Source organism: Planococcus sp. CPCC 101016 (genome assembly GCF_007859295.1).
Taxonomy (GTDB): Bacteria; Bacillota; Bacilli; order Bacillales_A; family Planococcaceae; genus Planococcus.
The window spans coordinates 346,029-403,699 of record NZ_VOHB01000003.1; the positions used below are offsets into that span (position 1 = coordinate 346,029).

The 57,671-nt window shown below is 47.3% G+C and carries 58 protein-coding genes (2 of these 58 cut by a window edge); 15 read left to right on the forward strand and 43 right to left on the reverse strand.

Annotated elements, in window-relative coordinates; genetic code table 11:
* From FQV26_RS13675 to FQV26_RS13700, 6 genes are all read right to left on the reverse strand, one after another.
* Positions 1-1,532, reverse strand: the 5' portion of a protein-coding gene (locus tag FQV26_RS13675) for an ABC transporter ATP-binding protein (RefSeq protein WP_146558096.1). It extends 193 nt beyond the left edge of the window; only the first 1,532 of its 1,725 coding nucleotides appear in the window; its start codon is at positions 1,530-1,532; its stop codon lies beyond the left edge, outside the window.
* Positions 1,529-2,005 carry a MarR family winged helix-turn-helix transcriptional regulator gene (locus tag FQV26_RS13680; protein ID WP_146558097.1) on the reverse strand — a complete coding sequence of 159 codons (477 nt, stop codon included), beginning with the start codon at positions 2,003-2,005 and terminating at the stop codon, positions 1,529-1,531. Before FQV26_RS13680 ends, FQV26_RS13675 begins: the two co-directional genes overlap by 4 nt.
* Before the next feature lie 162 nt (positions 2,006-2,167).
* The gene (locus tag FQV26_RS13685; protein WP_146558098.1) at positions 2,168-2,434 is read right to left on the reverse strand and encodes an RNA polymerase sigma factor; all 267 of its coding nucleotides are present in this window, start codon (positions 2,432-2,434) and stop codon (positions 2,168-2,170) included.
* A gap of 147 nt (positions 2,435-2,581) precedes the next feature.
* A complete protein-coding gene (locus FQV26_RS13690) occupies positions 2,582-3,469 on the reverse strand; it encodes a TIGR01777 family oxidoreductase (RefSeq protein ID WP_146558099.1) in 888 nt (295 codons plus the stop codon).
* A 67-nt stretch (positions 3,470-3,536) separates the two neighbouring features.
* Positions 3,537-3,983 carry a DUF4385 domain-containing protein gene (locus FQV26_RS13695; RefSeq protein ID WP_146558100.1) on the reverse strand — a complete coding sequence of 149 codons (447 nt, stop codon included), beginning with the start codon at positions 3,981-3,983 and terminating at the stop codon, positions 3,537-3,539.
* Positions 3,984-4,171: 188 nt separating this feature from the next.
* Complete coding sequence (locus FQV26_RS13700; protein ID WP_146558101.1) at positions 4,172-4,813, reverse strand: alpha/beta family hydrolase; 642 nt, start codon at positions 4,811-4,813, stop codon at positions 4,172-4,174.
* 114 nt (positions 4,814-4,927) lie between these two features.
* Here FQV26_RS13700 and FQV26_RS13705 point away from each other — a divergent pair, with 114 nt between their 5' ends.
* Positions 4,928-5,488, forward strand: coding sequence for a maltose acetyltransferase domain-containing protein (locus FQV26_RS13705; RefSeq protein ID WP_146558102.1), 561 nt, complete (start codon positions 4,928-4,930; stop codon positions 5,486-5,488).
* Positions 5,489-5,823: 335 nt separating this feature from the next.
* On the opposite strand, the gene FQV26_RS13710 is transcribed toward FQV26_RS13705, so the two are convergent.
* Together FQV26_RS13710 and FQV26_RS13715 are read right to left on the reverse strand one after the other, a co-directional pair.
* Complete coding sequence (locus FQV26_RS13710; protein ID WP_146558103.1) at positions 5,824-6,807, reverse strand: ornithine cyclodeaminase family protein; 984 nt, start codon at positions 6,805-6,807, stop codon at positions 5,824-5,826.
* A gap of 27 nt (positions 6,808-6,834) precedes the next feature.
* Positions 6,835-8,142 (reverse strand): MFS transporter, encoded by a 1,308-nt coding sequence (locus FQV26_RS13715; protein WP_146558104.1) that lies wholly within the window; start codon positions 8,140-8,142, stop codon positions 6,835-6,837.
* 161 nt (positions 8,143-8,303) lie between these two features.
* Here FQV26_RS13715 and FQV26_RS13720 point away from each other — a divergent pair, with 161 nt between their 5' ends.
* The 3 genes from FQV26_RS13720 to FQV26_RS13730 all read left to right on the forward strand — a co-directional run bounded on the left by FQV26_RS13720 (position 8,304) and on the right by FQV26_RS13730 (position 9,462).
* Positions 8,304-8,822, forward strand: a complete 519-nt coding sequence (locus FQV26_RS13720) for a helix-turn-helix domain-containing protein (protein ID WP_146558105.1) — start codon at positions 8,304-8,306, stop codon at positions 8,820-8,822.
* A 13-nt stretch (positions 8,823-8,835) separates the two neighbouring features.
* The gene (locus FQV26_RS13725) at positions 8,836-9,192 is read left to right on the forward strand and encodes a DUF1801 domain-containing protein (protein ID WP_146558106.1); all 357 of its coding nucleotides are present in this window, start codon (positions 8,836-8,838) and stop codon (positions 9,190-9,192) included.
* Between the two features lie 87 nt (positions 9,193-9,279).
* Complete coding sequence (locus FQV26_RS13730; protein WP_146558107.1) at positions 9,280-9,462, forward strand: hypothetical protein; 183 nt, start codon at positions 9,280-9,282, stop codon at positions 9,460-9,462.
* A 36-nt stretch (positions 9,463-9,498) separates the two neighbouring features.
* Here the strand turns inward: FQV26_RS13730 and FQV26_RS13735 are convergent, their stop codons facing one another.
* The 5 genes from FQV26_RS13735 to FQV26_RS13755 form a co-directional block, all read right to left on the reverse strand.
* On the reverse strand, positions 9,499-10,251 hold the full coding sequence (locus tag FQV26_RS13735) for a class I SAM-dependent methyltransferase (RefSeq protein ID WP_146558108.1): 753 nt from the start codon (positions 10,249-10,251) through the stop codon (positions 9,499-9,501).
* Between the two features lie 18 nt (positions 10,252-10,269).
* Positions 10,270-10,554 carry a DUF5316 domain-containing protein gene (locus FQV26_RS13740; RefSeq protein WP_146558109.1) on the reverse strand — a complete coding sequence of 95 codons (285 nt, stop codon included), beginning with the start codon at positions 10,552-10,554 and terminating at the stop codon, positions 10,270-10,272.
* Positions 10,555-10,772: 218 nt separating this feature from the next.
* The gene (locus FQV26_RS13745) at positions 10,773-11,795 is read right to left on the reverse strand and encodes an ABC transporter permease (protein WP_146558110.1); all 1,023 of its coding nucleotides are present in this window, start codon (positions 11,793-11,795) and stop codon (positions 10,773-10,775) included.
* Positions 11,792-12,517, reverse strand: a complete 726-nt coding sequence (locus tag FQV26_RS13750; protein WP_146558111.1) for an ABC transporter ATP-binding protein — start codon at positions 12,515-12,517, stop codon at positions 11,792-11,794. Before FQV26_RS13750 ends, FQV26_RS13745 begins: the two co-directional genes overlap by 4 nt.
* Positions 12,518-12,837: 320 nt before the next feature.
* On the reverse strand, positions 12,838-13,377 hold the full coding sequence (locus FQV26_RS13755) for a GNAT family N-acetyltransferase (protein ID WP_146558112.1): 540 nt from the start codon (positions 13,375-13,377) through the stop codon (positions 12,838-12,840).
* Between the two features lie 172 nt (positions 13,378-13,549).
* Between FQV26_RS13755 and FQV26_RS13760 the strand changes: the two genes are divergently transcribed.
* From FQV26_RS13760 to FQV26_RS13775, 4 genes are all read left to right on the forward strand, one after another.
* The gene (locus tag FQV26_RS13760; protein ID WP_186759951.1) at positions 13,550-13,807 is read left to right on the forward strand and encodes an SHOCT domain-containing protein; all 258 of its coding nucleotides are present in this window, start codon (positions 13,550-13,552) and stop codon (positions 13,805-13,807) included.
* 32 nt (positions 13,808-13,839) lie between these two features.
* Entirely contained in the window at positions 13,840-14,094 is a 255-nt protein-coding gene (locus tag FQV26_RS13765) for an SHOCT domain-containing protein (protein ID WP_146558114.1), read from the forward strand.
* A gap of 100 nt (positions 14,095-14,194) precedes the next feature.
* Entirely contained in the window at positions 14,195-14,521 is a 327-nt protein-coding gene (locus tag FQV26_RS13770) for a four-helix bundle copper-binding protein (protein ID WP_146558115.1), read from the forward strand.
* Between the two features lie 106 nt (positions 14,522-14,627).
* A complete protein-coding gene (locus tag FQV26_RS13775; RefSeq protein WP_146558116.1) occupies positions 14,628-16,106 on the forward strand; it encodes a phytoene desaturase family protein in 1,479 nt (492 codons plus the stop codon).
* A 240-nt stretch (positions 16,107-16,346) separates the two neighbouring features.
* Here the strand turns inward: FQV26_RS13775 and FQV26_RS13780 are convergent, their stop codons facing one another.
* From FQV26_RS13780 to FQV26_RS13790, 3 genes are read right to left on the reverse strand one after another with little or no spacing between them, the layout of a single operon-like run.
* Positions 16,347-17,015: a response regulator transcription factor gene (locus tag FQV26_RS13780; RefSeq protein ID WP_186759966.1), complete on the reverse strand. Its 669-nt coding sequence runs from the start codon at positions 17,013-17,015 to the stop codon at positions 16,347-16,349.
* Positions 17,008-18,396: a sensor histidine kinase gene (locus FQV26_RS13785; protein WP_146558117.1), complete on the reverse strand. Its 1,389-nt coding sequence runs from the start codon at positions 18,394-18,396 to the stop codon at positions 17,008-17,010. Before FQV26_RS13785 ends, FQV26_RS13780 begins: the two co-directional genes overlap by 8 nt.
* A 34-nt stretch (positions 18,397-18,430) precedes the next feature.
* Positions 18,431-19,417, reverse strand: a complete 987-nt coding sequence (locus FQV26_RS13790; protein WP_146558118.1) for a F510_1955 family glycosylhydrolase — start codon at positions 19,415-19,417, stop codon at positions 18,431-18,433.
* Between the two features lie 134 nt (positions 19,418-19,551).
* Here FQV26_RS13790 and FQV26_RS13795 point away from each other — a divergent pair, with 134 nt between their 5' ends.
* The 4 genes from FQV26_RS13795 (at position 19,552) to FQV26_RS13810 (ending at position 24,328) form a co-directional block, all read left to right on the forward strand.
* Complete coding sequence (locus FQV26_RS13795) at positions 19,552-20,157, forward strand: YdhK family protein (protein WP_146558119.1); 606 nt, start codon at positions 19,552-19,554, stop codon at positions 20,155-20,157.
* 317 nt (positions 20,158-20,474) lie between these two features.
* Positions 20,475-22,124, forward strand: a complete 1,650-nt coding sequence (locus tag FQV26_RS13800; RefSeq protein ID WP_146558120.1) for an ATP-binding protein — start codon at positions 20,475-20,477, stop codon at positions 22,122-22,124.
* Positions 22,121-22,828, forward strand: a complete 708-nt coding sequence (locus FQV26_RS13805; RefSeq protein WP_146558121.1) for a response regulator — start codon at positions 22,121-22,123, stop codon at positions 22,826-22,828. Before FQV26_RS13800 ends, FQV26_RS13805 begins: the two co-directional genes overlap by 4 nt.
* A gap of 177 nt (positions 22,829-23,005) precedes the next feature.
* A complete protein-coding gene (locus FQV26_RS13810; RefSeq protein WP_146558122.1) occupies positions 23,006-24,328 on the forward strand; it encodes a CitMHS family transporter in 1,323 nt (440 codons plus the stop codon).
* A gap of 192 nt (positions 24,329-24,520) precedes the next feature.
* Here FQV26_RS13810 and FQV26_RS13815 read toward each other — a convergent pair whose 3' ends face one another.
* The 20 genes from FQV26_RS13815 to FQV26_RS13910 all read right to left on the reverse strand — a co-directional run bounded on the left by FQV26_RS13815 (position 24,521) and on the right by FQV26_RS13910 (position 45,840).
* Positions 24,521-25,255, reverse strand: a complete 735-nt coding sequence (locus FQV26_RS13815) for an SIS domain-containing protein (RefSeq protein WP_146558123.1) — start codon at positions 25,253-25,255, stop codon at positions 24,521-24,523.
* Positions 25,256-25,289: 34 nt separating this feature from the next.
* Entirely contained in the window at positions 25,290-26,027 is a 738-nt protein-coding gene (locus FQV26_RS13820; RefSeq protein WP_146558124.1) for a creatininase family protein, read from the reverse strand.
* Between the two features lie 13 nt (positions 26,028-26,040).
* Positions 26,041-27,033: a phosphotriesterase family protein gene (locus tag FQV26_RS13825; protein ID WP_146558125.1), complete on the reverse strand. Its 993-nt coding sequence runs from the start codon at positions 27,031-27,033 to the stop codon at positions 26,041-26,043.
* Positions 27,034-27,056: 23 nt separating this feature from the next.
* Positions 27,057-28,352 carry a PTS ascorbate transporter subunit IIC gene (locus FQV26_RS13830; RefSeq protein WP_146558126.1) on the reverse strand — a complete coding sequence of 432 codons (1,296 nt, stop codon included), beginning with the start codon at positions 28,350-28,352 and terminating at the stop codon, positions 27,057-27,059.
* A gap of 36 nt (positions 28,353-28,388) precedes the next feature.
* Complete coding sequence (locus FQV26_RS13835; protein ID WP_146558127.1) at positions 28,389-28,658, reverse strand: PTS sugar transporter subunit IIB; 270 nt, start codon at positions 28,656-28,658, stop codon at positions 28,389-28,391.
* Positions 28,655-29,098: a PTS sugar transporter subunit IIA gene (locus FQV26_RS13840; protein WP_146558128.1), complete on the reverse strand. Its 444-nt coding sequence runs from the start codon at positions 29,096-29,098 to the stop codon at positions 28,655-28,657. The genes FQV26_RS13835 and FQV26_RS13840 overlap by 4 nt, the downstream gene beginning before the upstream one ends.
* Before the next feature lie 34 nt (positions 29,099-29,132).
* Positions 29,133-31,238 carry a BglG family transcription antiterminator gene (locus FQV26_RS13845; protein WP_186759954.1) on the reverse strand — a complete coding sequence of 702 codons (2,106 nt, stop codon included), beginning with the start codon at positions 31,236-31,238 and terminating at the stop codon, positions 29,133-29,135.
* Positions 31,239-31,440: 202 nt separating this feature from the next.
* Positions 31,441-31,710 carry a phosphocarrier protein HPr gene (locus FQV26_RS13850; protein WP_146558130.1) on the reverse strand — a complete coding sequence of 90 codons (270 nt, stop codon included), beginning with the start codon at positions 31,708-31,710 and terminating at the stop codon, positions 31,441-31,443.
* 70 nt (positions 31,711-31,780) lie between these two features.
* Positions 31,781-32,503: a GntR family transcriptional regulator gene (locus tag FQV26_RS13855; RefSeq protein WP_146558131.1), complete on the reverse strand. Its 723-nt coding sequence runs from the start codon at positions 32,501-32,503 to the stop codon at positions 31,781-31,783.
* A 5-nt stretch (positions 32,504-32,508) separates the two neighbouring features.
* On the reverse strand, positions 32,509-33,255 hold the full coding sequence (gene nagB, locus FQV26_RS13860) for a glucosamine-6-phosphate deaminase (RefSeq protein ID WP_146558132.1): 747 nt from the start codon (positions 33,253-33,255) through the stop codon (positions 32,509-32,511).
* 5 nt (positions 33,256-33,260) lie between these two features.
* Entirely contained in the window at positions 33,261-34,421 is a 1,161-nt protein-coding gene (gene nagA, locus FQV26_RS13865; RefSeq protein ID WP_146558133.1) for an N-acetylglucosamine-6-phosphate deacetylase, read from the reverse strand.
* A 64-nt stretch (positions 34,422-34,485) separates the two neighbouring features.
* The gene (nagE, locus tag FQV26_RS13870; RefSeq protein ID WP_146558134.1) at positions 34,486-36,402 is read right to left on the reverse strand and encodes an N-acetylglucosamine-specific PTS transporter subunit IIBC; all 1,917 of its coding nucleotides are present in this window, start codon (positions 36,400-36,402) and stop codon (positions 34,486-34,488) included.
* Positions 36,403-36,585: 183 nt separating this feature from the next.
* Positions 36,586-37,638, reverse strand: a complete 1,053-nt coding sequence (locus tag FQV26_RS13875; RefSeq protein ID WP_146558135.1) for a DUF871 domain-containing protein — start codon at positions 37,636-37,638, stop codon at positions 36,586-36,588.
* 66 nt (positions 37,639-37,704) lie between these two features.
* Positions 37,705-39,084: a PTS transporter subunit EIIC gene (locus FQV26_RS13880; RefSeq protein WP_146558136.1), complete on the reverse strand. Its 1,380-nt coding sequence runs from the start codon at positions 39,082-39,084 to the stop codon at positions 37,705-37,707.
* A 24-nt stretch (positions 39,085-39,108) separates the two neighbouring features.
* Complete coding sequence (gene murQ, locus FQV26_RS13885) at positions 39,109-39,993, reverse strand: N-acetylmuramic acid 6-phosphate etherase (RefSeq protein ID WP_146558137.1); 885 nt, start codon at positions 39,991-39,993, stop codon at positions 39,109-39,111.
* Between the two features lie 130 nt (positions 39,994-40,123).
* Entirely contained in the window at positions 40,124-40,972 is an 849-nt protein-coding gene (locus tag FQV26_RS13890) for a MurR/RpiR family transcriptional regulator (protein WP_146558138.1), read from the reverse strand.
* A gap of 182 nt (positions 40,973-41,154) precedes the next feature.
* On the reverse strand, positions 41,155-42,288 hold the full coding sequence (locus FQV26_RS13895; RefSeq protein ID WP_146558139.1) for a M20 family metallopeptidase: 1,134 nt from the start codon (positions 42,286-42,288) through the stop codon (positions 41,155-41,157).
* Between the two features lie 84 nt (positions 42,289-42,372).
* Entirely contained in the window at positions 42,373-44,400 is a 2,028-nt protein-coding gene (locus FQV26_RS13900) for a TRAP transporter permease (protein ID WP_146558140.1), read from the reverse strand.
* A complete protein-coding gene (locus FQV26_RS13905) occupies positions 44,397-44,822 on the reverse strand; it encodes a DUF1850 domain-containing protein (protein ID WP_261384353.1) in 426 nt (141 codons plus the stop codon). The genes FQV26_RS13900 and FQV26_RS13905 overlap by 4 nt, the downstream gene beginning before the upstream one ends.
* A gap of 28 nt (positions 44,823-44,850) precedes the next feature.
* Positions 44,851-45,840 (reverse strand): TAXI family TRAP transporter solute-binding subunit, encoded by a 990-nt coding sequence (locus FQV26_RS13910; RefSeq protein ID WP_146558142.1) that lies wholly within the window; start codon positions 45,838-45,840, stop codon positions 44,851-44,853.
* Positions 45,841-46,069: 229 nt separating this feature from the next.
* Between FQV26_RS13910 and FQV26_RS13915 the strand changes: the two genes are divergently transcribed.
* Positions 46,070-47,398, forward strand: coding sequence for a TrkH family potassium uptake protein (locus FQV26_RS13915; protein WP_146558143.1), 1,329 nt, complete (start codon positions 46,070-46,072; stop codon positions 47,396-47,398).
* Positions 47,399-47,454: 56 nt separating this feature from the next.
* Here the strand turns inward: FQV26_RS13915 and FQV26_RS13920 are convergent, their stop codons facing one another.
* The 3 genes from FQV26_RS13920 to FQV26_RS13930 all read right to left on the reverse strand — a co-directional run bounded on the left by FQV26_RS13920 (position 47,455) and on the right by FQV26_RS13930 (position 50,451).
* Positions 47,455-48,072 (reverse strand): bifunctional 2-keto-4-hydroxyglutarate aldolase/2-keto-3-deoxy-6-phosphogluconate aldolase, encoded by a 618-nt coding sequence (locus FQV26_RS13920; RefSeq protein ID WP_146558144.1) that lies wholly within the window; start codon positions 48,070-48,072, stop codon positions 47,455-47,457.
* Between the two features lie 20 nt (positions 48,073-48,092).
* Entirely contained in the window at positions 48,093-49,049 is a 957-nt protein-coding gene (locus tag FQV26_RS13925) for a sugar kinase (protein WP_146558145.1), read from the reverse strand.
* Between the two features lie 277 nt (positions 49,050-49,326).
* Entirely contained in the window at positions 49,327-50,451 is a 1,125-nt protein-coding gene (locus tag FQV26_RS13930) for an NADH-dependent flavin oxidoreductase (protein ID WP_146558146.1), read from the reverse strand.
* Between the two features lie 181 nt (positions 50,452-50,632).
* Between FQV26_RS13930 and FQV26_RS13935 the strand changes: the two genes are divergently transcribed.
* Positions 50,633-51,661: an NADP-dependent oxidoreductase gene (locus FQV26_RS13935; RefSeq protein WP_146558147.1), complete on the forward strand. Its 1,029-nt coding sequence runs from the start codon at positions 50,633-50,635 to the stop codon at positions 51,659-51,661.
* A gap of 230 nt (positions 51,662-51,891) precedes the next feature.
* On the opposite strand, the gene FQV26_RS19060 is transcribed toward FQV26_RS13935, so the two are convergent.
* Positions 51,892-52,026 (reverse strand): hypothetical protein, encoded by a 135-nt coding sequence (locus FQV26_RS19060; RefSeq protein ID WP_261384348.1) that lies wholly within the window; start codon positions 52,024-52,026, stop codon positions 51,892-51,894.
* A 56-nt stretch (positions 52,027-52,082) separates the two neighbouring features.
* Positions 52,083-53,090 carry an LLM class flavin-dependent oxidoreductase gene (locus FQV26_RS13940; RefSeq protein ID WP_146558148.1) on the reverse strand — a complete coding sequence of 336 codons (1,008 nt, stop codon included), beginning with the start codon at positions 53,088-53,090 and terminating at the stop codon, positions 52,083-52,085.
* 329 nt (positions 53,091-53,419) lie between these two features.
* Here FQV26_RS13940 and msrB point away from each other — a divergent pair, with 329 nt between their 5' ends.
* A complete protein-coding gene (msrB, locus tag FQV26_RS13945) occupies positions 53,420-54,556 on the forward strand; it encodes a peptide-methionine (R)-S-oxide reductase MsrB (RefSeq protein ID WP_146558149.1) in 1,137 nt (378 codons plus the stop codon).
* Positions 54,557-54,760: 204 nt separating this feature from the next.
* Here the strand turns inward: msrB and FQV26_RS19065 are convergent, their stop codons facing one another.
* Together FQV26_RS19065 and metH are read right to left on the reverse strand one after the other, a co-directional pair.
* A complete protein-coding gene (locus FQV26_RS19065) occupies positions 54,761-54,883 on the reverse strand; it encodes a hypothetical protein (RefSeq protein ID WP_261384349.1) in 123 nt (40 codons plus the stop codon).
* Between the two features lie 91 nt (positions 54,884-54,974).
* On the reverse strand, positions 54,975-57,671 hold the 3' portion of the coding sequence (gene metH, locus FQV26_RS13950; RefSeq protein WP_146558150.1) for a methionine synthase. Its footprint extends 741 nt past the window's final position; only the last 2,697 of its 3,438 coding nucleotides appear in the window; the start codon falls outside the window, past its right edge — the gene reads right to left on this strand; its stop codon occupies positions 54,975-54,977.

Sequence of the window (57,671 nt, forward strand, 5' to 3'; positions counted from 1 at the left end):
AGGGCTTTGCGCAGCTTGGCATCGGTTTTGAAATCGAGTGCCGAAAAGCTGTCGTCGAAAATATACAAATCCGGCTTGCGGATCAATGCACGGGCTATTGACAGGCGCTGCTTCTGCCCGCCGGATAAATTAGAGCCGCCCTGCTCAATTTCAGCCGCATAGCCGCCTTCGATTTGATTGATAAACTCAGTGGCCTGCGCAATGTTTGCCGCATGGTCCATTTCCTGCTGATTGGCGTCCTGTTTGCCAAAGCGGATATTGTCCGCGATCGTCCCGGTGAACAGGATCGATTTCTGCGGCACAAAGCCGATTTTCGACCGGATTTCCTGCTGCGAAGCCTCACGGATATCCACACCGTTCACGCGGATCGTTCCACTCTTGACGTCGTAGAACCGCGGTACCAGGTTGACGAGCGTCGACTTGCCGGAACCGGTCCCGCCGATCAATGCCGTAATTTCACCCGGCTTCGCAGTAAAGCTGATGTTCGACAGCGCCGGTTCTTCCGCGCCTGGATAATAGAAGGAAACATCTTCGAACTCGAGCGTCCCCCGTGCACGATCGGCTTTAGCAGTGCCATTGTCCCTGAAGGCCGGTTTCATTTCCAGCACTTCGTTGATGCGTCTCGCTGAAACCGCCGCACGCGGAACCATGACAAACATGAAAGAAGCCATGACCAATGCAAACATGATCATCATGACGTATTGGATAAAAGCCATCAAATCACCAATCTGCATTGCTCCATTATTGATGCGGATGCCGCCGAACCAGATAACAGCAACGACGGTCATATTCATAACCAGCATCATAACCGGCATCATGAAAGCCATGACTTTATTGACTTTGATGGAAACATCGGCCAATTCCCGGTTGGCTTTTTGAAGGCGCGCTTTTTCTTCCGTTTCACGGTTAAAAGCGCGGATGACGCGAATTCCCGTCAAGTTTTCCCGCACCACCAAATTTAAGCCGTCCAGCCGCTGCTGCACTTCCTGAAATAAAGGCATGCCGTATTTCAGGATCAATAGGATTGAAATAGCCAATACTGGCATGGCGCCGATGATGACCAACGACAATTGGGCATCTTTCGAAACCGCCATGATAATTCCGCCAACCAGCATGATTGGCGCGCTGATGACCATCCGCAGCATCATGATGACCACTTGCTGAACTTGTGTGATGTCATTCGTGGTGCGGGTGATTAGTGACGCGGTTCCGACTTCATCAAACTCCTGAAGCGAAAACTGGCCGACATGCTTGAACACTTTTTGCCGCAAGTCTCTACCCAGCCCCATCGCCGCTTTTGCCGAATAAAAACTGGCAAAAACTGCAGCAATAGCGCCAATGGCAGATACCAGCAGCATCCATCCGCCGATTTCCCAGATGTACGGAATGTCGCCTTTAATGACGCCATTGTCGATAATATCCGCCATCAAGGTAGGCAAGAACAGCTCTGCCATAGATTGGCCGAAGACCAATGCAACTACCGCCAGCACAATCCATTTATAAGGGCTTAAGTTTTTGAGGATCTTGATCATTTCGCTGCCCCCTCTAATTCCACTTCCGCTAAATAAGTGGAAATTTTTTGATGTGCTTGGAGCAGGACTTCCACTTGCTCGTTCGTAAACTGTTCACTGGCTGCTTTAAACACCTGATGCAACCCGTCTTCCTGAAGATGGAGTTCCTCCACCAAAGCCTTGCCTTTTTCGCTGAGCGACAACAGGGTTTCCCGGCGATTGTCTTCTACTTGCTGACGATCCAGGTAACCTTCTTTAACGAGGCCATCCACTGCCTGGCTTAACGTACTTTTCGGTAAAAAAGACTTTTCACCGACCGTTTTCTGTGTCATTTCATGGCAGTTAAGGATCGTCATCAGAATCGAGTATTGCGGGATGGACAGCCCTTTTTCAGAAGCCGACTTTTGAATAAAACGCACCATATTCTTCTGTACTTGGGCGAATGACAGCATCAGTTGCATCGAAGCGTCCATTTCGGTATTGCCATTTTTCATCTGCTTCACCATCTTTCATTTTCGAACCGTTCCAAATGGAACAATCATTGCGATGCCTTTAAGCTACACCTATTGCTTCCATTCGTCAACTTTGAAGTACTGGCTTTCTTTAGGCAATAAAAAACATCTCCTGCCAGTAGGTTGGCGGAGATGCAGCTTGATTCAAGAGCATTTTTTTGTCGTTTTGGCATTATGGGACCGGCAGCAGTCGATCAGCAGCGCCAGTAGCTTGCGATTTTGCATGAACTGCTGCGGCTGTGTCCAGACAGTATGGAACACATGGGTGACAAGCTGCTCACAGACGGATTGATCTGAATCGGCTTGATGCGCAATATTCCAAATGATCCGGTGGTAGCGGTCGTACAAATCGGACAGCGCCTGTTCTTCCCGGTTCAAAATTCTTGTCATCAATTTCTCGTCTATGGTCAATTTGTCACCCCCTCCTCTGCAATTGCCTTTAGTCAATCGTCCTAAACCTAATTATCTCGAAATAAAAGCATTTAATTAAAATAAATAAAAAAACACCAGGAAAATCCAACTTTCGCGGAACTTTCTGGTGCTAATGATCTATTAGTTTTATTGATGAAGAATATTTTCAAGTGCTTTGTCGAGTGTGGGGTAGGCGAATTTGAATCCAGCCTGCTGGAGCCTCTCCGGTAAAATCCAACGGCTTTTCAAAATCAATTCTGGTTCTGTTCCAATGACGACTGCCCCCATATTCAACATCCATTTTGTTGCAGGAAGACCTAATTTGCGGTTCATTGCAAGACGCATTTGTTTCATTAATTCACGATTGGTGACTGGTTCAGGCGACGTGGTGTTGATGACGCCGCTGATATTGTCATGGTCGCGTATGAACAAGATGATGCGGTACACGTCCTCTAAATGAATCCAACTGAACATCTGCTTGCCGTTGCCCTGCTTGCCGCCGAGCCCGAAGCGCACCATGTTTTCATAAGGGGGCATAACACCTCCATCTTTTCCAAGAACAATCGACAGACGCAGCGCCGCTTGCCGTGTCTTAGGCAAGTTAAACGTGAAAAAGGCTTGTTCCCATGCCTTCCCAACTTCTACCGAAAAACCGCTGCCAAATTCCCCGTTCGCTTCCGTCATTGGCCGATCTTCCGCATGGCGGTAAATTGTCGAGGTGCTGGAGTTAATCCACAGCGGCGGTGGGTTATCACAGGAAAGAATTGCTGTTCCGAGCGCTTCTGTCGTCTCCATCCGTGAATCAAAAATCTCCCGCTTGTTCGCTTCGGTATACCGGCAATTCACCGATTTCCCTGCCAAGTTGACTACCATCTCAGCGCCTTCCAAGGCTTTGACGATTCCTGTATGATTGGTCCAATTCAAATGACCAGACTGCCGCGAAATGATAATGACCCGGTACCCCTGGTCTGTAAATTTCTGTTCCAGATACTGCCCGACAAACCCTGTGCCTCCAGCCAATACGATCTTTTTCATCTCATCACCTATTTTCTGTAAGTTGTTCTTCTGCTATTTGACGCTTTATCCACGTAAAAGATGCAGCTTAGCCAAATTCTTTTTGGTGCTTCTTTTTGCGCTTCAAGTAATCGTCGTCTTCCCGAATTTCATCCCAGCGTTTCTTGAAAATCGCCGCGGATTCCGCCTTCACCGGATCAATCTCCCGCTCTTTGATGCTGCCGTCTTCATTGTATTTGCGCCCGCCTTTGTAATTGGTGTAGCGCCGCGCACGTGTATAGCCCATTTGGATGAATTTGCGTGCCATGTCCATTCCGACAAAATCATCCTGCTTGCGGTATTCCTCAAACATCTCTGAAATCTTATCGCATGACTCCTGCGCAATCTCCGGTGTCTTAAAGCGCCAATGCGGCAAAATCTCACTTTTATAAGGCTCGACCAGCAGTACTCCCTGCTCCCCTTTGCCGACCCGGTACAGCTCGGGATTTTTGCGCAGATCCAGGTTCTTATAATCCAAATCATAATCAAATGCCATGTAAATCGACTCCTTTGTGCGATGTGCTTTGTTAGAGTTATACCCTTCATTTGGATGGCTAAATCTTTAGGAAGTGACAGATTCATGTAAGTAAGCACGGCGTACAAATAGAATGCGGTCATTTCAGTTGAAAGCTTTAATATTTCAGGCATAAAAAAACTGCCTGCGCTTACGCAGACAGCTTCCCATTAAAACTTTTTGATTCCAGCGATGATCTGTTTTAAAGCATCAATGGATTTGAGCGGATCGTTTTCGCAATCCAACCGGTGGTTGATATCCGGTAATAAGGTCGATTCCAAGTTCGGATTTTTCTTCAGCAATTCGTACGCACCTGGCGAGTAGTAGCGGTCTTTATCGCCGATGTAACATTGCGCCGGATTTTCGCTGTTGACCATCGTGTCGAGTACTTCTTGTTGGTTTAATAACGGTGTCACCCATATGGCTTTGGCCTCGCTGAATTCGGGGCGTTTTATTTCAGCTGCCATGGCGATCGTCCCCAATGATTTGCCGACCAAGTAAAAATCCTGATAGTTTCGGCCTTTCAGTACTTCTTTGATGACCAGACGTACGTCGTGGACGATTGCCTCATCCAATTCCTTCATGGTGAATTCATTATACGCTTTGTCCGTGTATCGATAATTAACTCGCAGGACATCGTAATGTTCATTCAAAAAAATCTCTTCTGCAAAATGAAACAGCGGACTTTTCGCCGTGTATCCGGCCCCCGGCAAGAAGATAGCTAGTTTCTTTGTATAGTCTGCTGTCAGTACGACCGTATAAGGTACCTCGATTCCTTTGTATCCTACGACTTTGTTGTCTATCGCTTTCATAAATCCCACTCCTGTCTCTCTCTAGTATAGAGAATATTCCATAAGTTTACTAAATATTTTCTTAATTAGCTATGATACAATCGATTTACCATTATTTCGCTGGGAGGTTGACGAATGAATACCGAAAAAGAAAAGATGCTGGCTGGTGAAATGTACGATTCGCAGGATTCCGAGCTTCGCCAAAACCGAATGAATGCCCGTCGTCTCACCCGTTTATTCAATGAAACGACTGAAATGGATGGCCAGGATCGAGCCGATCTGCTAAAAAAACTTTTCGGCTCAACCGGTGAACTCATCTACGTCGAACCGACCATCCGCTGCGATTACGGCTTCAATGTTCATGTCGGTGAAAACTTCTATGCCAATTTCGATTGTGTATTTTTGGACGTCTGCGAAATCCGGATCGGCGACAATTGCCTGATGGCCCCAGGCGTCCATATCTATACGGCCACCCACCCGCTTAATCCGGAAGCACGCAATTCCGGAAAAGAATTCGGCAAGCCCGTCACCATCGGCAATAATGTTTGGATTGGCGGGCGCGCTGTTATTAATCCCGGCATCACAATCGGTGACAATGCCGTCATTGCGTCCGGCGCCATCGTCACAAAAGACGTACCACCAAATACCATAGTGGGCGGCAACCCGGCGAAAGCCATCGGCCATATCGCGGAATAAAAAGCAATGCGCTCCGGCATATTGCTTTTTTCTTCCGGGCAAAAATATCGCAAGCATTTTATGGCTTCCATCACATTGAATAAAGTGATAAGAATAATTAAACCTATGTATTCCGAACACTTCCACTTACTTATTTTACTTACTAGCCTCTTCCAATCATTATACAAAAAATCCCATGGAATAAGGAAGTTTTTTATGTAAATTTTGTATATTTATTCACCAGTTCCAACTTCCTGTATTCTTACTTTCTTCGAGACTTCGAGCTTGATCAGAAAGCCTAGGCAATTTAGATAGAAAAATCCCGCAAGCGCCAAATGCCGCTTACGGGATTCTTGTTATAGTTCCACGTGCATCCCCGCTCCACTCGCCTCAACTTTGCTGTAGACGCCTTTGGCGACAGCCAAATCAAAATAGGCGGCACCGACGCATTTGAAGAAAGTGATTTCAGATTCTGACTCGCGTCCGGCAATATCCCCAACAACCAATTGGCCAAGTTCGGCGTGCAGCTGATCGAAAGACCAAGCGCCGATTGCAGAGCTGTGGATCAGCTCCCCCGCTTCTTCTTTAACGCCGGCAATGTCATCCGCCACAATTTTGTCAGCACGCAGAATAGTGGTTTCGTCCATCTCGCGCATGCTTGGCAAATAAGAACCGACGCCATTGATGTGCGTCCCTGGCTTTAAATCTTCTCCGTTAAATACAGGATCTTTCGACCGTGTCGCACAGCAGATGATATCCGCTTGTTGGACAGCTGATGAGACGATAGTTTCGACTGTATATGGGATTTCGACACCAAACGCAGCGAGTTTTTCGCCGAAGCGCTGCGCTTTTTCAGATGTCCTGTTGACCAGGATGATTTTCTCTATCGCCCGAACCGCGAGTACCCCAAGTACTTGTTCGAACGCCATAGCCCCTGTGCCAATAACAGTCAGCACACGGCTCTCCTTGCGCGCCAGCAGATCTGTAGCGATGCCGCTAAGCGCACCCGTACGCAGACGAGTCAAATACGATGCAGTCATCATCGCTACATGTTCGCCGTTGTCTCCGTCGGATAACAAGATGACGCCTTGGGTAGTCGACTTTCCCTGTCTCGGATTTTCTGGAAAGATCGTGACAATCTTAACGCCAGAGATTTTATTCGCCATATCGGCGCTTGGCATATAAAGTGCCGAAGCCTGCCGTTCCGGGAAATCAAGTACGGTGCGATGCGGGCTGTTGATCTGTCCCTGCAGCTTTGCCTTGAGCATTCCCGTTACGTCACGGATAGCGTCCGCCATATGATATTGCTTTTGAATCTGCTGTTCGTTGATGATAAGCATGTATAGCCTCCTAAGAAAATGAGCCGCTTAAACGCGGCTCTCTTTTGTTACCAGAGTTGGTTGCGGCTGATTTTTCCCGCTCAAATCTTTTACTGCCCAGATGGATAATAAAGAAATAATCGCAGTCAAGATAATGTAAAGCGCTACAGGAACATATGAATTATCGAATGTCGCCAGCAGGAATGTGGCAACCAAAGGCGCTGTTCCACCCGCTAATGCCGCACCAATCTGGTAGCCTAATGTCACTCCAGTATAACGCACTTTCGCATCGAAAATTTCCGAGAACATGGTGCCAAGCACAGCTGTAATCGGAGCCCAGATAATGCCAAGTCCGATAACGGTCGCAATGATCAATAAAGTCACAGACCCTTGCTGCAACAACCAGAAGTACGGGAAAGCGAATAAAGCCATTGCCACCGAACCGGTGACATACATTTTTTTGCGGCCAACACGGTCAGATAATGCACCCATAATTGGAATCAGAATCGTCGTGACGATAGTTGCGATCATCACGGCTGCCAAAGTCGATGTTCTGGAAAATCCAAGGTTGCTGGTCGCATAGGACACAACAAATGTTCCAAAAATGTAGAACGGTGCTGTTTCAACAACTTTTGCACCAATCGCGATCAATACTTCACGCCAGTGGTATCTCAAGGTTTCAACAATCGGCACTTTTGGAATTTCGCCGGATGCCTGGACCGCCTTAAACTCAGGTGTTTCATCAATGCCTTTACGGATCCATAAACCAAAGACCACCAGGAACGCACTTAGGATGAACGGTACACGCCAGCCCCAGCTCATGAACGCCGCTTCTGGCAATAAGGTCATGATATACAAAGCCAATGTCCCCATTACCAAACCGATAGTGACGCCCATCTGCGGGATGCTCCCAAAAAATCCGCGTCTTTCAGGTGGAGCATATTCAGTTGCAAGCAACAAAGCTCCACCCCATTCTCCTCCGATGCCCAGTCCTTGGATCAAACGAAGGGTAATCAATAGAATGGGTGCAGCGACGCCAATTGCCTGGTAAGTCGGCAATAACCCCATGGCGAATGTTGCAAATCCCATCAAACTTAGCGTAATGACCAAAGTTTTTTTGCGGCCAATTCGGTCGCCGATATGGCTGAAAATGATGCCGCCAAATGGACGAATAAAGAATGAGAGCGCAAAAGATGCATAAGCGAGCATCAACCCGACTGTCGGATCTTCATTGACAAAAAATAATTGGTTAAAGACCAGTGCTGCCATTGTGCCGTACAGGAAATAATCAAACCATTCAATCGAACTTCCTACGAGACTTGCCGTTAAAACCTTGCGTGTTTGCTTTTTATCCATCCCTATTCCCCCTATGCAAATAAATTGAAGTGACACTTTAATTCTCCCTTACAACAGTTTAGTAAGTTTATAATATTCTGTCAATATACCATGGTAATTTTATTTTCTATTCCATCTGCGTTATGATGAGTTGAGGACATTAAGTAAAGTGGGGTTTCTGCATGTCAGACGGAACAATTGGGGTTACATTAAAAAGCCTTCGCAAGGAGCGTAATATGACGTTAAAGGAGTTGGCGGAACAGACCGATGTTTCCATCAGCTTCCTGTCACAGGTTGAACGTGGAAAGTCGAGTGTGACACTGGAATCGCTGCGCAAAATAGCAGATGCCCTGAATGTCGATCCCAGCCTGTTTTTCGCGGATGAAACCGAAGAAATCGATTGGGCTACACGCCTCGAACGGTTTTATTACAAAGATTTGTCTCATGGTATCAAAGAAGCCAACTTCGTTCCGATGCTCGTGACGTTAAAGCCGGGTGATTCGGAAGGCAATCCTTTCGCCCATAGCGGCTATGAGTTTTTATTCGTCGTGGATGGGGTGTTGACGGTCGAAGTCGCAGGCGAACGCACAAAGCTCGCTAGCCAGCAGTCGATTCTATTCGATGCACGCAAAAAACATTATTGGTTCAACTTAACGGAACAAGATGTACGGTTTTTACTGGTGTCATCCAAAACGAATTAAGGAGAGTCCGCATATGCATCCGATCAAGGATCCGCAAGTAGACGAATTTATCGAGGGGCTGGAAAGTCCGACTCAGGAAATTGTGGCACAACTGCGCACATTGGTGTTCGAAGCCTATCCGGAGATGGATGAAGGGTTTAAATGGTCGAAACCAAGCTATGCAAAGGAAGGCTTGGTGTGCTACATGCAGACCGCCAAAAGCCATGTCAATTTCGGCTTTTACCGGGGCGCTGAGCTACGCGACGAATCCAATCTGCTGCAGGGCGACGGCAAGAAAATGCGCCACATCCGCCTCAACCGGACTGACGAAATCCGGACCGACGAGCTGAAGCTACTGATTTGGGATGCAGTGGAATTGAATAGGAAGTAAGAAAAGCGGAAGCGCCCGTGTAGATTCGACGGGCATAAGACGCATTGGCGAAGCGGCGTTTCTTCAGCCGCACAGCCAAGGTGGCTTATGACCCTAGAATCTGGGCGCTGGAGTCTGGACACTAAGAAAAGCGGAAGCAGCCGCTTAGCTCCGACAAGCGCTGGAAGCTTTGTCAGCAATGGCGTTCTTCAGCCATTTCTGGCAAAGCTGAAGCGACTCGAGGAGCTGGCTGCTGGAGTCTGGACAACGACTAAAGAGAACAAATATTGAGCATAAAAAAAACGAGGCGCAACCCGCCTCGTTTTTTTATTTCTTCGCTTCAAAAGTAATGATCGAGTTTGCATTTTTCGGGTATTCACCAAATCGGTAGCCTGTTGAAATGCTGATGTCGCTAAAGCCGATTTTCTCAAGTATGTCTTTGAATTCCTCGACCCCGTACCAGCGCATCGGGTAGCGCTCAAGTTCCGTCTGGACCAACCGGCCTTCTTGCCACCGTTCATACCGGCCTTGCGATACGAAGTATTGCCGGATCCAATCGACTTTGATTTTCTTGCTTTCCACCGTCAGCGTATCGCCAGTGGCAGCTTGCCATGTCCGTGTGGAGGTTTTCTCGAGTTCGATGTCGGATGGTACGTGCAAGTCGACAATCAACCGGCCTTCTGTCTCCAAGTGGCTGTAGAAATTCCGCAAAGCCTGGAGCGATTGTTCACGTTCGTGGAGCAGCAGGAAAGTCCCTGTCGGAATGACGATGGCAGCGTACTTTTCTTCGACCGAGAACGATTCCATTTTTGCATTGAATAGTTTCGGTGCGAGTCCCCGTTCTTCACAATTGGTGCGGCACACTTGAAGCATTTCTTCGGATACATCGAAGCCATCAACTTGAAATCCTTTTTCCAGCAGCGGCACGAGCAGGCGCCCGGTTCCCGTTGCCGGCTCCAAGATTCGTCCTTTGCACGACGCCAGCCGCTCCAAATAATATTCAACGTCCCCGAACGAACTGCCGATCGGCTTATCGAGGTCGTAAACTTCTGATGACAATCTGCTGTAATACCCTAACAACTCTTCACCCCATCCGCTTTATGAAATCATGGTCAAGTTGACGATGACTGCAATGATATTCGGCACTGCCACCAATACTGCATTTTTCATTTTTGTTACGCGCTGCTGCTTTTCACGGCGTTTTTCTGAACTTGTCGTTCTTGTCGACTTGTTCTTCCCAGTTCCCAATGCCAATACACCCCAAATTAATGCGATGCCTGCAACTAGACCACTTATGATGTACACCAGCGACCAGTCGTTCATCAAGTAAGCAACCAGTACACCGGCTAAGGCGATCACTGTTCCAATTAAAAAGTATTTCATGCTATTGTTCTCTCCTTTAGATACTGTGAATGGCTAAAATTTTCCTGCACATTAATTTTATCAAATGTTTCCCAATAGAGGTAGCCATGTGCAGGAGTTTTTGAGTTGTACATGTGGATTGTGGTTTCTACAGGAACTTACAATTGCCATCTGAATTACTTTAAGTTTTCCCGCTGCTTTATCTTCAAGCACAAATCAGTAAACAGCTTGCCCCGGTTTTATAGTTTCCGGTAACGCTTTAAGGCGATGATATTTAAGAAAATGAAAACCGCTGCAAAAGCTGCGAGCGCCAGCAAGTTGCCGGTTACATCCGCCAATCCTTCCCCTCGGTACATGATAGCTTTTAAGGCATCAGCCGCATAGTACAGCGGCATAATGCGGCTGATATTCTGCAGCCAATCGGCCATTCCTTCAAGCGGAATGATGCCCGCGAAGAAGATTTGCGGGACGACGACAATCGGAATGAACTGAACCATTTGGAATTCAGATGAGGCGAAAGTTGACAATAAAATCCCGAGAGACAAGGCTACTAACGCCAATAACAGATTGACGACGATGACATGCCAAACTTGTCCGACCATGACCATATCCAATACCTGAATCGAGTAGAACACGACAATGATGGTCTGGATGATGGCGAAAATGCCGAAACCTGTCAGATAAGCCAACACGATTTCCCAGCGCCGGATCGGTGTTGCGAGCAGCCGTTCCAAAGTTCCGGACACCCGCTCTTTCAACAAGCCGATTCCAGAAATCAAAAATACGAAAAAGAAGACGAAAAAGCCGACCAGTATGGGTCCCAGAACATCGAAGAATTCCGTATCCTCATCTCCGTAAATGTATTCCGCATTAATGTTGGCAGTTGCCCCTGCTCCCCCTTGCATGGATGCCGCTTGGGTGACCTGCATCAAAAGAGCACGGGATGTTCCGGGATCATTATTTTCCAGCGTTATTTGAAAACCGTCTCCGTCTATCTCCAGCAACCCATCCAATCCATCTGTGAGAATGGTTTGCTGATCCGCTTCCTTATAGGAAATTACATCAATCGATGCGTTTTCCAGCGCTGTAATGAGCGGTTCAGTGGCTCCGACAACCCCAAGCTGCGGATTTTCATTATCTCCATTGAAGAAGAAGTACATCAAGGTCAGTACAATCAGCGGAGCAAAAAACAGCAAGGCCATCGTCCGTTTGTCGCGCAGCAATTGCAGCATGATGCGTTTGATCAACGCCACGATCCTCACTTTGCATCCCTCCCCGCCTGCAAAAAGACACCTTCCAGATCAGTGACACCGTAGGCTGCCTTTAATTCGTCGGGAGTGCCAGCTGCCAGAATGCCGCCTTCACGGACCATGGCGATGCGGTCGCATTTTTCCGCTTCGTCCATGACGTGTGTCGTTACGATAATGGTTTTTCCCTGTTCCCTTTTTAAGAGCATCAATTCATTCCAGATCGACAGCCGAAGTTCCGGATCGATGCCGACGGTCGGTTCATCTAGGATCAGGATTTGCGGATCATGCACTAAAGCGATGGCTAGCGACAATCGCCGCTTCATGCCGCCTGAATACGCCGATACTTTCTTCCCCAACTCATCGGTCAATTGGACCAAATTAGCTGCATAGGCAATGCGTTCTTTCAGCACCGCCTGTTTCATTTTGTACAGCGAAGCGAAAAAACTTAAGTTTTCCTTGCCTGTCAGTTCAGGATACAAAGCGTCCGATTGCGCCATGTAGCCGATATCCTGAAGCAGCGCCAAATTCGGCACACGCTTGCCGAGCACGTTTACCGTTCCGCCGCTCGGCGAATCGATGCCGACGATCATCTTCACCAATGTGGTCTTTCCAGATCCCGATGGTCCGATCAAGCCAAAAATTTCACCACCCGCAATTTGCAGGTCCACTTCATTAAGCACTGCCGTTTTCCCATATGCCTTGCTGAGCTTGTTGATGGAGATGCTGTTGTCCATATGCATTCCCTCCAGTCGAATAAACGCCTGCTGATACTTTGTATTCTACGCTCATTTTCAAAAAAGCAAAGCAGCGGGCAGGCTGCTTTGCTTTGTTTTTTATAGACATTTGAACTTTTCTTATTGTTCAGCTCCGGCAGCTAGCTTCCCGAGTCGCTTCAGCTTTTCGAAGCTAAACAGCTGTCTGTGTTTCTCTTAATTGTCCAGACTCCAGCGCCCAGATTCTAGGGTCATAAGCCGCTCTGGCTGTGCGGCTGAAAACTGCCGCTTCGCCAGAGCGTCTTACGCCCTTCAGAGCTAAACGGGCGCTTACGCTTTTCCTACTTCCATTCAGAAGCGAGCATGCCGTACACTACGTGGTCGACGTAGTGGTCATACAACCATTCGGCTTGGCGGATAGTGCCTTCTTCGGTGTAGCCGAGACGTTCAGGAATGCTGCGGCTTTTGTGGTTGCCCACGGCTGCACGGATTTCAACTTTATTGAGCTTGAGATCGGTCAAAGCGTAATCGGTAAGCGCTTTGGCGACTCGGGTCATAATGCCTTTCCCTTGGTATTGCTGCCCAAGCCAGTAGCCGATATAAGCAGTTTTGTTGGCCTGATTGATGTTGTTAAAGCCGCCGATTCCTGCGGCTTCCCCTTTATAAAGAATAACCGCTCCCAAACTTTTGCCTTCGACAAAGTTGCTGCTGCCGGATTTAATAAAGTCTTTGGTGTCTTGTAATTCATTAGTGAAATCAAGCCACGGCAACCATTCTTTCAAATATTCTCGAGATGCGTCGGTCAATTTAAAAATTTCTTCTGCGTCGCGCATTTCCTGAAGTTTAAGAGATAAGTCATCGTCAATTTTATGTATGAACATGGGAATTCCTCCTTTTTCTATGTGAATCAATGGTAGCACAACTATCAGAATTTTCCATTCGCAATTTTTTGCTTTATTGTTTCCTTAAATGCGCTGATATTCAATAGAGGAAACGTGTAAAATGAAACTATACCAAAAGCGTGGATTTATTTTTTTGAGGAGCGTGAAAATCATGAAAGCTGTTGATGTGAATTCCTTGAGTGCGAGCATTCCACTTTATCTCTGGATGTTGCTGTTCCTGGTGTTTCTGGTGATTGCCTTCATTGGATTGGTTATTTATACAAGCCGAAAAGGGATCCGGCACGCTCCTTTATTCCCACAGAATCAAGATTTGGAGCTGTTAAAAAAACAATATGCCAATGGCGAAATCAGCAAAGAAGAGTTTCAGAAACGAATAAAGGAAATGGAGAACCAATCGACAAGACCTTAAACTCTTTATTAGTAGAAAGGAAGTTGAAGACAATGGGAGAATTTTTCACTCCAGGCAATCCGGCACTGGGAATCACTATCGCTGTTACCTTTATCGTTCTGTTAGCCGCAATCGGAACGGCGCTATGGTTTACACTGGTCAAAGCACGTAATAAATCAGCGAGCACAGAGCCGAGCGAACCCAATAAAGCGGTTGATGCGTTGCATCAGAGTTACATCAACGGCGAAATCAGCAAAGAGGAATACAATGAACAGCTACGGAACTTAAAAGGTCCGCCAAAAAACTAATTGTGCAGTTTTTGTCGAGTTTCTCAACTTCCGTTTAATTGGCAATTTAAAGGGAAACCAAAAAGAGAAGCAACAAAATCTGAAACTGGAGGTTTTATTGATGGCACATGAACAACATGCAGAACTGATTAAAACCTTGCACGATTGCGCAGCAGCGTGCAACCACTGTTTTGACGCATGCTTACAGGAAGACGATGTAAAAATGATGGCTCAATGCATTCGCTTAGACCGGGAATGCGCGGATATTTGTGCCTATTTGGAGCACGCCATTACCCGCAACTCGCCATTCGTTGCTGAATTGGCACAGGCATGCGCAGTTATTTGTGAAGCGTGTGGCGATGAATGTGCAAAACACGACCATGACCACTGCCAAAAATGTGCAGAAGCCTGTAAAAAATGCGCAGAAGCTTGCCGTAACGTAGCATAATTTTTTCATTAAAAGTCCGGCTGCTGGGAAATCCTCGGCAGCCGGACTTTTGTGATGGCAGAGATGGAAATTTTTCGACATAATGGAACCAAAGGAGTGGATTCGGATGGTACGAACAGTATTGGTAATCGGCGCCGGCATCGGCGGATTGACGGCGGGTTCGCTGCTGGCGAAATCCGGACGGCAAGTGACGCTGCTCGAAGCTTCTTCGGAACTCGGCGGCTGCGCCGGCAAATTCAAGCGCAAGAAGTATTTATTTCCCGCTGGTGCAACGCTCGGCATGGGCCTTGAACCTGGCGGCATCCATGATCGCGTTTTCCGTTACCTGGGAAAACCGATGGCTATTGAACCGCTCGAGCGTGTCATGGAAATGGTTCATCCGGATGCAACTTTCGTATTCCACAAGGATCGCGAACGCCATGTCGATGGCATCGCAGCTCACTTTCCTCAGCACAGTGAACAGATCCGTGCGTTCTATAAGGAAATCTACCGGACTTCCGCCATCGTCCGTACTTTGATGGATCCGCTTCCCGCCCTGCCTCCAACCACAGCAGCTGAATGGACGTTTTTGGCAAAATCCATGCGCCCCAAGCACACCAAACTTCTGCCTTTCTTCAATCAAACCTTGGGGCAGCGGCTAAAAAAACATGGACTGGCTGATTTGCAGCCTTTCCGCCAGATGTTGGATGGCCTGTTGATCGACAGCATGCAGACTGGCAGTAAAGACGTGGCATATTTATTGGCAGCTGTGGCACTTGATATTTACCATGAAGGTGCGTATTACATACCAGGCGGCTTGTACCGCTTTTCTGAACTGATGGGCGATAGCCTGAAGGAAAACGGCGGCATGCTGAAAAAGCGCAGGACCTTGAGAAAATTGGAACGGCAAGGCGAACTTTGGATAGCAACGGATCACCGCGGCAATGTGTACGAAGCGTCTGATGTCATCTTGAATGTGCCCATCCAACAATTGCCGAAGATATTGGCACCCGAGCTCGTATCCAAACTGAAAGCTTCGTTGCGAGATGGCATTGCCGGTGAAACCTGGACGACACTGACTCTGTATTTGGCAGTCGATTCCAGCAAACTGAAAGAATCTTTGCCGCCCTTCCGCCAAATTTCAACAGGTGACGGGCTTGCAGAGGGCGGGCATTTCTTTATGTCTTCTTCTGTTCCCGGTGATGAATTGCGGGCACCTGAAGGATTCCAGACAGTGACGATTTCCACGCATTCGCGGGTAGAGAACTGGAACACCCAGGAAAAATACGAAGAACAACGAGAGGTTTTAACGGAGCGTATGCTCCAGGCCATTAACGAATTGATCCCTGAATTCCGCAATGCTATCGTCCACATGGAAAGCGGTGCTCCAAAAGCATGGGAGCGCTTTGCTGGACGGCCGAACGGCTTTGTCGGCGGCTTTCCTCAAACTTTGGACGCGGCTCTGTTCAACTCCATTTCTCATCATTCCGGATTGCCGAACCTGTATGTCTGCGGCGACCATATCTTTCCCGGCGGTGGAACGATCGGTGCAGCCGCCAGTGGCATCCATGCGGCGCGGTCGGTATCCGGCGAACGTTTGATATAGATTCTGTGGATTTACTTTGGGACGACTTGCCTGTTTTGCGGTCGTTCAGAAAGATTTACAGTCGTTCAATCTAATTTGCGATCGTTCGCGAAGATTTGCGGTCGTTCAGTTTAATTTGCAATCGTTCATCCGAATTCCCGTATCTGCCCCCCACCCCCCATTACCGAAAACAAGCACGGCAGAAACCTGCTGCCGTGCGCAAAAAAAAAACCGCTGCAGAATTTTTTCTGCAGCGGTTTTCTAATTGACCCATTTATAGCCGATGCCCCACACTGTCTGGAAATGTTCGTCGACCGGGAAACCCGCTTGGCGGATTTTCTCGCGAATATTGCGGACATGTGAATCCACTGTCCGCCCTTCCGTTTCCGAGTCAAAGCCCCATACCAATTCCAGCAGCCGATCGCGTTCGAATACTTTGTTCGGATTTTTCATCAAGAGTCCAAGCATGGAAAACTCTTTTGGGGTCAACCGAATCGGTTCGTGGTTATAGCTCAGCTCGAAACGGTCCTCTTCCCATATTAAACCATCCAGTTCGACGCGTTTTGCGGGAGAGCTGCGACGCAATAGAGCTTCCATCCGCGCCAGCAGTTCTTCTTCTCTGAAAGGCTTTGTCATGTAGTCATCCGCTCCAAGGCGCAGCCCTTTGACAATGTCTTCCTGCTGTTCCCGGGCCGTCAGCATAATAATTGGCACATTTGAAACTTTCCGTATTTCCCGGCACACTTCCCAACCATCCATATCCGGCATCATGATGTCGAGCAGCACCAAATCGAAGGCTTCTTTATTCAGCAGAGCTAATGCCTGCATTCCACTGCTCGCTTTTATACAGCTGTAGTTATAAGGCCGCAAGTAGAGCGCCACCAAGTCAAGCATCCGTTTTTCATCATCCACCAGCAGAACTTTATGAATGACCTTCACCCCTTTTCAGTCGGACGGTGACAGCCGTCCCTTTGCCATATTGACTATCAATCCGAATCCGTCCACCATGCGATTCGACGATTTCCTTGGCGATTGCAAGACCAAGTCCTGATCCTCCCCGTTCCCGCGACCTTGACTTTTCTACCCGATACAGCCGATCGAAAACAAAAGGCAGCTCTTCTGCGGGTATACCTTGTCCTTCATCGCTGATGCGGATTGCGATGCCGTTCACTTCCTCACAGCATTCCACCGTTACACGGTCGCCCGCTATCGAATGTTTCCGTGCATTGTCAAGAATGTTCAACAATACTTGCTGGATACGCTCAGGATCGATGAAAGCCTGCAGTTCCTTGCCGCAGCTTATCGACAACTCAATTTCTTCTTCCTCGAATGCCGGCTTCACTAAAACTGATACCGAGTTCAATAAGTCCGCAATCGAAACATTTTTCTGTTCAATTGAGAATTGATTGCGGTCCACCTTTGCCAAATCGAATAAATTACCGACCAGCACCGTCAAATGAGCGGCTTCTTCGCGGATGATGGCCATGTATTCTACCCGTTCCTGTTCGGTTGTATCCGGCCGGTCCAAAATATCGGCGTATCCTTTAATATAAGTTAAAGGTGTCCGCAGTTCGTGCGAAATGCTCGACAGGAATTCGTTGCGGGCTTTTTTCAGCTGGTCGAGGTCCGTCGATAATTTAGTGATGGCATTCGCCAGTTCACCGAGCTCATCATTTCGATCATTCGTCAGATCCACCTGATTGTTGCCTTGGCTCAATTGTTCAGTTGCTTCTTTCATGCGGATTAGCGGCAAAGTGATCAGCCGCGACAACAGCAGTATCGTAATGACGGTCAAAATTGCCGCGATGATGCCGACTAGAAGAAACTGATTTTTCAAGTGGTTAATGATTTGCTCGATATTATCCGTCGGAGCAAACATAAAAACATGGCCTTCGTGCACCCCGTCAATCGTGATGGGACTATCCGTCGCGATGTAACGCTTATCCTGCCAATCTTCTTCGACGATTTCACCGCTGGTCGGACCCTCTTCATAATCCGCATGCTGCAATATTTCCAGCATTTCCGACTCCAACGCATCGGAATTGACTAAAATCTCCCCTGCTTCGTCTGTAATGACGACAATAAAATCCGAAGCCGACTCCATCATGCTGACATGGGCAAGCGTCATTTCTTCGAAACTGTCTTCCAGCACATCGCTGTGCGTTTCGCCGCGCGCTAATAAATTTTCCATCACTTCATCGACGCGTTCATTGACGAGGGTGAAATACAACGTGGCAAATAAGAAGGCTTCGATGATTAAAATAAAAGCAAAAAACAATAAACCGATTTTCAAGGATAATTTATTGAACATAAGAACCTCCGCCGTTACAGAACATTTCTCTTTTTCATTCTACTTGTCCGGCATTCAAAATCTGCTTCCAGTTGTTGCCGCCGCCTTGTTCTGAAATGAAGGCATGGCCTGCAGCCGTGTAGATGGCCACTTCATCTGCATTAGACGGATGTTGCGCAATATACAGCACACCGTCTTCAGGCAGATCAGGCAATTCGACTGTCTGCTCCTCCCCATTTTCCCAAGTATACTTGATCAGCTCTGCCTGTGTACCGTACGTTGCGAAATACAGCGCTTCTTCGCTGAAGAACACAGCTGTTCCGGATTTCTCATCATCCGTCAGCAGCGTGAAGCTTTCTCCGCCATCTTCTGACAAGAAAATCCCAGCTGTAGTCGCTGCAGCAATTACTTGCGAATCGCTCGGATGCATCGAAAATGCATAAATGGTGCCTTCCAATCCGGCACCCTCTACTTGCTGCCACTCCGCCCCTTCATTTTCGCTGCGGAAATAGCCCGGTCCCATCTGTGAATTCTGCACTGGGTTCATGACGAACAGATGATGGCTGCGATAGCCGACTGCCATGCCATGGAAATCGGTTTCGCCTTCAAAGCCCATGTGTTTCAGTGAACGTCCGCCGTCCATGCTGCGCTGAATGCCAATCGGATTCTGCATCGTTGAGCCGGGACCTGGGTGGCCGGATGTGTAGAACCCGTCATCGACTGCGTTAAAGCCCATATAATCATGTAACTGTTCAGCCGTCTCCAGCCACTCGCCTTCCCGGTAAATCTTCAAGCCATGATGCGATGCGAAATACAAACCTTCTTCATTTTCGATATAGCCCATTCCATGGACATGCTCAAAGCTGCCTTCTAAAGCTACTTCAAATTCATCAGCGTTTTTGTCGGATTCATTCGTTTTACTAGTTTCATTGGTTTCAGTGGCTGCAGTTTCTGCCTCCGGTGTTTCCGGCACTTCATCCTCGCCGCATGCTGTAAGCAGCAAGCCACTCAGTAAAGGAACCCACATCCATTTCCTCTTCATTTCATTTGTCCCCCTCTTACTCCATTAAGTTTCATTGTACTAGAAAAGTTTTGATTTTTTGTGCAGATTCTGCACACCATTTGCATAATTTCTGGGTACAGTATAAAAACTAAAGGAATGAAAGAGGGATTGACATGATAAAAAATAAGATTCTGATGACGACGATGGCCACGATTACAGCGCTTACGCTGGCAGCCTGCAGTGATATAGAAGAAGATGCGATCAACCCGGCCGATCCCGACAACCAAGTCGACATGACCGAAGAAATGGACGAAGCAATGGATGAAGGCATGGATCACGGAGACATGGACCACTCCAGCTCTGGCGAGGTCCCTGAAGGATTGGCAGCAGCCGAAAATCCAACATTTGAAGTTGGCAGCCAAGCCGTCATCAATGCTGACCATATGCCTGGTATGGATGGTGCTGAGGCGACGATTGTTGGTGCTTACGACACAACGGTTTATGCGTTGAGCTTTACACCGACTACGGGCGGCGATCCAATCGAAAACCACAAATGGATCATCCATGAAGAATTGGAGGGTGCTGGCGATGCCCCGCTTGCTGCTGGCGATGAAGCCATTATCGCCGCAGATCATATGGAAGGCATGGACGGCGCCACTGCAACAATCGACTCTGCCGAAGAAACCACAGTCTACATGGTCGATTTCACTACTACCGATAGTGGTGAAGAAGTCGTGAATCATAAATGGGTAACCGAAAGCGAATTATCAGCTGAATAAAATGAAGGGTCCCCTTGCACAATTGTGCGAGGGATTTTTTTATGGTGTGGGATGTACTGAATATTCGACACTGCCTAGATTTTGAGAATGTTTATATCATTTACAGTCGTTCGGGAGAATTTGCAGTCGCTCATGAAAATTTATGGTCGTTCAAAAGAATTTTTGATCGATCAAGGGTCTTTACGGCCTATCGACTTTAGAGTACTCCAAAAATTCAACTTCATTACGACTTCACTTCTCGTCCGATGGCTCAATCCATGAATGCTCACATATGGTATTATTACAAAAAGCAGAAACTCATTAAGGAGCTCTCCCCCATGATTCATTTCCACGAAGCCGATATCCAGAAGCGGCCCTTTCAACCGAAAAATAAGCTGAACTTAAAAATGAAGATGATTGCATTGATTGGCTTATTGATCCTGGCGATTGTGTTGGTCATCGGAATTTTCCTCAGTACTTTCATTACCGAGACCCTGGAAACCCAATTGGGCAAACAGGCATTGAGTGTAGCCGAAAGTGTTGCGCTCAACCCAGATATTGCGCTGGCCTTTGAAACAGACAATCCGGCAGCGATCATTCAGCCGCTTGTTTCGCCGATACAGCAATCGACCGATGCCGAGTTTATTGTTGTCGGCAACCGGGATGAAATCCGCTATTCGCATCCGAACCCGGAACAGATCGGCAAAAAGATGGTTGGCGAGGACAACGAACGCGCACTTTTTTACGGCGATTCCTATGTTTCCGAGGCAACCGGTTCGCTTGGCAATTCGCTGCGCGCAAAAGTTCCGATCTATTCGGGCAATGATATTATCGGGGTAGTCTCTGTTGGTTTTCTCGCCGATGATATCCAGACGCTGATCGGCGACTACACGCACGAATTATGGCTGATGCTCGTGATTATTGCAACTGTCGCTATCGGAGTAGCCATTGCCATCGCCACCTATATTAAACGAAAGCTTTACGGCTTGGAGCCGGAAGAAATTTCCCGGCTCTTGTTTCAGAAAGAGACGATTTTGCAGTCGACCCATGAAGGCATTATTGCAGTGGACGATAAAGGGCACATCACTTTGCTCAATCACATGGCGCAGCAATTGCTGTTCGGCAGCGAAAAAAACATGGATGAACTCATCGGCAAGCCAATCCGGCAGGTCCTTCCGACTTCCGATTTGCCTGAAATTCTGGAGACGCACAAGAGCCGTTTCGACAAGGAACAGCTATACGGCAGCCATGCGGTTTACGTCAACTCGGGTCCGATCTATTACGAAGATACGCTGGTTGGCGCCGTTTCCACTTTCCGCAATAAAACCGAAATCGACAGGCTGACAAAAGAGCTGTCGCATGTAAAGCAGTATGCCAATGCGCTGCGCGCACAGACGCATGAATTTTCAAATAAGTTGTATACCATATCAGGGCTGGTACATTTGAATAAAAAACAGGACGTTCTTGATTTTATTCGCATGGAGCATGATATCCAGCAGGAATGGATCCAGCAAGTGATCGACAAGGTGACAGACCCGCTGATCAGCGGGATTCTGCTTGGCAAACTGAATCAGGCAAGCGAGCAACAGGTCCAGCTGGTCATTGATCCGGACAGCCGGCTGAAGGCGCCTTTGCCAGAACAGCAAAGCCGCGCTTTAGTAACGGCAATCGGCAATCTGATTGATAATGCACTGGATGCAGTGAAGAAGCTGCCGATAGAAAATCGCCGCATTGCGTTATACTTTACCGATGTCGGTGATGACATTGTGTTGGAAATTGATGATTCCGGACCTGGCATTCCAAAAGGACAGGAACAATATTTGTTCGAAGTTGGTGTTTCGTCAAAAGCCGGTACTGATCACGGCTACGGCTTGAGTACGACCAAACAACTCATCGACTTGGCCGGCGGTGAATTGCTTGCTGAGGAAAGTGAACTCGGCGGAGCCTGCTTTGTCGTTTCATTACCCAAAAAGGAGATAGGCTTATGAAACAAGAGCTTCATGTATTGATTATAGAAGATGATTTCCGTGTTGCCGAAATCAACCATCAGCTGGTGGAACAAGTGGATGGCTACGTAGTAAATGGTGTTGCAAAGACTGGCGATGAAGCGATGGATTTCCTGCAAAATTGCCGCCAGTTGCCAGATCTGATCTTACTGGATGTTTTTATTCCCGACCGCAAGGGGCTTGAATTGCTGCGTGAAATCCGCAGCCGCTTCCATCACCTGGATGTCGTCATGTTGTCGGCAGCGAAAGAAGCTGCAACAATTGAAGAAGCGCTGCGCTGCGGCATTTTTGATTACCTCGTCAAACCGGTGGATTTCCCCCGCTTTGAACAGACTTTGCTGCGATTCCGTGAACAGAAAAATTTGCTGACTTCCCGACAGGAGTTGGAACAAACGGACATCGACCGGCTAATCGGCATTGAACCGGTTGCCGTTCCTGCAGCTTCGCCGGATAGTGAATTGCCTAAAGGCATCGATCAGCTGACTTTGGTCGGTGTGATGGAAATCCTGCAATCTTCTGCGCCCGTTGGCATCAACGCCATGGAAACCGGCAAATCGGTGGGCGTCAGCCGCTCGACTGCCCGCCGCTACCTGGAACACCTTGTGTCCATCGGTGAAGCGAAAGCCCAATTGAATTACGGGGAAATCGGCCGCCCCGAAAGGCGCTACGTTCCGTGGACAAAATGAACAAAACCACCTAAACGCTCTTTAGTTCACTTAATCGAATAATCTTATTTTTCAAATCCTTCTGTGCTAAGTTTAGAGTTATAACTTAGAAGCAGAGGGATTTTATAATGAATACGTTTTTGTATGCGTTTACAATTCTTCCTTCATTACTGACTTTTACTTCGAGGAGGAACTCATATGTTAAGTATTATTGGTTTATTGACCATTGTGGTCATTGTCGCATTACTCATCAGCAATAAAATCACACCGATTGTAGCGCTTGTTCTGGTGCCGATTGTTTCTGCATTTGTGGCGGGATTCAGCTTTGCTGAAATCGGCGAGTTTTTCAATAGCGGCATCGACTCCGTTATGAGCGTCGTCATCATGTTCATCTTCGCTATCCTGTTTTTCGGCATCATGCAGGACGTGGGCCTGTTCGATCCCTTGATCAACAAGATGATCGCGGTATCACGCGGAAATGTCATCGCCGTAGCTGTCGGAACCGTATTGATTGCATCCGTGGCACAGCTTGACGGTTCAGGCGCTTCCACTTTCCTAATCAGCATCCCTGCTTTATTGCCATTATACAAACGCTTGAAAATGAACCCTTACTTATTGCTTCTTCTGGTCGGGATGTCCGCCAGCATCATGAACATGCTGCCATGGGGAGGTCCGCTTGGCCGCACCGCAGCCGTTCTCGGTATGGATGTCACGGAACTGTGGCGCCCCTTGATCAAAGTCCAGGTGATCGGCTTAGTGCTACTGATCGGCCTTGCGGTTTTATTGGCCATCCGTGAAAAACGCTTGATCGCCAAACGAGGCGACTTCAACGAAGAAATTTACAAAGAAGCCCAACCGGTTGTCAAAGACTCACAGGACGAGGCGTCTCTAAAAGCTGCTTCCCTGCGACGTCCAAAACTTCTATGGGCCAATACCATTCTTGCTTTGGCCGTCATTGGTGTGCTTGTATGGGGCGTCATTCCTGCAGGCTTCGCGTTCATGATCGGCGTCAGTCTGGCCTTGCCACTCAATTATCCAAACATGAAAGACCAAATGGACCGAATCAAAGACCATGCACCAAGTGCTTTATTGATGGCTGCCATCATCTTGGCGGCAGGTTCGTTCCTTGGTATTCTAAATGGCACATTGATGCTCGATTCCATCGCCAATGATTTGGTGAAAATCCTGCCGGCTTTCGTCATTCCTTATCTTCACATCATCATTGGATTTTTCGGTGTTCCATTTGATTTATTGCTCAGTACCGACGCTTATTATTTCGCGTTGCTGCCGATTGTTGAGCAAGTGGTTACGCAATTTGGTGTATCGTCGCTTTCTGCTGCATATGCTATGGTTATCGGCAACATCATCGGCACGTTCGTCAGCCCGTTTTCACCGGCCCTTTGGTTGGCACTTGGTTTAGCCGGTCTTGAAATGGGCCGCCACATCCGCTATTCGCTCTTTATCATGTGGGGATTCAGCATTGTCTTGCTTGGAATTTCAATTTTAATCGGTGTTGTATAAAAATTTCAGTAAGGGCAACTGCGATTGACACCGCAGTTGCCTTTTTTGTATGGATTTCTTTGATTGTTTGCGGAATATCAAGATTTATGGTCGCTCAGGAAGATTTGCAGTCGCTCAGCGAAATTTACGGGCGTTCAGCCCCAATTGCATAAAAAAAGCACGGCAGAAAGACTCTGCCGCGCGCTAAAACATTCAAGACAACAAAGCAATCCGACTGCTGTATTTGTCGATCAGCTGCGTATTGTGTGCGTCTGCCCCGTCGATATTGCCGCTCAGGAAAATAGGCGGTTCAAAGCCTGTATCGGCCATTTCTTTGATGGCTTCTGCAAAAACAGCGTTCAAGATAGCTGCTCCGACAACAGTCGAGGTCGGGCCGAACGGGACGTCAACGCCTTCATACGAAAGGATCGCATCTCCCGGAACCGAGTGGTTGTCGATGACCAAATCCACCGAGTTGAACAGGTGTTGTCCGGTTTTGTGGCGGGAAGGCTGGCTTTTGGAATACTCGAGCGACGTCAGGCCAATAACGAATGCCCCTTTCTCACGCGCAGCGAGTGCGACGTCTACCGGTACCGGATTTCGGCCAGAGGTGGAGATAACAAAAACTACATCGTCCGGACCAAAATCCTGTTCCTGCAAAAAACCGGACGCATAATCATTTTTTCGCTCGAGCTGCGAGGATTGAACCGCCCCTTCATGCAGCATCAACGGTTCCACAAAAATCGGCTTGATCGGCACCAATCCGCCGGCGCGGTAAAACACTTCCTCTGTTAAAATATGCGAATGGCCGCATCCAAATAACTGGACGATTCCACCGGCCTGAATCGCATTCGCCACTTTTCCGGCGGCCTCTTTCATAGCCTGCTGTTCATTTTTCTCCACAAGCTCCAGGCGTTCCTGCGCTTTTTTGAAATAACTGCTTAACATGTTACCAGCTCCAGACAATTTTATGATTTACATTTCATTTCTGATCCACTGATCTTTTCGCTTCCTCGATCAGCTCCACCATATTCGCCAAAGCAACTTCGATGATGGCCTTGCCTTTTTCTTTGCTTGCCAATGTCGCATCTCCTAAAACCGCGGAAGCCGTAAACTCTTCCCATGGCGTCGGTGTTACGTCGGCGCTCATTGGTATATTGGGTATATCAGAAATGGCTTTGGTCATGTCGACGTATTGCTCTGCCAAATATAGCATATATGAGGTTTCAATTTCACAAGCGTGAAAATAGCTGGCGTGAGCTGACGGAGTCTCCCTCAGCTCATCGGTGATTTTTTTGATACCCGGATAAAACAAATAAAGCACTTTTAAATCTGGAACCTTTTCATACAAATGGCGGGCAGCTTCCTTTATTGCCACGGCGTTTCCCAAGTGGCTGTTGAGCATGACGAAAACGCGAAATCCCTGCTGATAGAGGCTGACTCCAATATCGCAAATTAAGTTGATCAGTGACTGATTGCTGACAGTGATGCTGCCTGGAAAGTTTTTCAAGCTCCAGACTTGTCCATAAGGCAGAGTCGGCAGGATGAAAGCATTTGTTTTCGACGCCACCCTTTCCGCCAGTTGTTCGGCCAAATAATTGTCCGTGCCAAGCGGCAGATGGGGACCATGCGCTTCGACTGCACCTATAGGCAGGATGGCTACCTGGCTGTCTGCAATTTTCGCTTTTACCTCATAAGAATTTTCATTTTGAAAAATCAAAGCTGCTCGCCTCCTATTTATTGAACGTAAAGCACCGTGCCGGATTTTCAACGAAGAATTTATTGACCAGCGCTTCTCCGTCAAATCCTTGGCGATTGGCGTCGTCAATAAACCGGGGTACCCATTTCGCGATAATGTATTCAAGGCCGAGGCCATAATCGTAATGCTTGTAGTAAGATTTTCTGGCAGTGTCTCCACTGACCAGGATTTGATTTTCATAGCCTTTTTTGACCAGCTCCAAGATGCACTGGATTCGTGTACTTTCAGGAGCGTATTTGATTTTGGCAATTCCGTCAAAGCTTAGGTATGCGCCTGTTTTCGCTACCTGCTCGTGGTAATAAGGATCCGGATTGCGGTCCATATGCCCAAAGCTCATGTAGGACAGATCGATGCCTTCAGATTCCAGCAATTCAATTTGCTCGAGCCCCATCGTCCCTGCCTCTGTATGGGAATGAAGCGGCGCTTTCGTTTCCATATGCGCCCGCGCAACTGCCCGCAAGGTCTTTTCCTCAAGTGGTGTGATTCTGTTATAGCCTGTGCCGAACTTCACCTGCCCCGCTTTATAAGGCGTATCCTCAAGCCCCTCTTCCACTTCCCTGATGACAAAATCAGTTAAGTCGTTGATACTGGCTGACTCGATCCATTCATTGTAGGTTCGGTAGTTGCCAATGATGGGTTTTAATCGATCTACGATTCCCGCATCCCATAAAAAACTTTTATTAAATCCTGCGGTTCCCACAATATGAATGTCCAGTTCGTCTGAAATTTCCTTCACAGCCTGGACATCCCGTCCATAATCGACTGCCGTCGCATCCACAATTGACTTGCCGCCATGGCGTTTAAAGTCTGCCACGTCCTGTTTTGATTTTTCCTTGTCATCAAGCAACAGATCGTCCGCCTCTTTTTCAACCCAATAGGACGGACGGCACACAATGTGTTCATGGGAATACGTAAACCCAAAATCTGACGGACGGATATCCCCGCGCAATGTCCGAATAAAACTCACGTGATTTCCTCCTTCTTTGAAATTTACAGCAGCAATTGTGCCAACAGTCGAATAACCGGTCCTAAAATGAACATATCCGAGTCAGCTGCCCACATCGCTGTGTCCGGAACTGTACCTGCCAGCAGGAATCGGACGGTGATGAATTGGCCCCACGCGACAACTGTCGCCGTAACGAATCCACCCATCACGGCTCCCCGCACTCCGCCTGTTAAGTTGCCGAATACGCCGGCTGAAGCGGAGTGAAAGAACAATACGATCATCGTCGGTACAAAGATGTACCCGACTGCATTCCCCAGAACCACCAGCCATAATATGGCTCCGACAAACGATCCGAGAAAACCAAGAATGACGGCATTCGGTGCATAGGGAAAGAGAATCGGATTGTCCAGTGCCGGTCTTGCACCAGGCACTATTTTGGTCGCAATCCCTTTAAAGGCCGGAACAATCTCCCCAATGAACATCCGAACTCCTGTCAATACCACTGCAATCCCTGCCGTAAAGGTGAACGACTGGATGATCGCATAGACAATGAAACTTTGGTTTCCGGAACTGGCGACCAATTCCGCCGCTCCAGGCGTGTCTTTGAAAGAAATGATGATGGCTCCAGTTAAGAACAATAAGCCCATCGTCAATGCTGTAATCACATTGGAATCTCTCAAAAACTCCAGGCCTTTTGGCAAATTGATTTTTTCTGAATCATTTTCTTTATTGCCCCACAGCATTCCGCCAAACGCCGCCAGCAATGCAACGGACGCTGATGTATGTCCAAGGGCGATATTGTCATTCCCAACTATTCTTCGCATAAAGGGCTGCGTCAATGCCGGTTGTACTGTCCAGTAAATCCCCATGATGACCGACAGGAAAATCACCAGTCTCCAAAACGATACATCGGGAGAAGTGTGAACTGCGATTCCTGCAAAAATAGTCGTTGTCCAAAACATCATATGGCCCGTTAAATAAATGTATTTCAGCTTCGTAAACCGTGCCAGAAAAACGTTAATCAGAAAACCTAAGGTCATTGCCAAAGTGACGGCACTGCCGTATTCGGTATTGAATACTTCCTGTCCCATGTACTCGCTCAAAGTTTCTCCCGAAAGATTGAATACTTCTTTCCAAAGCGGCTCAAAAACTGTCAAAGCACCCACAATAATGCCTGCGCCGGCACTGATGATCAAAAATCCGATAATCGCCTTGAATGTTCCACTGACTCTTTGGCTCGCCGTCTTTTTTTGAAGCAATAAACCAATTAAGACGATGATGCCCAATAAGATGGCCGGTGTCCCGAACACGTTATTCGCTAACCAGAAAATAATATCCATAACCGTTCTCCCCCCTGATTGATTTGCTGTCCGCCTTTATTCTGTAATATTGGCATCAATTGCCGACTTAATTTCTTCCATATCAAAATAGTTATTTACCACAATCACTTTTGCTGGCTGGCCTTGCAGGCTTTCGGCCAGTTCGTTGCTGGTGATGATGTAATCTGCTGACATGCTCGTTGCTGAGGACAAATCGATGTGTTCAACATCCGCCATAATGTTTTTTTCGTTCAATGCTTCTTCCACATTCATTTTTAAAATCAGACTTGTCCCTTGCCCTAGGCCACATACACATAAAATTTTCATTGTTCATTCCTCCCAATAATTTGTTGTAGTTCTTCGTAGGTCGATAATGCTTTCAGCTTCTCAATATTTTCTGCTTTGCTTAACAGCGCCACAATTTTCTTCATCACCAACAGATGCTCTTCACTGGAAGATGCCCCTAATGCGAAAACAAATCGGACCGGATCATTGGCTTCACTTCCAAATTCCAATGAATTTTTTAATCGTACAAGCGACACCGACGCTTCTTTAACACCATCTTCAGGTCTGGCATGAGGCATCGCTATTTGAGGTGCCAATACGAAATACGGTCCGTTTTTCTTATAGGATTCCACCATCGCATCTACGTATCTGGGTTCTATCAAATTTTCAGCTACCAGCAATGCTCCTGCTGCACGGATTCCTTCTTCCGGGGTAGCAGCCGGAAGATCCAGAGCAACTAGGTTTTCTTCCAAAAATTTCATAGCAAAATTCCTTTCTTTGTTTTAATAAAAACGTTTACTTCGAATGGTCTGCAATTATTCTGTAAATTGCTTTCGGAGATTCTGCCGCAATTAGTGCTTCTTTCAAGCTTTTATTGCTTAAAATTTTTGTCAGTTGGTTTAAGGCTTTTAAGTGGGTGTCTCCATCTATAGCGGCCAGCACAATAACGAGGTTCACCGGCTTGCTGCCCTTTTCGGAAAATGGCACGTGTTTTTTCAGCTGCAATAATGTCATACCGAGTTTATTGACCCCATCTTGCGGACGTGCATGGGGAATCGCTACTTTTGGGGAAACCACTACATAAGGACCCATTTCAAGCAGCACATCGATCATCGCTGTTATATAGTTTTCTGTTACTGCTTGATTTTCCAGCAAAGGTTTCGCTGATTCGTGAATGGCCTGCTTCCAATCTGTTACTGCCGTTAGGCATTGGATATGCTCAATGGGCAGCACCTCCTTTAAATTAGGTTTGTATGCTTCTTTCGTCTTAACCGGGACCTGCTGCAAGTATTGTTTGAGTTCATTCTTTAAAGCTTCTTCATTTTTAATGATTGCGTGCTGCCGGATAATATCCATGACACCTGCTATGGAATTGGATTTTTGCGGCTCTATTCCAATAAAAGCATTCACTTTTTTCAACAGCCGCTCTTTTTCTGCATCGCTTAATATCGCGTTGACGACAAACACTGGCTTCCCTTTTTCTGCGAGAGGGATTGTCGAAATGATGAAATCCGCTTCCAAGTCCATTTCTTCATAGTCCCTTAATGACACACAGCCGATGATGTCGACCGTCGAGAAAAGTCCTTCAAGTTGATGCTGCAGCAGCCGTGAAGTTCCGACGCCTGTATTGCAGACCAATAGGGCATTTTTACGTTTGGCCACTTCAATACCCATCTTTTCCAACCAGCCGCCAAAATGTATCGTAATCAATGTAAGTTCGCTATCACTGACCGGTTTGCCAACAGCATTTTCTAAATGCTTGGACACTTTTTGGGTCAGCCGAAAAATATCCGGATACTTTTCCTTTACGGATGCTTCCAATCCACCATCGGCCTCTAATCCATACAGCACACGGTAATAAGCGGTTTTGACATGCAGCAATAGATTTCTTTCAACCTCTTTTCGGTTGTCAAAAATAATGCAGGCGTATTTCTGAAAATCTGTCACCATCTTAGAAACAACTTCAGCCAGAACTTTATCGTTCTGCTCGTTGTCATTTTCGAAGATGGTTTGTGAAAATTGTATCCTCGAACTCAAAAGATGTTTAGTGATGTAAAAAATCTCTTCTTCAGGAAAATCCACTTGAATCAGGGCAGTCAATTTCTTGGTTATTTCTTTGGCGGCTCTGTATTCTTTTGTTTCTGACAATACTAGCTGATCAACAGGATCGACTTTAATGCGCTTTCCTTGAGACAACCTACAGACAAACAGCAAAATCCGGATGGCAAGATTATGAAGAAAGTCATCTGTATATTGAATGCCTAATTCTTTTTCACTGGCTGAAATAATTTCCTTCACTTCTTCCGCTTTCCCGAAAATCGGAAAATCAGCCTGGTCATTGAAGATCATCCGCATTTGTCCAAGCAAATCGGACCAACCTAGTTTTCCTACCAGTCGCTGCAAATAAAAGACAATGACTTTCCGTTTGTTTTCTTCTTGGCCTTTGATGACATAGCCCAATCTCCTATCAAACTCCAACCGCAGCTCGTACGAAATCAGCTCGTTTTTCAACCTTTTTACATCTTCAATGGCCGTATTTCTGCTGACTCTGACTTTCTCCATCAAACTTTCTAAATACACCGGTCTATTCCTGGCCAATAAATAAAGCGCCATCCACGTTCTTCGTTCTGTTGTGGAGTATTCATAATGCCTTTGTTTTATCGCGCCCAGCTTTTTAGGGACTTGCTTTGCTGCCTCCTGATCTAATTGAAATCCAGCAGACCGTGCATGCTGCACTACCGGAAGTTCGTTCTCTTCCAGCCAGTCATTGATCTTGCCGATATCGTAATAGATGGTGCGCCTTGAAATACGGAAGGTCTCCATAATTTCGTTTGCGGTGACATAACTTTGAGCTTGGGACAGATGAGATAAAATTGCACGACTGCGTTGGTCCAATGCCATTTTTGTTCCTCCTCCCTTATTTATATTCACCGGCATTAAATATGTTCGAATACTCTGTTAAATTAACTATAAACCTTGATTCTTTAAAAGTGGAGACCAAATGCTCCCAACTCTTTTGTGCAAAACTAGACTGTTGCAAAAAAAATAAGACCACTGGAACCCGAAGATTCCAGTGGTCTTATATGATTGCTTTTGTTAATTATTAAGCTCGTCCAAGCCCTTCAGCCACAATCAATTCTTCGACTTTGGCCATCAACGATTCTTCGTCGCTGCCCTCAGCTGTGATCGTAATGCTATTGCCTTTTGAAACGCCAAGTGACATGACGCCCATAATGGATTTCAAGTTGACTTCTTTTTCTTTGTAAAGCATTTTCACATCTGATGAAAACGGTGATACCGCCCCCACTAATTTTGATGCAGGGCGTGCATGAAGACCTTCGTCGCTTGTGATTGTGTACGTTTTTTCAATCATTGTTTTCTCTCCTCTGGTATTGTTTCTAAACAAACTGCATGAAATAACCTGTTCGTTCAAGGGCTTGCCTTTAACGCTTGATGTCTGTCGTAAACTTATAGCGGTCGGCACGGTAGGTGCTGCGGACCACTTCGAATGGCTGTCCATCGGCCAAGTAACTGATGCGTTCAATCATCAGAATGGCCGCTGGCGGTTTGATCTGCAGCAAATCAGCGTCTTCTTTTTTCACCAGCCCTGCTTCCATTCGTTGAGTAGCACGGCTGATTTTCAATTGCTGTTCGTTTTCGATCATCGCATACAGCGACCCTTGAAAGGAATCGCGGTTCAAGTTCGGAAAGCGTCCGACCGGCAAATAAGTGCGTTCAATAGCCATCGGTTTGTCATCTGCAAAGCGGATCCGTTCGACGAAATAGACTTTGTCTCCATCCGCCAACTGCAATTCCTCTGCAATGTCGGAATCGGGCTCAAGGATTTCAAAACCGATCAGTTTGCTGCTCGGGACCATGCCGCGCGACTGCATGTCCTCTGTAAAGCTCGTCAAACCATTCAGCGGCTGTTCCACTTTCGGCGACGCCACAAATGTGCCGCGTCCTTTTTCCCGGTACAGCAAACCGTCATTGACCAAATTGGTGATGGATTGGCGCACAGTCATACGGCTGACATCAAAGCGTTCGGTCAGTTCGCGTTCAGAGGGGATTGCCGCGCCGATAGGAAAGTCGCCTTGCTGAATCTGCTGCTTCAGCTGTTCTTCTATTTGAATATAAATCGGAATCGGCGATTGTTTGTCCAGCACAGCGTTCACTCCTCTTCTGCCTCTGCCGCGACCAGGCTATAGGCATCCCAGTCTACAATCAGTGTAACATGATTGTGTTTCCATAAAAATGAAGCGGGAAAATCTTTGCTGATGCGGCGGTCCAAGAACCGCTTCACCGCCTGTGCTTTCTTTTTGCCGGAAGCCAGCAAAAGGATCCTTTCGCTTTTCAGAATCGACTGAATGCCCATCGTGATTGCATGGGTCGGCACTTCGTCGCGGTCGCTGAAAAAACGGGCATTGCTGTTGCGTGTCGACGCTTCGAGCCGGACACAATGGGTCAAGCTCGTTTCTGGCGTCCCAGGTTCGTTGAAGCCGATATGGCCGTTCGTCCCCATGCCAAGAATCTGCAGATGCGGCGGTCCAATTTCGTCAATCAACGCTTCATAACGCCGGCACTCCGCTTCCACCGGCTTGGCTTTGCCGTTTGGAATATGGGTATGTTCCAGTTCAATGTCGATATGGCGGAATAGTTTTTCATTCATAAAATGGCGGTAGCTGTTTGGATGGTCGTCCGATAGCCCACGGTATTCATCCAAATTAATGGTTTGAACATCCGCAAAGGAAATATTGCGTTCCTTGACCCCTTCAATCAGTTTTTCGTAAAGGCCGAGCGGCGTGGAACCTGTAGCCAATCCCAACACCGAATGGCGATTGTCCTGGATTTGCTGCTCCACCAATTGCGCCGCCTGGCTGCTCATCTCTTCGTAGTTTTCGACTTTTATCAGTTTCATCACAGTCACTCCTTCGTATAAGCGATTGTTCCTCTGCAAATGGTTAATTGGACATTAAAGTCTTCATCGAGAATTACCACATCTGCGTCTGTTCCATCTTGCAAACGGCCTTTATTCGATAGGCCGAGTTCTTTTGCCGCATTGGCAGAAGTCATGGAAACGACTTCGTTCAGGCTGCAGCCGGTGATCGACTGGACATTTTTAACCGCTGTTTCCATCGTCAGGATGCTGCCGGCCAAGGTGCCATCTGCAAGCCGTGCATCTTTTTTGGTGACTTGCACATCCTGCCCGCCTAAATCATAAACACCCGGAGCCAAGCCTTTCGCACGCATCGCATCCGTAATCAGGATCAACTTTCCAGCTCCTTTTTGTCGGAAAGCGAGTTCGACAGAAGTCGGATGGCTATGAATAAAATCAGCAATCACTTCCACTGACAAACTACCTTCCGTCAGGGCGGCACCCACCACGCCTGGATTGCGGTGATGGAATGGGCTCATCTGGTTGTAAAGATGGGTGACGTGGCTGGCACCCGAACGGACGGCTGCCTGGACTTCTTCCAATGTAGCATCCGAATGGCCAATAGAAGCGATAACGCCATCCTCTGCCAGCTGTTTGACAAAGGCCAATCCGTTTGCCGCTTCCGGCGCCATCGTCACCAGCCGGATTTGACCGCCGCTGAGTTTTTGCCATTTTTGGAATAACGGATAGGAGGGTTCGGCAATATGCTCTATCGGCTGTGCGCCTGCCCGCTTATCGGAAATAAACGGCCCTTCCAGGTGGACGCCCAGCATTTCAGCTTGTCCATCCTGTGCCTGAAACCCCTTAATATTCTGCAAGGCAGCTGAAATGGCTCTATCCGATTGAGTCATAGTCGTTGCCAAAAAACTCGTCGTGCCTTCCTTCGGCAAAGCACTTGCAATACCTGCCAACGCTTCAGGGGTCGCATCCATCGCGTCAAATCCCGCAGCACCATGGATATGCACATCAATAAATCCAGGATACGCTGTCCAATTTTTACCGGCTGCATCCACGTGAATGTCCGCCTGTGCATCAATTTTCTCAGCAACACGGCTGATCTTTTCGTCTTCCAAAAGGAGATCTCCTACAAAGCTTTCTTTAACAGCGTCCGCAATGGTGATGCCGGAAATTAATATACGTTTATTCATCTGAACCACTCCTTGCGAAAAACCAGGAAAATCGCGGCGGATGTCCCTGGTTTTTCGGCTCGTATTATTCGACTCTCAAGATGGAATCAGTTCCCTGTTCCTGGAAGCCGTCTTTCAAGACAGTTACTTTTTGTTCAGTTAAGTTGGTAAAAATAACTGGTGTTGCAATAGAAGGCGCGTTGGCGTTCAGGAAGTCCAAATCAAGTTTCAGCAAAGCATCTCCGCGCTGTACGAGCTGGCCTTGTTCGACCAATGTTTCAAATCCTTCACCTTTCAACTTGACCGTATCCAGGCCGACATGAATCAAAATTTCAATGCCAGTATCCGTTTCAATACCGATGGCGTGTTTGGTCGGGAAGACACTGACCACTCGCCCGTCGACTGGTGAATGGAGAACGTTTCCAGATGGCAAAATAGCGAATCCAGGACCCATCATGCCTTTTGCAAATACTTCATCCGGTACTTCTGATAGCTGAATTATTTCCCCTTGAATCGGCATTACAAAGTCTTCCGGGATGATTTCTTTCATTGCCGGTTCTTCGCTGGCCGGTTCTTCAGCTATTGCCGCTTCCGATCCATTTGCTGGAGCCGGATTGCCGTTTGCCAAACGTGGCTTCATAGCATCTGCCAAGAATTCGACAGCCGTTCCGATTACGACTTGAACACTGGTTTTATTGACTTTCATGACACCCATAGCACCGTGGCGCTTCAAGTCTTTTTCGTTTACAAGCTCAGAATCTTTGACCGTCATGCGCAGACGCGTCGTGCAATAATCGACTGCGACAATATTATCAGTGCCGCCAAGCGCTTCGATTGTGTTGTATGCTCTAACATCAACAGCTTTGTTCTCGGAACTTGCATTTTCTGCTCCTTCAACGTCCTCATCTTCACGGCCAGGCGTTTTCAAGTCCAGCTTGATGATCAGGAAGTAGAAGATGACAAAGTATACGGCTCCGACAACGAGCCCCATCACCAAGAGAATGAGCGGATTGGTAGCCAGTCCATAGTTCAATACATAATCAATCGCTCCGGCAGAAAAGCCGAAACCGTGATGGACATCCAAAGCATAGGCGACCATCATTGAAGCACCTGTCAGCAAAGCATGGACTACGTATAGAATAGGCGATAAGAACATGAACGAGAACTCAATCGGCTCTGTGATTCCTGTTAGGAAAGACGTGAAGGCGATACTGAATAACATTCCGCCGACAACGGCTTTGCGTTCTTTCTTAGCCGCAGCATACATAGCCAGACACGCTGCAGGCAAACCAAACATCATGATTGGGAAGAATCCGGACAGGAATGGCCCTGCCGTTGGATCACCTTTCAAGAAGCGGTTGATTTCTCCGCGCACCACTTCTCCCGTGGCATCAGTGAATGTTCCAAAATCAAACCAGACGATGGTATTGATAACATGGTGCAAACCGGTCGGCAGCAAGAGTCGGTTCAGGAAACCGTAAGCGCCGACACCAAACATGCCTGCATTCAAGATCCACTCACCCGCACCATCGATGCCTTCCTGGATCGGCGGCCAAGCATAGCCGAGCACACCGGCCAAAACCGTCATGGTCGCAGCAGTGATAATCGGTACGAACCGCCTGCCGCCGAAGAAAGCGAGCCATTGCGGGAACTTCACATTGTAGAATTTATTATACAAAAGACCTCCGACAATACCGGATAAAATACCGGCGAACACACCCATATTGATTGATTCGTTGATCGTCACGATCGCCGAAGTCAATACCAGATAGGCAATGGCACCGGCCAAAGCCGCTCCACCGTTGCCGTCATGGGCAAGTCCCATCGCAATACCGATGGCAAAGATGATTGCCAGGTTGTCGATGATTCCTGCACCGGCAGCTGACATGAACGGAATGCCGAACACATCGTCCTGCCCCAAGCGCAGCAGCAAAGCAGCCGCTGGCAAGGTAGCGATCGGGAACATCAACGATTTCCCTATTTTCTGAAGAAAACTGAACATAAAATTTCCACCCCTTTATGTATTCTTAATTTTCACTATATCTATAATCGGTATAGTTGTCTATACCAATTTAGTTAATTTTGAAAATATAGTAAGCGGTTACTTTTGATCTGCAAGAAGATTTTTTTAAAAACATAAAAGTTGGAAGCCAATACGCTCCCAACTCCTAGTATTCTCTCTTATTCAAATCCACTCTATCTTAAATTTCATACCACCTTTAATATATGGCAGCAAGTTGAGATCTTCGGCAATGACTTTTCCAACAACATTGACCTTGTCGTCCGCTGGCAAATCTCTTTTAGTGATCTGCAATTCTCCCTGATATCGGCCATAACGCTCATTATCCACAGTAATGCTGCCTCTATCCCGTGCAATGGTATTATTGGGTTTCAATAGATGGGTGCCAATTAATCCGTATTGGCGGGATTCCATGGAACGGATGCAATCCCGGGCAGCGTCCCAGCGGTTGGTTTGGACGCCCCTCAGTCCTGTCTCCATCAAGGCTTGCGCACGTAATAAAATTTCCCCTTCATGAAACGCAGCGAATTGTTCCAGGCTGTCGTCGCTGAGCGTGATGTCACCAATCAATACTTTGTCCACCGCACCATCTTCTTTCAGATGTAAATAAGCTCTAAAAGGATCCATGTCTCTGTGTTCCTCCAAAGTTGGCAGCCGCTTATATAAAGGTCCGCGCAGAAGCCCATCTCCTGGAATGAAGGCCATTACGTTCAGCCCTTCACTTTTCAGCCACAGATTGGTTTTCACAAACTCTACGGAATCCAATCCGGTCTCCGGCCGCGGATAGAAGTTATGCCACATCTCAACAGCATCTCGCTGCAGACCTGCAGAAGCCAAAGCAGCCAGTCCTTCTTTTGTTAAGGTACTGGCATTTAACGCGATTTTCATCTTGCCGGACAAGGAGGCAATTATGTCATCATCCACTCCGTAATCAATTCGCAGTCCTGTCAAGCCCCATTCCAGCAAGCCTTCCGCATTGTCCCAACCAAATCCAAGATGAGCCAATGAAGGCGGTGCGATATCCGCCATCAGCTCCATATTAAACTTCAGTGCCCAACTCCCTAATTGCTGCAGCCGTTCCTTATAAAGCAATGGATCATCCTCTGGAATATGCAGCGAAGTGAAAATAGATGTAAAGCCGAGCTTGCTTACTTTTTCAATATAAGGTTCCAAGTTCAGAAACGAATCGTCTCCTAAATAAACTGAAATCCCACGCATTTTGACAGCTCCTTTTCTATTTATCCTCAAATCAATAGAAAAAAGGGAGATTTCTCTCCCTCTCCTTTAAATCCCTTCGGCCATCTCTTCTTTGAATCCAAATAAATAGGTGAAGATAAATCCGAAAATATACGAAACGACCAATCCGACGAAATACCAGACATACTTGCTCTCAGCAATAAGCGGAATCAATGAAATGCCTGACACTCCGATTCCAAGCGCTGCCGTATGCATCACTGCCTGGAATGCGCCGCCGAATGCAGCTCCCATACAAGCTGTGATGAATGGCCGGCCAAGTGGAAGGGTCACACCGTAAAGCAACGGTTCGCCGATACCGAGGAATCCAACAGGCAGGGCCCCTTTAATGATGTTCTTCAGACGTTGATTTCTTGTTTTTATATAGACTGCAATGGTGGCACCCACTTGTCCAGCTCCAGCCATTGCCAGAATCGGCAGTAAGGCTGTCGCGCCGACTGTGTTCATCAACTCCAGGTGAATCGGTGTCAATCCGTGGTGCAGACCCAGCATAACAAGTGGCAGGAAGAACCCTGCTAGAACGCCTCCTGCTAATACTCCACCAACATCAAGAACCGAAGTTAGCACAGTCATAATGCCATCTGATAAAAGCCCCGCGATTGGAACAACCGCATAAAGTGAGAAGAAACCGACAACCAATAATGTAATTAGAGGTGTGAATAAAATATCGACAGAACTATGCATCACTTTGCGTACATTCTTCTCAACGAATGTCATTAACCATGCGGCAAATATTACACCGAATAAACCGCCTCTGCCGACGACCAACGGTTCTCCATAAATAACAATATCCGCTAATAGCGGGTTGAATAAAATTCCCCCTGCGATAGCACCGAGTACCGGTGTTCCCCCAAATTCCTTAGCGGTGTTCCAACCGACCAGTATAGCCAGATAGGCAAATACAGTGCTTCCCAGAACCAATAAAATCTGCATCCATGTTTCAGTGGCATCTACTCCTGCATTTTTAGCGAAGTTCGCGGCACCGTTGATAATTCCGGAGGCTACTAGTCCCGGAATCAGCGGAATAAAAATATTACCGACACGGCGCAGGAAAAGCTTGAACGGCGTTTTGTTTTTTTCCTTCAACTTAGCTTTCTTCAACGCGGCTTTTTCTGTAAAATCCATGTCGTCTTCATCGGCATCCGCCATTTCACCGATCGCTAATCCAGTTTCATTGCTCATTTCAGCAGCAACTTTATTGACTGTCCCGGGACCTACGACGATTTGGAGTGTATCGTCCTCAATTACTCCCATCACGCCATCCACTCGCTTCAGCTCATTAAGATCCACCTTACTGTCATCTTTTATCGATAAACGTAAACGTGTCATACAATGTGCGACTTGATTGATATTCTCTTTTCCCCCGATTTTCGCGAGAATGTCATGCGCCATTTGTCGTTCTTTTTTCATACTACCCCTCCACTCCCCCAAATGTTATAAAGCTTTTCGGACAAACCCACCGGCTATCTCCAGTTTTTCGACAGCTTGTTCTTTTGTGCAATCCAGCAGACTCATGACAATCGCCGTTTTAACGTGGCCGTCCGCTTCACTGTAATAGCGCTGTGCTGTTTCGTAATCAACTTGGGCAGCATCCATGATGATCCGTTTGGAACGCTCAATCAACTTGGCATTTGTGGCTTGTACATCCACCATCAAGTTGCCGTATACTTTACCAATGCCGATCATTGCAGCAGTCGAAATCATATTCAGTACAAGCTTTTGAGCAGTGCCCGCCTTTAAACGCGTTGAGCCGGTCAATACTTCAGCTCCGGTTTCGATTTCAATCGCCGTATCCGCATATCCGCTAACTTCCGCCCCTTTATTACACGAAATCGCAATGGTTTCTGCGCCGATCTGTTTTGCATATTGAAGCGCTCCAATCACATAAGGCGTACGGCCGCTAGCCGCTATTCCGACAATCGTATCATCAGCTTTTAAAGAAATCGCTTTCAAATCTTCCATGCCCAACTCAGGATTATCTTCTACGCCTTCAATAGCTGTCTTGATCGCTTCTGTCCCTCCAGCTATGATTCCGACAACTTGTTCAGATGAAACACCGAATGTAGGAACACATTCGACAGCATCTAAAATACCCAAACGTCCACTGGTTCCGGCACCGATGTAAATCAATCTGCCTCCTGCTTTAAAGGAACGGATAGCTTTTTGTACAGCTTTTTCAATATTCGCCAATTCCGTTTCAATGGCTTTAGGTACAAGGCGATCCTCCTGATTCATTGTCTCTAGTATTTCAAGAACTGACATTTCATCCATCTTCATGGTGTTGTTATTGCGTTTTTCCGTGGATAAATTCTCGAGCATCAGATCACCCTTTTACTTTTATTTCTTGCTTTCATTTTATCTTTAAGAAATTTAATGTCAATATAAATTATCTAAATAATGAATTTAAATTTCATTATTATAATTAAAAAAGAGCCAAATCTTTGGCTCTTCATCTTCTTAAACTTTCCATTTCACTACGGGCGTCATAGTATTGCTGCAAAACTTTCTCCCCAACATGATGGAAAATGCTCATATACAAGGTATCAATAACCGTCAATTGCGTCATTCTTGAAGGAATGCTCCCGATACGGAAGTCCTGTTCGACATTCGGTGTACACAGGCGAATGTCTGCTTCTTTATACAATGGTGATTTGCTGAGCGTCGTAATGGCAATGGCAGTCGCCCCTTTTTTCTGAGCAAAACGGGTAAGTTCGAGAACATCCTTTGTTTTTCCTGAAGTGCTGATTGCCACGAATACATCGTTTTCTGTTAAATGCGGAATTACCGACAGCATATAATGAAAATCAAGGGAAGTGATGGAGTGATAGCCCAATTTGGTGAATTTATACTGAGCATCAACCGCGGCAGTAGAAGAGCCGCCAACACCGAAAAAGACAATTTTCTTCGCATGCTGAATCGCTTCGACTGCTTTTGCCAGTTCTTTTCGGTCCATCGAGTCGGCGCATGATTCAATCGCCGATTTGTTGACGTGGATGACTTTATGAAAAAGGTCATATGGCGAATCTTTTTTGTCCAGCACCGAAAAATCAGTGAGGTTGGTATCCGTTAAGGTCAAGTCTTTCATAAGGGCGAGCTTGAAGGATTTAAAGCTACCGATGCCGATCGATTTGCAGAAGCGGATGATTGTTGCTTCGCTGACACCAGATTTCTGCGACAGTTCTTTTGTCGTCATATGCGGCACAGCTTCCGGATTTCCAAGAACATACTTGCCGATCCTCTCCTCTGCCTCCGATAGCTGCGGCAGTACTTCTTTTATTTTCTGCATCAAAGAAGACATCTTTGAACCCCCTGTACTTCTGTTTCTGGCGTTTATTGATTATGTTTTGCGAATCCACAAGCAACGCGGAAAGCTTCTTGTTTTATTCAGCTTATTTAGCATACATCAAAATCGTATAGATGTTGAGTCCATCCTCTTGGGGAGTGAAGAGAAAGCAGCTAAATACCACTTGCAGCAATTTCCTATTTACTGCTCAACCGCTCAATAACATTCGCCAGCAGCAACGTCCGATCCGTGAGTGAGGAAACCACCAAGTATTCTGTTTCCTGATGGGCATTCCCGCCGACCGGGCCCAAACCGTCAATCGATGGGATGCCGATGTGGGCTGTTAAGTTGGCGTCCGATCCGCCGCCGCTTTTCTCATGCGTCAATTCAATGCCGATTTTCGCAGCTTCTTCGGAGATGACATCGATTAATCTGCGTGCTTCGTCCGTCAATACCCATGCCGGCCGGGTGATGTGGCCGGTCAATTCCACTGTTGTTCCCGGTGTTTCCGCATCGCTGCAGATTTCTTTAATGGCGCGGTCCAGCCTCTCACCGTCTTCAGGTGTTTCAATGCGCAAGTCAATCCCCGCCTCTGCGAAAGGCGCAATCGTGTTGACCGATGTTCCACCTTTAATTAGGCCGACATTAACAGTGATGCCTTTATCGGACTCAGTCAATGCGTGCAGTTTCAGGATTTTTCGAGCTAGTTCTTCGATGGCGCTTGCCCCGTTTTCTGGTTCAATGCCCGCATGCGCCGACTTGCCAAACACTTTCAAGAAATACTTGCCGCCGCCTTTGCGTTCACTGACCAGCTGGCCATTCTGCGCCGGCTCCAATACAAGCGCATATTTTTTTCCCGCCGCCACTGTTTCAATCAGCTCGCGCGAGGCGATGGAACCGATTTCCTCATCCGTATTCAAGACAAGCACCACGTTTTTATAGGCATCGCTGCCGGCTTCCATCAAGGCTTTAAGGGCGAATAAAGCCGTGGCATGGCTGGCCTTCATGTCAATGACACCCGGCCCGTGGGCCAGATCACCCGCAATATGGAACGGGCGCTTTTCTGCGGTGCCCTCTGGGAAGACGGTATCAAGATGTGCGATCATGACGATTTCGGGAGCATCCGCTTCCGGGTGCCGGATTACCAGATTATTGCCGAAGTGTTCCTGTTCGTGCACTTCCGTATCAAAGCCGATCATATGATATTCTTCTGCAAGTATTCTACCCACTTCATCTATTCCGCTCTTCAAATAGGAACCGCTGTCGACATTGACCAGATTTTCAATCAATGCCAGCATTGGCTGTTGATTTGCTCCAATGAATTCCTTCATATTCACTGACCTCCCGCTTTTTCTTTATCTTACCAAAAAAAGTCGGACAGCAAAGGTTCTGCTGTCCGGCTGGTTGTTTATTAGTTACGAGGCAGCGGCTGCCGTATTCTCTTTTTTGCTTTTTAGGAAATTGATGACGAAAATGCCCAGCACAATCGTCAAACCGATAATGTCCGTCAAAGTTTCGGGAACGATCAACATCAAAGCACCCGCCCCGAGAACGACACGGAACAGCACATTGAGCCTGGTCTGGAAATAGCCTTCTGCTGAGGCACTCAATCCAATAATGCCAATAATGGCAGTAATAGTGATTGAAATGATTTCCCATATTGGCGGCAGTGCAAATTCAGTGGCATTGACGGCAATGTCTGTCGTATCGATCATCAGCATTGCCGGATTGTAAACAAACAGGTACGGAATAATGAAGCCAGCAATCGACAGGCGCAAAGCGTTCAAGCCGGTCCTCATCGGATCGCCGCCGGATATCCCGGCCCCCGCAAACGCAGCAAGCGCAACCGGCGGTGTGATATTGGCGAAAATTCCGAAATAGAATACAAACAAATGCGCAACCAGAACCGGAATGCCAAATTCAGCAAGTGCCGGAGCCGTCATTGTTGCGGTAATGATATAAGCCGGAATGGAAGGCAAGCCCATACCGAGAACAATGGAAGCAAGCATCGTCAGGAATAATGTCCAGAACAGCGATCCTGCACCAAAGCTGGTAATTGCTGAAGTCATAACGGTACCAAAGCTTGTCAGGCTGACCACACCAATGATGATGCCGACGACCGCACAGGCGATCATGACGGACAGTGATTGGCGTGCCCCGTTTTCCAATGCTTCGAGAATATCCTTAAAGCCCATGCGCGTCGATTTTCTCAATGCGGCCACAATGACCGTCAGGACGATGGTATAAAATGCAGCATAGGCAATCGGCATGCCTGTGTAAAGCATAAAGATCAAGCCGACAATTGGCAGCAGCAAATGGCCTTTTTCTTTCAATACTTCTTTGGTTCTCGGCAGATCCGCTTTCGGAATGCCTTTCAGGCTTTCTTTGCCGGCACGGAAATGCACCTGCATGATGACTCCGAGGAAATACAGAACTGCCGGCAATAAAGCCGCTAGCGCGATGGTTCCGTAGGCGATTCCTGTTGTCTCCGCCATGATGAATGCACTCGCCCCCATAATCGGCGGCAAAATCTGTCCGCCCACGGAAGCACTCGCTTCTACGGCGCCGGAAAAGTTTTTATTGTAGCCGATTTTTTTCATTAACGGAATGGTAAAGGCGCCGGTTCCGACGACGTTGGCAATCGCTGAACCGTTGATGCTTCCCATGAAGCCACTGGAAATGACCGCCACTTTGGCAGGTCCCCCCTGTTTGCTTCCTGCTAACGCCATAGCCAAATCATTGAATAATTGCCCCATCCCCGATTTGGCCAGAAATGCACCAAACAGGATGAACAGGAAGATGAACTGCAAAGAAGCCGATATGGCCGTCGAATAAAGCCCTTCCGTCTTCAAATACAATTGGCCGAAAATGTCACCCAAGTCGAATGGCCGTGTCATCAGCATGTCCGGCATCCAGATAAAATGACTGATGAATGGATAAGCCAGGAACACCAAAGCCAAAATCGGCAGGATGATACCAGTTACACGGCGCGCTGCCTCAAGGACAAGCACGACCGTGAGAATTGCGAAAACAATATCCAAGGTATTCGGAATCCCTCCGCGCGTTGTCATGATGTCGTTGTATTCATACATCAAATAGCCCGCGGTGCCTAAACTGAAGATGAATAAGATCCAGTCATAGAAGGGAATCTTCGTCCGATCCTGCTTTTTAAATGTCGGATAAACCAGAAAGATCAAGCCCATCCCGACTGCCACGTGAATAGATCGTGCCTGAAGGGCAGGAAGCGGATTGAAAGTTACATATAAGTGATAGACTGAATAGGCGATCGCAATTGCCGCAATCAAAAAGACCAATTTGCGGTTTTTCAATTTGCGGACTTTGGCATCCGTATCGTATTTCTCCAATATTTCCTGGCTGATATTTTTGTCTTCTTCGTGGGCCGAGACGCTTTCGACGTCCAAATCCCGGTTGTCTTTTGTCATAGAGTATTCCCCCTTACATAATCCCAAAGATGAATCATTTCAATTTTAATCGTCACCAGTTCATAGTCATCTGTATATTCATATAAAGGAATTTCTTTGTCAGCTGTTAGGATCGTGGTTTGTGCATTTTGGGATATGGTCAAATTCATTTCATTGAAGAGGCGTCCGATCTTCATATGGACATAGCCGTCTTTTGAAGAGATGATTTCCCCGTCAGAAGGAACGCCTGCGCCATAAGTTTTAAACTTTGTTTCCGTCAGCAGGAGATTGTCGCCATCCCGTTCATAGAATTCCAGCCATTCTTCTTTTTCGACTGAATGGATCCACTGTAGGGTAAAGCTCGTTTCTCTCAAATAATAACGCTCTTCCCCAAAATCGAATTGCACAACGGGGATTCGCCAAAGCAGGAAAAAAAGGAGCACAATCAAACATGCTCCTCCCGCTAACACTTTATTGCTCATCGTAGTAACGCTGTGCCCCCGGATGCAACGGTGCTACCAAGCCTTCTTGTGCAGCTTCCAATGTGATATCAGCTGCTGCCTGGTGCGAATTCTCTAGAGTGTCCAGATTTTCGAAGAAGGTTTTGGTCAATTTGTAGACATCGTCTTCACTCATATCCGAGTGGACCACCAAAGCATTCATGATTGCTGCAGTTGGAACGGGTTCTTCGTTGCCGTAGGTACCCGCTGGAATTTCAAGTGCGATAAAATAGGACTGGTCTTCTGCCACACGCTCAACATCTTCCGGCGCGATGGAAACCATGCGGATGTCCAATGTTTCAGACAGTTCCAGCAGCGAAGCATTCGGCAAGCCGCTTGTCAGGAAAGCCGCGTCAATCTGTCCAGCACGAAGGCCATCTGCCGCTTCTGCATAGCCAAGATAATCCACGTCAATGTCATCATAAGTAATGCCGTAGCCTTCAAGCAGCATACGCGCATTCACTTCAACACCGGAATTCTGGTCACCTACGGCGATTCGCTTGCCACGCAGGTCCTCAAAAGTTTCGATGCCTGAATCTGCCGTAGTGACGATTTGAACGTAGTTTGGATATAAAGCAGCGATTTGGCTGATTTTATCTGTAGGCTCTGTAAAACCTTCCGTTCCTTCAACTGCCTGGCTGACAACATCACTCATGGTGAAGGCCATTTCAATTTTGTCTTCTTTGATCAAGTTGACGTTTTCAACTGACGCCCCGGTTGTTTGGGTTCTTGAGTTGACGTCGTATTGCGAACTATAGGTTTCCGCTAGCGTCGAGCCGATGATATTATAAGGACCGGATGCTCCACCAGTAGCAATGGTAACAATATTGGTCTCAAGCCCAGCGGCTTCTCCGCCCCCGCCTTCTTCTGGGTTCGTAGTGGCATTGTCTTCTCCACAAGCTGCTAGAACAAGGCTTCCGGCAACAACTAAAGAGAAAACGCTTACTTTCATTTTCTTCATCTCTCTACCCCCTAGGTTTTTTCTCATTATACCGAAATTATACAATGATTAATAGGGAATATTCATTTTTTTCAGATTAGATAGACAGTTGTGATGAATAACCCCTACTATTCTTTGCATAAATCTAACATTCACTCCCTTTTTTCCTGCTCATTATTTTGTTGACAATTTTTTGAAACAGGCATAGAGTAGGCTCATATTTCAGTTTGATAGATGAGGAAGTGTCCTGATGCGTTCCTGGAAAAGAAAGAGGATCACTATATCTCCGCCTTTAGTGATTTCCGGCAGTTTTCTATTTTTGATTTTGACAGGCACTTTGCTGTTGAAGCTGCCATTCGCGACAACGCGTCCGATTTCCTGGACCGATGCCTTATTCACCGCTACATCCGCTACGACGGTTACTGGACTCAGCGTCTTTGACCCGGGCACTGTACTGACCGGTTTTGGTGAACTGGTTCTTCTTGTGTTAATCCAATGTGGCGGCTTGGGCTTAATGACTTTTGCGGTGGCCATCCTTATTCTGTTCCGCAAAAAAGTGGGTCTTCAAAGCCGAATCTACCTGCAGGAATCGCTGACGCAAAATACAGTCGGCGGCATCGTCAGGCTCGTCAAATTGATTTTAACATTCGCGTTAACGGTGGAAGCCATCGCTGCCGTACTGTTGACTATTTACTGGATACCGGAGTTCGGTTTTAAAGATGCGCTCAACTACAGTGTTTTTCATGTTATTTCCGCCTTTAATAATGCGGGATTTTCTTTGTTTCCCGATAACTTGATGAGTTTTGCTGGAGATCCATTGGTTAATGTGCTGATTTCCTTCTTATTCATCATCGGGGGCATCGGGTTTACCGTCGGCATGGATGTCTCGCAAAAGAAATCGTTTCATCGGTGGGCATTGCATACCAAGCTGATGGTCGGCGGCACCTTAATTGTCAATGTGGTAGCGATGATTGTCATTTTCGCTTTGGAATACGGCAATCCCGGCACCCTTGGGAATATGTCGCTGCATGATAAATTACTGGCTTCCTATTTCAGTGCCGTGACGCCGCGGACGGCGGGATTCAATACGCTGAACTACGGGGAGTTGGAAGATCCGACTTTGCTGTTCACCATGCTGTTGATGTTCATTGGCGGCGGCAGTGCTTCGACAGCTTCCGGAATCAAGCTGACGACTTTTATCGTCGTCCTCCTGGCGACTGCTTCTTTTTTGCGTTCGCGTCGCGAACCCGAGCTTTTTGGCCGCTCTATCCGTCTCGAGACAGTGATTCGTTCACTCGCCATCACGACCATTAGTGTTTTGCTGGTTGTCTTCTTTCTGTTCTTGCTGACTATAACGGAGAAAATCCCGTTCCTGCCGCTGGCATTCGAAGTGGTATCAGCGTTTGGAACCGTCGGCTTGTCTATGGGCATTACCGGCGATTTGAGCGGCCTTGGCGAGGTCCTATTGAGCCTGGTGATGTTCACTGGCCGCATCGGGCCATTAACCTTGTTCTTTATCTTAATGAAACCTCGCAAGGAAAATTTCCGTTATCCGTATGAACCGGTTTTCACCGGCTGAAGACGAAAAAGCGCAGCATCCGGAAAGTTCGGAGCTGCGCTTTTTTTATTCCATTCCTATTCACTTTTTTGCATGTATTTTCGGCTGAGTTCAACCGCTGCTTCGAAACCGCCGGAAGCATACGCCTTGTTCAAATCACTGCCGATGCCGACAGCCACTGCGCCGGCTGCCAGCCAGTCCTGAATATTATTCAAATTGATGCCGCCAGTCGGCATGATGCGGACATGCGGCAGTGGTCCGTTGACCGACTTGATAAAGGAGGGCTCAAAATTATTCGCCGGAAACAATTTGATGATATCGCTTCCTGATTCCAAAGCTTTGACCATCTCCCGGATTGTCATGCAGCCAGGCAGATACGGAATGCCGTAACGGTTGCAGACCGGTGCAATTTCTTCATTGAAATGCGGGCTGACAATAAATTTCGCTCCAGCCAAAATGGCATGGCGCGCCGTCTCCGGATCCAGTACGGAGCCCGCTCCAAGCAATACGTCTTCACTTTCAATCGTTTCAAATACCCGCTGGACATGCGGCGTTGTATACGTCAGCTCGATTGCGCGAATACCGCCCTGCACTGCCGCTTTTGACAGTTCAACCGCTTCTTCTGCGCTGCTGCCGCGGATAACTGCGACCACTTTTGTTTCAGACAATTGGGATAGAATAGCATGCTTTAACATCGGTAAGTTCCTCCTTCGAATTAGCGCTCAATTACTTTTTCTTTGCGGACCAGTGACTGTACTTCCTCCAGATAAGGAAGTCCTTCATTATCTCCGGAAACAGTTGTCACCAAAGCACCGACGCCATTGGCGAATTCCAGCGACTGCTCCGGAGAATAACCGTGCAATACCGAGTAAATATACCCGGCATCAAAACCATCGCCTGCCCCGACCGTATCGACTGGCGTGACCTTGAATGCTTCTTTCTGATGCCATACGCCTTTTGTAAATACACGTGCCCCATTGCCGCCGTCTTTGATAACCAGGTGGCCGATCGAGAAATCCGCTGCGCATTTTTCAAGCGCTTCATTTGAAGCGTCACCGATGATCAATTCAATTTCATCCAGACCTGTCAGCAAAATATCCACTGATGGCAAGATTTCCACATAAGCGGCTCTTGCCTGTTCGATGGTCCATAACTTAAGGCGGATATTCGGATCAAATGAAACCTGGATCTCCAGCTGCTTTGCAATTTCCAGCACCCGTTTGGTAATGGCCAAATTTTTTGGATCGATGGCTAGGAATACGCCTGTCAAATGAATGATGTCGATGCCTTTAAACATTTCCGCTGTTATCTCCGTTGGCTCCATCGTCAAAATCGGTGATTGGTATCGATAATAAAATGTCTTGCCTGAGCCATCTTCCCGGATTTCCTTGAAGTTCAATGAAGTTGGATAGCCTTCCACAAACTTAACATCTGTCATATCAACGCCTTCTCCGCGTGCAAAATTGTAAATCACACGGCCAAATTCATCACCGCCCAGACGGCTTGCCCATTTGGTATGCAGGCCAAGACGTGCGCAGCCGATGGCAAAATTCAATTCTGCTCCTCCGACTTTTCGTGTAAATCCAGTCACGTAACGCAATGGGCCCGTCTCTGAGGGATTAAATGTAATCAATGCATCGCCTAATGTAAAAACGCCATATGTATCAGACAAATTAGTCACTCCTTTCCTTATTTAAAAAACTGTATTTATAACATGAGGGACAAATCCCCCTTCTGAATAGAAGCATCTCTTTAGTTATTCAGTAAGCACAAACTTACCGAAATGTTTACTAAACCGGTTTAGTAAATTATAAATGACAGGGCTTTCAAAATCAACTCTATTCGGAAAACTCCTATTCTACCAACAGTCTTCATTAACCCACACTTGCGATATTTCTATTAAATCAAACAAAAACGCTCAACCGAAGTTGAGCGTTTAATACAGGAAATTAATTGTCAGAGACTTTCACCATGCCATATGAAGTGATCAAGTGCCACATGTTTTGCGGGATATCCAAGGTCCCCACCATTTTCTGTGTGACGACAGGATGGATTTCCTGCTCTTTGCCTTGTTTCACTTTTTCAGTCCATTCAGGGTCGATCAATGCCTGGCGTCCGATAACTACGATGTCCGCGCCTTCTGCCAACGCCGTTAACGCATCTTCCGGCGTTTTCACGCTGCCAACTGCTACAAAAGCCACTCGACCGTCAATTTGGTCTGCTAAGATGCGGACAATGCTGTCGCCTTGATCTGCGCCTTTCGGTGTTTTCATAATTTCCATCAGCGATACATGGATATAGTGAATGCCGCGCTGAATCAATTCTTCCACCAATACTTTGGTTTCTTCTATTGTATAGCCAACTGTTGTTTCATTGTTTTCTTCCGGTGACAGGCGGTAGCCGACGATAAATTGTTCGTCCGCGTATTTCGCGACAATGTCCTGAACTTTTTTCTGAACGGCCAGTGGAAACTTCAAACGATTTTCCAGGCTGCCTCCCCATTGGTCCTGCCGCTGGTTCGTAACTGAAGAAACGAATTGCTGAAGCAAATACGTATTGGCACCGTGGATTTCCACACCGTCAAATCCCGCTTCAATAGCTCTTCTCGTCGTTTGTCCAAAATCTTCGATAATCGCTTCAATTTCACTTTCAGTCAGTTCACGCGGTGTCGGCGTTCCTGCTGCACCTGGTACAGCACTCGGCGCGACTGTTTCATTTGCTTTGATCAATGCAGGCTGTCCTTGGCGTCCGCCGTGCTGGATCTGCAAAATTGCTTTACTGCCTTTTGATTTCATTTCTTTTGCCATTTGCGTCAAACGCGGAAGTGCGCTGTCGTCAAACCCGATAAACTGGTTCGGGAATGCGATGCCATTTTCTGAAACCGCGATGCATGCCGAAATATATAAGCTGCCGAGACCGGCACGGCGATTGTAATACGTCAATTCTTCATCTGAAACAGTGCCATCGTCATTTCCTGAATAAGTGGTCATCGGTGCAACACCTAGACGATCATTCAAAACAACACCGTTTGGCAAAGTGATTTCTTGAAATAATTCTTTATATCGTGGATTCATGGAACTTCCTCTTTTCTGCATTATGATCTCTTCCGAAAGGCTTCGGTATTTCAAAATAGCATATGGATTTTAAGGAATCAAGAATACACGCTCGCCCCCATTTTCCGGTACATTATTTTTGACCGTCTCTATTTCGAGTGGTAAGCTTTTCATCGAATTCGTAAATTAGGAGGAATTTTCCATGACAGCTCAAACAATTAAAGAAATTCATTTGGTTAACCGCCCTGAAGGCATGCCAACCAACGAAGATTTCAAATTTGTCGAAAAAGAAATTCCAACACCTGGCGACAATGAAGTGTTATTGAAGACACTTTACCTTTCTGTAGACCCTTATATGCGCGGCCGTATGAGAGATGTAAAATCGTATATTGCACCATTCGAATTGAACGAAGTACTTGTCGGCGGCGTTCTTGCTGAAGTGGTAGAGTCGCATTCGGATTTATTGAAAAAAGGCGATATCGTCAACGGCAACCTCAGCTGGGCTGAGTACACAGTAGCGGATCCCCAGAAGCTTCAAAAAGTGGATCCATCCGAAGCACCGATCACCGCGCGCCTTAGCGTCCTCGGTTTGACAGGGCTCACGGCTTACTTTGGGTTGCTCGACATCGGCAAACCGCAGGCGGGCGAAACGGTTGTTGTTTCAGGTGCAGCCGGTGCGGTAGGTTCTATCGTTGGACAGATCGCCAAAATCAAAGGCGCACGCGCTGTTGGCATCGCCGGTTCTGATGAAAAAGTCGATTACTTGATTAACGAACTCGGTTTTGACGCAGCCGTCAATTACAAAAAAGACAGCTTCCAGGACGATTTGGTTAAAGCTCTACCGGACGGCGTCGACGTTTATTTCGATAATGTCGGCGGAGACATTTCAGACGCCGTCATCAATGAACTGAACAACAATGCCCGCATTTCATTATGCGGTTCGATTTCTTCATACAATTCACCTGGTGAAGATGTCGGTCCACGCATGCAATGGAAATTCATCAAGACCAGCTCGATGATAAAAGGCTTTACGCTCGGCGACTATGCAAAAGACTTCCCGACAGGCGCTGCGGCACTTGCGCAATGGCTGCAGGAAGGCAAATTGAAATACGACGAAACGATTGTCGAAGGCTTTGAAAACACACCGGAGGCTTTCCTCGGCTTATTCAAAGGAACCAACCTCGGCAAGCAATTGGTAAAAGTCGCGGATCCTGAGTTCGCGAAGCTGTAAAACAATGAAAAGCCGTCCATCTGGGCGGCTTTTTTCCATTTAATTGGCGATACTGTCCATATCTAGTGAAATACTGTCCAAAAACAAACAATACTGTCCAAACCATAAAAAGAAGCCGCAAAGAGCATGCGGCAATCTCCATATAACTGGATATACTTTCTGTTTACAGAGAAATACTTTCTACTCAACACCAAATACTTTCCATACCCCACAATATACTTTCCACTTCATCACAGATCCTTCATAAAACGCAGAACCCCACACGGCAAATAAAACAAAATTTCCATTACCCCACTAAAAAACTCAAAGACGTCGTAAATCCACCAGCGATCTTTTTTATCTTTCATTTTCGTTTTAACTTCCATCCGCCTTCCCCACCTCTGCTGTTTTTATCCTATACGCAGCATCAGCAGAAATGGTTTCATTTTCCAGAGAGGTTGAGTGCTTTTGCCAATAAACGCAGTTCGTTCATACGGTTGGCCGCTCCGGAAATGTTCGGAATGATGGTGATTTCGTTTGTGTCATAGCGATCTGCCAGCTCTTCCATCTGTGTTTTCACTTGTTCTGCAGTTCCGATCAGCATGCGCTTCCGATTGCGCTCTACTTTTTCTTGCTCACTGACGCTGAAGCCGCGTTTTTTCGCGGTTTCGACGGACGGGTAATACGGAGGCGGTGAATCGGATTCGACAAACAAGAGCCATAAATCGAACGCAGTCGCCAGCTCCTCTGCTTTTTCCGCCGTTTCAGCGACGACCGCAAAAACCGCTATGATGACTTTTGGCTCCTGCAAAAATTGGGATGACTGGAATGCCGCACGATAACTATTGATCACCTCTACTGACTGTTGAGCCGGTTTGGCGAAATGGGCATAAGCATAGCCCATGCCTTTCTCAGCAGCAAGACGGGCACTGCCTGGCCCCGTTCCCAACAGCCACAATTCTGGCGCTGTATCGATTAGAGGCATAGCCTTTAACTGCTGGAAGCGATGTTCGTTATCCGTGTCATCCGTAAAATATTTCTGCAGATCTGCCAATTGCTGCTCATAAGGTAGCCGCTTCGTTTTGCTTTCATTCAATGCCTCGTTGACGATCCGGTAGCTTCGGGAGCGCCCGATGCCAAGATCAATGCGGCCGGGATGCAGGGCCTCGAGCATACGGAAATTCTCCGCCACTTTGTAAGCACTGTAATGTGGCAGCATGACACCTCCAGAACCGATGCGGATTGTTTCTGTAGAAGTCGCTAAGTGCATCATCAGCATTTCAGGTGTACTGCTGGCAACCGACTCGACCTGATGATGCTCAGCTACCCAAAAACGCTTATAGCCGAGACGTTCAGCCAGTTGAGCCAGTTCCGTCGTTTGCTTTAGAGCTTCTGCTGCTGTAGCGCCTTCATCGATCGGTGAATAATCAAGGATGTTCAATGAAATCATCTGCCTAACCCCTTTCACTGGTCCTTAAATCTTAGCATGCCAGTTGAATCCCTCTCTACTCCGGCGTACTGATGGAAAACTCCCAATCCAGCAAATCATAAATCCATTTTGTGACAAGTATTGTGAAATAGCCAGTATTTCCGAAACGCTTCAGTTCCTCTTTGGCAGGCATTCAATTAAACTGTAAGTAATAATTGAAACGGTAACGCTTCCAATGCTTTTACTGCTACCCTCACCAATCTTACGAAACTCAAACTGCCCCTCGCCACGTATGAACAGATCGATAAGCAAAAGAAATCCATTCAACTACGAAAGGCAGGAGCTTCCATATGAAAAAGTTTTCATTTACAGGGTTAATACTATTACTGTTGATGCTTGCAGGCTGCTCAGCCGGCAACGCCTATAATTCCGGCAGCTCTGGTTCCGGCCAGGCCGCAGATACAAGCACTTCCAAGTATCCTGACAATCCGAATGTGGACCTGGAATTCGACACCGATAAGCTGCAGGACATTTGGCTCGCAGGCGGCTGTTTCTGGGGAGTCGAAGCTTACATGGCGCGTGTCTACGGCGTTTATGATGTAACATCCGGCTACGCCAACGGCAATACCGAAAATCCGACCTATGAAGAAGTCATTCGCGAAAATACCGGACACGCTGAAACTGTCCATGTTCGCTACGATCCTGAACGTGTGGATTTGGAAAAACTGCTCGGACATTATTTTATGATCATTGACCCGACACTCCTGAACCAGCAGGGCAATGACCGAGGTACACAATACCGAACTGGCATCTATTACGAAAATGAAGCCGACCGGGCTGTCATCGACAAAGTGGCCACAGCCGAAAAAGAACGCTACGATGATCCGATTGTTACTGAAGTTGAAGCATTGGAGCATTATTACCTGGCAGAAGAATACCATCAGGATTACCTCGAAAAAAATCCGGATGGCTACTGCCACGTAGAATTTGACACATTAGAAAATCAGGAAACGGATGGAGACACCCAGCCATTGATCGACCCAGCGCTTTACCCGAAACCGAGTGACGAAGAACTGCAAGAAAAATTAACGGATATTCAATACGAAGTGACGCAGGAAGATGCAACGGAACCTGCTTTCTCCAATGAATATGATGGCTTTTACGAGCCAGGCATCTATGTTGATATCACGACCGGAGAACCTCTGTTTTCTTCTGCGGATAAATACGATTCCAAAACTGGATGGCCCAGCTTTACCAAGCCAATCGATCCTGAAGTCGTCACCGAACACGAAGACGGCATGCTGTTTATGAAGCGAACTGAAATCAGAAGCCGCGCGGGTGACAGCCACTTGGGACATGTCTTTAATGACGGCCCTGAAGATAAAGGCGGTCTGCGCTATTGTATGAACAGTGCGGCGTTGCTGTTTATCCCGGAAGCCGAAATGGAAGCGGAAGGCTATGGCTTTTTATTGGATAAAGTTAATTAATGTATTTCGCCAAAAAGGACACTTCACAAAGCAGCTATAGCTAAAAACCCCGAATCTCCACATTTCTTGAGGGAGATTCGGGGTTTTATTTTACACAAAGCAGATTACTTATACTTCGTTTATTGTCAGGACTCATCTAGTGCTACACGGCCATTTCCGCTTTTCCTATTGTCCAGACTCCGGCAGCCAGCCCCTCGAGTCGCTTCAGCCTTTCCAACAATGGCTGAAGAACGCCATTATCGGCAAGACTTCCAGCGCTTGTCGGGGCTTAACGGCTGCCTCCGCTTTTCCTATTGTCCAGCTCCAACGGCCAGCTCTTTGGGTCATAAGTCAACCCAGCTGTGCGGCTGAAAACACGCCGCTTCGCCGGTCTGTCTTATGCCCGGCAGAGCTACATGGCCGTTTCCGCTTTTCCTCATTAATCCACAATAAAATATCTTGCATCCGGATGAGCGAAAACGATGGCTGATACGGAAGCTTCTGGATCCATCATATATTCCTCCGTCAAATGGACGCCGATGTCTTCCGGCTTGATGAGGTTGAAGAGTTTTGCCTGGTCTTCCAGGTTCGGACAAGCCGGGTAGCCGAAGGAGAAGCGCTGCCCTTGGTATTTCGCAGCAAAGCGTTCACGCATCGAGAAGTCCGTTGCGTCCGGGAAGCCCCATTGGTCGCGGATTTCCTGATGGATGCGTTCGGCAAAGCCTTCTGCCAGTTCGAGTGCTGTCGCTTGAAGCGCGTGACTTTCCAGGAACTTGCCCTGCTCTTTCAAGCGGGTTGCTTCGTCACGAACTCCAAATCCTGCAGTGACCTGCATAAAGGCTACATAATCCATTTCCCCGCTGTCCACAGACTTCAGGTAATCAGACAGACATAGGAATGGCGGAGCTGATTGGCGTGGGAACGTAAAGCGTTCGATTTCCGTTTTGGCGTCTTTCGGATCGTAAACCACCACATCATCGCCGTCGCTCTGAGCTGGGAAAAATTGATAAAGTCCTGATGGTTTCAATAGACCCGACCCCAGGAAATTGGTCGCCAGTTCATGCAGTTGAACAGCACGTGGATCACCTTGAGCAAGTGTTTTATCGCTATAGCCTTTTAAGCCAAGGTGATGTCCGATCAAGGTGCGCATATTGACGTATGGATACAGATGCGCCACTGAATAATCCTTCAGCACATGGCGCCTTAAATCGTTCGGCACATAAACAGGCACATCTTCGCGGACCGTCTTGACCGGCTTCTCGGCGACTGCGACAGCCGGCTTGGCTGCGCGCACAGCTTCAGAAGCCTGACGTTTTTCCTGCTGGGCATCCAGTTCCAGCAACAGTTCTGCTTTGCCTGCACCGCTTTGCAGCCGGTTGGCCAAATCCAAGCCCTGCATGGCGTCTTTGGCGTAAATGACTGGGCCGTCATATTCCGCTGAAATTTTGGTTTCCGTAAAGCGTCTCGACAATGCCGCTCCTCCAACCAGAATCGGCACATCGATGCCTGCTTCCTTGAAATCCTGTGCAGTGATGACCATCTGCTTCGCCGACTTGACCAGCAAGCCTGACAAGCCGATCATGTCCGGCTTTTCTTTCCGAATGACTTCAATCAAAGTCGCAGGCGTCACTTTGATGCCAACATCAATCACTTTAAAGCCGTTATTGCTTAAAATGATTTCGACCAGGTTTTTGCCAATGTCATGGACATCGCCTTTCACCGTAGCCAGCACGATCTTTCCTTTTCCAGAGTCATCTTCTTTTTTCTCCATGAACTGTTCCAGGAAGGAAACCGCCGCTTTCATGACGCCTGCGCTTTGCAGCACTTCGGCAACAATCAATTGATTGTCATTGAAAAGCCGGCCAACTTCGGCCATCCCTTTCATCAACGGTCCATTAATGACATCCAGCGGTTCGTCGTACATTTCCAGCGCCTTTTCCAAATCTGGAATCAGCCCTTCTTTAGTTCCTTCTATAATATAGTAGGCTAATCGGTCGGGCACCGTTTTCGGGATATCGTCCTCGGTCTTTTCTTTTTTCTTATCGCGGTAAAAGGCGGTGAAATCAGCTAAAGTGTCATCTGTTGTCGTGAACAGCAGTTCATTGGCCATATCGATTTCCTGTTTTGGAATCGATGCGTAACGCTCCAGTTTTTCGGTATTGACGATGGCGTAATCCAAGCCCGCCTGCGTACAGTGATATAAATAGACGGCGTTCAATACTTCACGGCCAACTGGCGGCAAGCCGAATGATACGTTGCTGACACCCAGAATCGTCAAAGCCCGAGGCATCTTTTCTTTGATCAAGCGGATGCCTTCAATGGTTTCCACTGCAGAGCCGATGTATTGCTGGTCACCTGTACCAACGGGGAATACTAAAGGATCGAAAATAATGTCTTCCGGCGCAAGGCCCCATTTACTGACCAGCAATTCGTAAGAACGTTCCGCAATTTCCAGCTTGCGTTCACGCGTCACCGCCATGCCTTCTTCGTCGATCGTTCCGACAACAACTGCCGCTCCGTATTTTTTCACGAGCGGCATTACCGCATCAAACCGTTCTTCCCCATCTTCCAAGTTGATCGAGTTGATGATGGCTTTTCCTTGAGAAAACTTCAGCGCCACTTCAATGACTTCTTCGTCCGTGGAATCAATGACCAGCGGCACTTTAACCTTTTTGACAACTTCCTTCATGAAATGAGTCATGTCCTCAACTTCATCCCGGTCCGGATTTGCCAAACAGATGTCGATGACATGAGCGCCGTTCTTCACCTGAGCGCGGGCAATTTCAGAAGCTTCTTCAAATTGCCCATCTACAATCAAACGCTTAAATTTGCGCGAGCCGATGACATTGGTTCGTTCACCAATGAATAATGGGCGCATGGATTCATCATATTGCAAAGGCTCTATACCAGACACGACATGGCCGTGATCGACAGGATCCGGTTTTCTCGGAGGCAGGCCTTCCATTGCTTCACGCACCGCTTTAATGTGTGCAGGTGTTGTACCGCAGCAGCCGCCAACTACATTGAGCCAGCCTTTATCCGCAAAGCCTCGCAGTTTTTTCGCCAATGATTCCGGGGTTTCATGGTAATGTCCATCCTCGTCCGGCAAACCGGCATTCGGGTAACAGCTGACGTA

Bases quoted from the DNA above. Each gene is read 5' to 3' on its own strand.
- FQV26_RS13680 (WP_146558097.1), bottom strand. From the start codon at position 2,005: ATGAAAAATGGCAATACCGAAATGGACGCTTCGATGCAACTGATGCTG.
- FQV26_RS13690 (WP_146558099.1), bottom strand. From the start codon at position 3,469: ATGAAAAAGATCGTATTGGCTGGAGGCACAGGGTTTGTCGGGCAGTAT.
- FQV26_RS13695 (WP_146558100.1), bottom strand. From the start codon at position 3,983: ATGGCATTTGATTATGATTTGGATTATAAGAACCTGGATCTGCGCAAA.
- FQV26_RS13700 (WP_146558101.1), bottom strand. From the start codon at position 4,813: ATGAAAGCGATAGACAACAAAGTCGTAGGATACAAAGGAATCGAGGTA.
- FQV26_RS13705 (WP_146558102.1), top strand. From the start codon at position 4,928: ATGAATACCGAAAAAGAAAAGATGCTGGCTGGTGAAATGTACGATTCG.
- FQV26_RS13710 (WP_146558103.1), bottom strand. From the start codon at position 6,807: ATGCTTATCATCAACGAACAGCAGATTCAAAAGCAATATCATATGGCG.
- FQV26_RS13715 (WP_146558104.1), bottom strand. From the start codon at position 8,142: ATGGATAAAAAGCAAACACGCAAGGTTTTAACGGCAAGTCTCGTAGGA.
- FQV26_RS13720 (WP_146558105.1), top strand. From the start codon at position 8,304: ATGTCAGACGGAACAATTGGGGTTACATTAAAAAGCCTTCGCAAGGAG.
- FQV26_RS13725 (WP_146558106.1), top strand. From the start codon at position 8,836: ATGCATCCGATCAAGGATCCGCAAGTAGACGAATTTATCGAGGGGCTG.
- FQV26_RS13730 (WP_146558107.1), top strand. From the start codon at position 9,280: ATGACCCTAGAATCTGGGCGCTGGAGTCTGGACACTAAGAAAAGCGGA.
- FQV26_RS13740 (WP_146558109.1), bottom strand. From the start codon at position 10,554: ATGAAATACTTTTTAATTGGAACAGTGATCGCCTTAGCCGGTGTACTG.
- FQV26_RS13750 (WP_146558111.1), bottom strand. From the start codon at position 12,517: ATGGACAACAGCATCTCCATCAACAAGCTCAGCAAGGCATATGGGAAA.
- FQV26_RS13755 (WP_146558112.1), bottom strand. From the start codon at position 13,377: ATGTTCATACATAAAATTGACGATGACTTATCTCTTAAACTTCAGGAA.
- FQV26_RS13760 (WP_186759951.1), top strand. From the start codon at position 13,550: ATGAAAGCTGTTGATGTGAATTCCTTGAGTGCGAGCATTCCACTTTAT.
- FQV26_RS13765 (WP_146558114.1), top strand. From the start codon at position 13,840: ATGGGAGAATTTTTCACTCCAGGCAATCCGGCACTGGGAATCACTATC.
- FQV26_RS13770 (WP_146558115.1), top strand. From the start codon at position 14,195: ATGGCACATGAACAACATGCAGAACTGATTAAAACCTTGCACGATTGC.
- FQV26_RS13775 (WP_146558116.1), top strand. From the start codon at position 14,628: ATGGTACGAACAGTATTGGTAATCGGCGCCGGCATCGGCGGATTGACG.
- FQV26_RS13785 (WP_146558117.1), bottom strand. From the start codon at position 18,396: ATGTTCAATAAATTATCCTTGAAAATCGGTTTATTGTTTTTTGCTTTT.
- FQV26_RS13790 (WP_146558118.1), bottom strand. From the start codon at position 19,417: ATGAAGAGGAAATGGATGTGGGTTCCTTTACTGAGTGGCTTGCTGCTT.
- FQV26_RS13795 (WP_146558119.1), top strand. From the start codon at position 19,552: ATGATAAAAAATAAGATTCTGATGACGACGATGGCCACGATTACAGCG.
- FQV26_RS13800 (WP_146558120.1), top strand. From the start codon at position 20,475: ATGATTCATTTCCACGAAGCCGATATCCAGAAGCGGCCCTTTCAACCG.
- FQV26_RS13805 (WP_146558121.1), top strand. From the start codon at position 22,121: ATGAAACAAGAGCTTCATGTATTGATTATAGAAGATGATTTCCGTGTT.
- FQV26_RS13810 (WP_146558122.1), top strand. From the start codon at position 23,006: ATGTTAAGTATTATTGGTTTATTGACCATTGTGGTCATTGTCGCATTA.
- FQV26_RS13815 (WP_146558123.1), bottom strand. From the start codon at position 25,255: ATGTTAAGCAGTTATTTCAAAAAAGCGCAGGAACGCCTGGAGCTTGTG.
- FQV26_RS13830 (WP_146558126.1), bottom strand. From the start codon at position 28,352: ATGGATATTATTTTCTGGTTAGCGAATAACGTGTTCGGGACACCGGCC.
- FQV26_RS13835 (WP_146558127.1), bottom strand. From the start codon at position 28,658: ATGAAAATTTTATGTGTATGTGGCCTAGGGCAAGGGACAAGTCTGATT.
- FQV26_RS13840 (WP_146558128.1), bottom strand. From the start codon at position 29,098: ATGAAATTTTTGGAAGAAAACCTAGTTGCTCTGGATCTTCCGGCTGCT.
- FQV26_RS13845 (WP_186759954.1), bottom strand. From the start codon at position 31,238: ATGGCATTGGACCAACGCAGTCGTGCAATTTTATCTCATCTGTCCCAA.
- FQV26_RS13850 (WP_146558130.1), bottom strand. From the start codon at position 31,710: ATGATTGAAAAAACGTACACAATCACAAGCGACGAAGGTCTTCATGCA.
- nagB (WP_146558132.1), bottom strand. From the start codon at position 33,255: ATGAAACTGATAAAAGTCGAAAACTACGAAGAGATGAGCAGCCAGGCG.
- nagA (WP_146558133.1), bottom strand. From the start codon at position 34,421: ATGAATAAACGTATATTAATTTCCGGCATCACCATTGCGGACGCTGTT.
- nagE (WP_146558134.1), bottom strand. From the start codon at position 36,402: ATGTTCAGTTTTCTTCAGAAAATAGGGAAATCGTTGATGTTCCCGATC.
- FQV26_RS13875 (WP_146558135.1), bottom strand. From the start codon at position 37,638: ATGCGTGGGATTTCAGTTTATTTAGGAGACGATTCGTTTCTGAACTTG.
- FQV26_RS13880 (WP_146558136.1), bottom strand. From the start codon at position 39,084: ATGAAAAAAGAACGACAAATGGCGCATGACATTCTCGCGAAAATCGGG.
- murQ (WP_146558137.1), bottom strand. From the start codon at position 39,993: ATGCTCGAGAATTTATCCACGGAAAAACGCAATAACAACACCATGAAG.
- FQV26_RS13890 (WP_146558138.1), bottom strand. From the start codon at position 40,972: ATGTCTTCTTTGATGCAGAAAATAAAAGAAGTACTGCCGCAGCTATCG.
- FQV26_RS13895 (WP_146558139.1), bottom strand. From the start codon at position 42,288: ATGAAGGAATTCATTGGAGCAAATCAACAGCCAATGCTGGCATTGATT.
- FQV26_RS13900 (WP_146558140.1), bottom strand. From the start codon at position 44,400: ATGACAAAAGACAACCGGGATTTGGACGTCGAAAGCGTCTCGGCCCAC.
- FQV26_RS13910 (WP_146558142.1), bottom strand. From the start codon at position 45,840: ATGAAGAAAATGAAAGTAAGCGTTTTCTCTTTAGTTGTTGCCGGAAGC.
- FQV26_RS13915 (WP_146558143.1), top strand. From the start codon at position 46,070: ATGCGTTCCTGGAAAAGAAAGAGGATCACTATATCTCCGCCTTTAGTG.
- FQV26_RS13920 (WP_146558144.1), bottom strand. From the start codon at position 48,072: ATGTTAAAGCATGCTATTCTATCCCAATTGTCTGAAACAAAAGTGGTC.
- FQV26_RS13930 (WP_146558146.1), bottom strand. From the start codon at position 50,451: ATGAATCCACGATATAAAGAATTATTTCAAGAAATCACTTTGCCAAAC.
- FQV26_RS13935 (WP_146558147.1), top strand. From the start codon at position 50,633: ATGACAGCTCAAACAATTAAAGAAATTCATTTGGTTAACCGCCCTGAA.
- FQV26_RS19060 (WP_261384348.1), bottom strand. From the start codon at position 52,026: ATGGAAGTTAAAACGAAAATGAAAGATAAAAAAGATCGCTGGTGGATT.
- FQV26_RS13940 (WP_146558148.1), bottom strand. From the start codon at position 53,090: ATGATTTCATTGAACATCCTTGATTATTCACCGATCGATGAAGGCGCT.
- msrB (WP_146558149.1), top strand. From the start codon at position 53,420: ATGAAAAAGTTTTCATTTACAGGGTTAATACTATTACTGTTGATGCTT.
- FQV26_RS19065 (WP_261384349.1), bottom strand. From the start codon at position 54,883: ATGACCCAAAGAGCTGGCCGTTGGAGCTGGACAATAGGAAAAGCGGAG.